Annotated in this window: 43 protein-coding genes; 25 read left to right on the top strand and 18 right to left on the bottom strand. The window is 64.7% G+C overall.

From position 1 onward, the window contains the following. Positions 1–128 precede the first annotated feature (128 nt). The 6 genes from ACI3K3_RS10790 (at position 129) to ACI3K3_RS10765 (ending at position 4,489) form a co-directional block, all read left to right on the top strand. Entirely contained in the window at positions 129–377 is a 249-nt protein-coding gene (locus ACI3K3_RS10790) for an accessory factor UbiK family protein (RefSeq protein WP_404913582.1), read from the top strand. A 116-nt stretch (positions 378–493) separates the two neighbouring features. Further along, positions 494–1,099 (top strand): DNA repair protein RecO, encoded by a 606-nt coding sequence (locus ACI3K3_RS10785; RefSeq protein ID WP_404913581.1) that lies wholly within the window; start codon positions 494–496, stop codon positions 1,097–1,099. Positions 1,100–1,118: 19 nt separating this feature from the next. After that, positions 1,119–2,162, top strand: a complete 1,044-nt coding sequence (gene leuB / locus ACI3K3_RS10780) for a 3-isopropylmalate dehydrogenase (protein ID WP_404913587.1) — start codon at positions 1,119–1,121, stop codon at positions 2,160–2,162. A 59-nt stretch (positions 2,163–2,221) separates the two neighbouring features. Continuing rightward, positions 2,222–3,397, top strand: coding sequence for a glycosyltransferase (locus ACI3K3_RS10775; RefSeq protein WP_404913580.1), 1,176 nt, complete (start codon positions 2,222–2,224; stop codon positions 3,395–3,397). Between the two features lie 20 nt (positions 3,398–3,417). Next, positions 3,418–4,044 (top strand): DUF2238 domain-containing protein, encoded by a 627-nt coding sequence (locus ACI3K3_RS10770; RefSeq protein ID WP_404913579.1) that lies wholly within the window; start codon positions 3,418–3,420, stop codon positions 4,042–4,044. Between the two features lie 103 nt (positions 4,045–4,147). Then, complete coding sequence (locus ACI3K3_RS10765; RefSeq protein ID WP_404913578.1) at positions 4,148–4,489, top strand: hypothetical protein; 342 nt, start codon at positions 4,148–4,150, stop codon at positions 4,487–4,489. 21 nt (positions 4,490–4,510) lie between these two features. Here the strand turns inward: ACI3K3_RS10765 and ACI3K3_RS10760 are convergent, their stop codons facing one another. Next, entirely contained in the window at positions 4,511–5,794 is a 1,284-nt protein-coding gene (locus tag ACI3K3_RS10760) for a phospholipid carrier-dependent glycosyltransferase (protein ID WP_404913577.1), read from the bottom strand. Between the two features lie 130 nt (positions 5,795–5,924). Here ACI3K3_RS10760 and ACI3K3_RS10755 point away from each other — a divergent pair, with 130 nt between their 5' ends. From ACI3K3_RS10755 to ACI3K3_RS10745, 3 genes are all read left to right on the top strand, one after another. Next, entirely contained in the window at positions 5,925–7,133 is a 1,209-nt protein-coding gene (locus ACI3K3_RS10755; RefSeq protein WP_404913576.1) for a trans-sulfuration enzyme family protein, read from the top strand. Between the two features lie 99 nt (positions 7,134–7,232). Continuing rightward, positions 7,233–7,631, top strand: a complete 399-nt coding sequence (gene apaG, locus ACI3K3_RS10750) for a Co2+/Mg2+ efflux protein ApaG (RefSeq protein WP_404913575.1) — start codon at positions 7,233–7,235, stop codon at positions 7,629–7,631. 80 nt (positions 7,632–7,711) lie between these two features. Further along, a complete protein-coding gene (locus tag ACI3K3_RS10745) occupies positions 7,712–8,527 on the top strand; it encodes a LysR family transcriptional regulator (RefSeq protein ID WP_313438726.1) in 816 nt (271 codons plus the stop codon). Positions 8,528–8,585: 58 nt separating this feature from the next. Here the strand turns inward: ACI3K3_RS10745 and ACI3K3_RS10740 are convergent, their stop codons facing one another. The 3 genes from ACI3K3_RS10740 to ACI3K3_RS10730 form a co-directional block, all read right to left on the bottom strand. Then, on the bottom strand, positions 8,586–10,001 hold the full coding sequence (locus ACI3K3_RS10740; protein WP_404913574.1) for an SRPBCC family protein: 1,416 nt from the start codon (positions 9,999–10,001) through the stop codon (positions 8,586–8,588). Between the two features lie 111 nt (positions 10,002–10,112). Beyond that, positions 10,113–10,979: a zinc metalloprotease HtpX gene (gene htpX / locus ACI3K3_RS10735; RefSeq protein WP_404913573.1), complete on the bottom strand. Its 867-nt coding sequence runs from the start codon at positions 10,977–10,979 to the stop codon at positions 10,113–10,115. Positions 10,980–11,029: 50 nt separating this feature from the next. After that, on the bottom strand, positions 11,030–11,170 hold the full coding sequence (locus ACI3K3_RS10730) for a hypothetical protein (protein WP_404913572.1): 141 nt from the start codon (positions 11,168–11,170) through the stop codon (positions 11,030–11,032). Between ACI3K3_RS10730 and ACI3K3_RS10725 the strand changes: the two genes are divergently transcribed. Together ACI3K3_RS10725 and ACI3K3_RS10720 are read left to right on the top strand one after the other, a co-directional pair. Further along, positions 11,160–12,140, top strand: coding sequence for an NAD(P)H-dependent flavin oxidoreductase (locus tag ACI3K3_RS10725; RefSeq protein ID WP_404913571.1), 981 nt, complete (start codon positions 11,160–11,162; stop codon positions 12,138–12,140). The two genes, ACI3K3_RS10730 and ACI3K3_RS10725, sit on opposite strands and share 11 nt — an antisense overlap. 16 nt (positions 12,141–12,156) lie before the next feature. Then, entirely contained in the window at positions 12,157–12,939 is a 783-nt protein-coding gene (locus ACI3K3_RS10720; protein ID WP_404913570.1) for an enoyl-CoA hydratase-related protein, read from the top strand. A gap of 61 nt (positions 12,940–13,000) precedes the next feature. On the opposite strand, the gene ACI3K3_RS10715 is transcribed toward ACI3K3_RS10720, so the two are convergent. Next, complete coding sequence (locus ACI3K3_RS10715; protein WP_404913569.1) at positions 13,001–14,263, bottom strand: CaiB/BaiF CoA transferase family protein; 1,263 nt, start codon at positions 14,261–14,263, stop codon at positions 13,001–13,003. A gap of 172 nt (positions 14,264–14,435) precedes the next feature. On the opposite strand from ACI3K3_RS10715, the gene ACI3K3_RS10710 reads away from it, so the two are divergent. Next, a complete protein-coding gene (locus tag ACI3K3_RS10710; protein WP_404913568.1) occupies positions 14,436–15,218 on the top strand; it encodes an SDR family NAD(P)-dependent oxidoreductase in 783 nt (260 codons plus the stop codon). Positions 15,219–15,346: 128 nt separating this feature from the next. Then, positions 15,347–15,823 carry a VOC family protein gene (locus tag ACI3K3_RS10705; RefSeq protein ID WP_404913567.1) on the top strand — a complete coding sequence of 159 codons (477 nt, stop codon included), beginning with the start codon at positions 15,347–15,349 and terminating at the stop codon, positions 15,821–15,823. Here the strand turns inward: ACI3K3_RS10705 and ACI3K3_RS10700 are convergent. Continuing rightward, on the bottom strand, positions 15,789–16,814 hold the full coding sequence (locus tag ACI3K3_RS10700) for a LacI family DNA-binding transcriptional regulator (RefSeq protein ID WP_404913566.1): 1,026 nt from the start codon (positions 16,812–16,814) through the stop codon (positions 15,789–15,791). The two genes, ACI3K3_RS10705 and ACI3K3_RS10700, sit on opposite strands and share 35 nt — an antisense overlap. 178 nt (positions 16,815–16,992) lie before the next feature. On the opposite strand from ACI3K3_RS10700, the gene ACI3K3_RS10695 reads away from it, so the two are divergent. Then, the gene (locus ACI3K3_RS10695; protein WP_404913565.1) at positions 16,993–18,183 is read left to right on the top strand and encodes an acyltransferase family protein; all 1,191 of its coding nucleotides are present in this window, start codon (positions 16,993–16,995) and stop codon (positions 18,181–18,183) included. A gap of 58 nt (positions 18,184–18,241) precedes the next feature. Here the strand turns inward: ACI3K3_RS10695 and ACI3K3_RS10690 are convergent, their stop codons facing one another. Continuing rightward, positions 18,242–19,426, bottom strand: a complete 1,185-nt coding sequence (locus tag ACI3K3_RS10690; protein WP_404913564.1) for a thiolase family protein — start codon at positions 19,424–19,426, stop codon at positions 18,242–18,244. After that, the gene (locus ACI3K3_RS10685) at positions 19,426–19,830 is read right to left on the bottom strand and encodes a Zn-ribbon domain-containing OB-fold protein (protein WP_404913563.1); all 405 of its coding nucleotides are present in this window, start codon (positions 19,828–19,830) and stop codon (positions 19,426–19,428) included. Before ACI3K3_RS10685 ends, ACI3K3_RS10690 begins: the two co-directional genes overlap by 1 nt. Before the next feature lie 254 nt (positions 19,831–20,084). On the opposite strand from ACI3K3_RS10685, the gene ACI3K3_RS10680 reads away from it, so the two are divergent. Beyond that, positions 20,085–22,388, top strand: a complete 2,304-nt coding sequence (locus ACI3K3_RS10680; protein ID WP_404913586.1) for a TonB-dependent receptor — start codon at positions 20,085–20,087, stop codon at positions 22,386–22,388. A gap of 49 nt (positions 22,389–22,437) precedes the next feature. On the opposite strand, the gene ACI3K3_RS10675 is transcribed toward ACI3K3_RS10680, so the two are convergent. Genes ACI3K3_RS10675 through ACI3K3_RS10650 form a run of 6 tightly spaced genes read right to left on the bottom strand, consistent with a single transcriptional unit; the run spans position 22,438 to position 29,216 of the window. Continuing rightward, complete coding sequence (locus ACI3K3_RS10675) at positions 22,438–23,361, bottom strand: TIGR03619 family F420-dependent LLM class oxidoreductase (protein WP_404913562.1); 924 nt, start codon at positions 23,359–23,361, stop codon at positions 22,438–22,440. Positions 23,362–23,386: 25 nt separating this feature from the next. Further along, positions 23,387–24,595 carry a CaiB/BaiF CoA transferase family protein gene (locus ACI3K3_RS10670; protein ID WP_404913561.1) on the bottom strand — a complete coding sequence of 403 codons (1,209 nt, stop codon included), beginning with the start codon at positions 24,593–24,595 and terminating at the stop codon, positions 23,387–23,389. Further along, positions 24,582–25,742: a CaiB/BaiF CoA transferase family protein gene (locus tag ACI3K3_RS10665; protein ID WP_404913560.1), complete on the bottom strand. Its 1,161-nt coding sequence runs from the start codon at positions 25,740–25,742 to the stop codon at positions 24,582–24,584. Before ACI3K3_RS10665 ends, ACI3K3_RS10670 begins: the two co-directional genes overlap by 14 nt. Next, entirely contained in the window at positions 25,739–26,491 is a 753-nt protein-coding gene (locus tag ACI3K3_RS10660; protein ID WP_404913559.1) for an SDR family NAD(P)-dependent oxidoreductase, read from the bottom strand. Before ACI3K3_RS10660 ends, ACI3K3_RS10665 begins: the two co-directional genes overlap by 4 nt. Further along, positions 26,491–27,918, bottom strand: coding sequence for an SRPBCC family protein (locus ACI3K3_RS10655; protein ID WP_404913558.1), 1,428 nt, complete (start codon positions 27,916–27,918; stop codon positions 26,491–26,493). The genes ACI3K3_RS10660 and ACI3K3_RS10655 overlap by 1 nt, the downstream gene beginning before the upstream one ends. A gap of 11 nt (positions 27,919–27,929) precedes the next feature. Continuing rightward, the gene (locus tag ACI3K3_RS10650; RefSeq protein ID WP_404913557.1) at positions 27,930–29,216 is read right to left on the bottom strand and encodes an amidohydrolase family protein; all 1,287 of its coding nucleotides are present in this window, start codon (positions 29,214–29,216) and stop codon (positions 27,930–27,932) included. A gap of 240 nt (positions 29,217–29,456) precedes the next feature. Between ACI3K3_RS10650 and ACI3K3_RS10645 the strand changes: the two genes are divergently transcribed. From ACI3K3_RS10645 to ACI3K3_RS10635, 3 genes are all read left to right on the top strand, one after another. Further along, complete coding sequence (locus ACI3K3_RS10645) at positions 29,457–29,792, top strand: 2Fe-2S iron-sulfur cluster-binding protein (protein ID WP_404913556.1); 336 nt, start codon at positions 29,457–29,459, stop codon at positions 29,790–29,792. A 102-nt stretch (positions 29,793–29,894) separates the two neighbouring features. Continuing rightward, complete coding sequence (locus tag ACI3K3_RS10640; RefSeq protein ID WP_404913555.1) at positions 29,895–31,232, top strand: cytochrome P450; 1,338 nt, start codon at positions 29,895–29,897, stop codon at positions 31,230–31,232. Further along, positions 31,232–32,083, top strand: a complete 852-nt coding sequence (locus tag ACI3K3_RS10635) for an SDR family NAD(P)-dependent oxidoreductase (protein ID WP_404913554.1) — start codon at positions 31,232–31,234, stop codon at positions 32,081–32,083. Before ACI3K3_RS10640 ends, ACI3K3_RS10635 begins: the two co-directional genes overlap by 1 nt. 4 nt (positions 32,084–32,087) lie before the next feature. Here ACI3K3_RS10635 and ACI3K3_RS10630 read toward each other — a convergent pair whose 3' ends face one another. The 4 genes from ACI3K3_RS10630 to ACI3K3_RS10615 form a co-directional block, all read right to left on the bottom strand. Then, positions 32,088–32,873: an alpha/beta fold hydrolase gene (locus ACI3K3_RS10630; RefSeq protein WP_404913553.1), complete on the bottom strand. Its 786-nt coding sequence runs from the start codon at positions 32,871–32,873 to the stop codon at positions 32,088–32,090. Positions 32,874–32,916: 43 nt separating this feature from the next. After that, positions 32,917–33,669, bottom strand: a complete 753-nt coding sequence (locus tag ACI3K3_RS10625) for an SDR family NAD(P)-dependent oxidoreductase (protein WP_404913552.1) — start codon at positions 33,667–33,669, stop codon at positions 32,917–32,919. 73 nt (positions 33,670–33,742) lie between these two features. After that, the gene (locus ACI3K3_RS10620; protein ID WP_404913551.1) at positions 33,743–34,234 is read right to left on the bottom strand and encodes a flavin reductase family protein; all 492 of its coding nucleotides are present in this window, start codon (positions 34,232–34,234) and stop codon (positions 33,743–33,745) included. Between the two features lie 26 nt (positions 34,235–34,260). Beyond that, a complete protein-coding gene (locus tag ACI3K3_RS10615) occupies positions 34,261–35,154 on the bottom strand; it encodes a LysR family transcriptional regulator (RefSeq protein WP_404913585.1) in 894 nt (297 codons plus the stop codon). A gap of 145 nt (positions 35,155–35,299) precedes the next feature. On the opposite strand from ACI3K3_RS10615, the gene ACI3K3_RS10610 reads away from it, so the two are divergent. The 7 genes from ACI3K3_RS10610 (at position 35,300) to mmsB (ending at position 41,770) form a co-directional block, all read left to right on the top strand. Continuing rightward, a complete protein-coding gene (locus ACI3K3_RS10610; protein ID WP_404913550.1) occupies positions 35,300–36,793 on the top strand; it encodes a CoA-acylating methylmalonate-semialdehyde dehydrogenase in 1,494 nt (497 codons plus the stop codon). 126 nt (positions 36,794–36,919) lie between these two features. Continuing rightward, positions 36,920–37,414, top strand: a complete 495-nt coding sequence (locus tag ACI3K3_RS10605) for a hypothetical protein (protein WP_404913549.1) — start codon at positions 36,920–36,922, stop codon at positions 37,412–37,414. Positions 37,415–37,441: 27 nt separating this feature from the next. After that, on the top strand, positions 37,442–38,584 hold the full coding sequence (locus tag ACI3K3_RS10600; protein ID WP_404913548.1) for an acyl-CoA dehydrogenase family protein: 1,143 nt from the start codon (positions 37,442–37,444) through the stop codon (positions 38,582–38,584). Between the two features lie 13 nt (positions 38,585–38,597). Then, a complete protein-coding gene (locus tag ACI3K3_RS10595) occupies positions 38,598–39,671 on the top strand; it encodes an enoyl-CoA hydratase/isomerase family protein (RefSeq protein WP_404913547.1) in 1,074 nt (357 codons plus the stop codon). Next, the gene (locus ACI3K3_RS10590; protein WP_404913546.1) at positions 39,668–40,039 is read left to right on the top strand and encodes a hypothetical protein; all 372 of its coding nucleotides are present in this window, start codon (positions 39,668–39,670) and stop codon (positions 40,037–40,039) included. The genes ACI3K3_RS10595 and ACI3K3_RS10590 overlap by 4 nt, the downstream gene beginning before the upstream one ends. Positions 40,040–40,050: 11 nt before the next feature. Continuing rightward, positions 40,051–40,833, top strand: coding sequence for an enoyl-CoA hydratase-related protein (locus tag ACI3K3_RS10585; protein WP_404913545.1), 783 nt, complete (start codon positions 40,051–40,053; stop codon positions 40,831–40,833). A gap of 67 nt (positions 40,834–40,900) precedes the next feature. Beyond that, the gene (mmsB, locus tag ACI3K3_RS10580; protein ID WP_404913544.1) at positions 40,901–41,770 is read left to right on the top strand and encodes a 3-hydroxyisobutyrate dehydrogenase; all 870 of its coding nucleotides are present in this window, start codon (positions 40,901–40,903) and stop codon (positions 41,768–41,770) included. Positions 41,771–41,810 lie beyond the last annotated feature (40 nt).

Genomic DNA, 41,810 nt, shown 5'->3' with positions numbered 1-41,810 from the left:
GCTGGTGCCGCACTGAAAATGCCCTCGGGGCATTTTCCAAACAGTCTCTAAAGTACCTGCTGCCGGGCTGGCGGGAAAATCGTCAAGGCCTCTTGCGCGTTTTCGCGCGACATACCAAATAACGCGGCATGCAAAGCGAAAACCCCTTCGTCGCCGATTTCGTCAAGATGATGAACAGTGCTGCCGGCACGCTCGCCGGCGTGGGCCGTGAAGCGCGCGACAACGCGCGTGAGCGCTTCAAGGAACTCATGGGCGACATGGACTATGTCACCCGCGAGGAGTTCGAGGCGGTCAAGGAACTTGCCGCCACCGCGCGCGGAGAGGTCGAGGCGCTGAAGGCGCGTATCGAGGCGCTCGAAGGCAAATCGGGGCAGTAAGGCTTCTTCTTCGATCCGATTTCAGTAGCATCGAAAAACGCGGGAGATTTCCCGCGTTTTTCATATCGGCGCTAGGCGCTTGCCTCTGCCGTACGGACCCGTCAGTAACCGCAGCCATGCAGCTTCGCGCTTCCGCCATCGTCTGTGCTGCCCGCCCGCACGGCGAGACGGCGGTGATCGCACGCATGTTGACGGCGGAGGCGGGGATCGTCGCCGCCTATGTGGCGGGCGGCAGGGGGCGCGAGATGCGGCCCGTGCTGATCCCCGGCAACGCGGTGGAAGCGGACATCCGGTCCAAAAGCGAGAGCCAGCTGCCGTTCGCGCGGGTGGAACTCGTCACCAGTCGCGGCCCCTGGCTGACCGAGCCGCTTCCCGCCGCCGCGATTTCCTGGGTCACTGCCCTGACGGCGATAGCCCTGCCGGAGCGTCAGCCTTTCCCTGCACTCTACGATGCTCTCGGCGCCCTGCTCGAAGCGATCTGCGTTGCGCCGTCGGCGCGAGGGTGGGCATTGCCGCTGCTTTCCTACGAAGTTCTGCTGCTGCGCGAACTGGGTTACGGGGTGCCGGTGAACCGCCCCGAAGACGATGACTGGAGCGCTATCCTCACGACTTTCGACCGCCTCGGTCGTGAGCTTTCGCGCTATCCGCTTGCCGATCGGCGCGGAGACGTTATGGGGTCGCGCGTCCTGCTGCGCGAGCGGCTGGCACGGATTCATGGCTGAGAAGCAAGCGGAGAACGACATGCGCATCGCGGTATTTGCAGGAGACGGGATCGGTCCCGAGGTCACCGAGCAGGCGGTGCGCGTCCTCGAAAAGCTTGAACTTCCGGGGCTTGAGCTGGTCGAAGGCGATGTCGGCGGCGCCGCCTACTACAAGCACGGCCACCCGCTGCCCGCAGAAACCCTGGACATCGCGCGATCGGCGCAGGCGATCCTGTTCGGCGCCGTGGGCGATTTCTCCTGCGACCATCTGGAACGCCATCTCCGCCCGGAACAGGCCATCCTGGGCCTGCGCAAGGAACTCGGCCTCTTCGCGAACCTGCGCCCGGCGCAGGTCTTCGCAGGCCTTGAGGACCTGACCACGCTGCGCCCGGAAGTGGCCAGCAAGATCGACCTGCTGATCGTGCGCGAGCTGAACGGCGACGTGTACTTCGGCGAGAAGGGCATCCGCACGCTGGAGGACGGCCGTCGTCAGGGCTGGGACATGATGTCCTATGCCGAGGACGAAGTGCGCCGCATCGCCCATGTCGGCTTCAAGGCCGCGATGGGGCGCGGCAAGAAGCTCTGCTCGGTCGACAAGGCCAACGTGCTGGAAACCTCGCAGCTCTGGCGCGACGTGATGATCGAGGTGTCCAAGGATTACCCCGAAGTCGAACTCACCCATATGTACGTCGACAATGCGGCGATGCAGCTGGTGAAGAACCCCGGCCAGTTCGACGTGATCGTCACCGGCAACCTGTTCGGGGACATTCTTTCCGACCAGGCATCGATGTGCGTGGGGTCGATCGGCCTGCTCGCCTCGGCCAGTCTTGCCGAAGGCACGCTTGGCCTCTATGAACCGATCCACGGTTCGGCGCCGGATATCGCGGGCAAGGGTCTTGCCAATCCGATGGCGACGATCCTCTCGGCGGCGATGCTGCTGCGCCATTCGTTCGGCCTGGAAGCGGAAGCGGCCCGGATCGAGACGGCGGTCGCGAAGGCGCTGGCCGACGGCATCAAGGGCGGCGATCTCGGCGGCACGGCAGGCACGCGTGAGATCGGTGACGCGGTGCTCGAACGCCTCTAAGGCGTTCGCGGCCTTGATCGGCTAAGATTTATTCAGATTTACCACCTACCACGGGGCGCATGAACATTACCGGTTCTGATATTGCAGGGACGATCGAAGCTGGCGCCAGACCACTGGAGCTGGCGGTCGTCCTGCCCACCTACAACGAACGCAAGAACATCGCGACGATGATCGAGCGTCTCGATGCCGCGCTCCAGGGCGTGGCATGGGAAGCCGTCTTCGTGGACGACAACAGCCCTGACGGTACCTCGGACGAGGCACGCCGCCTGTCGCTGGTGGACCCGCGTGTGCGCTGCATCCAGCGCATCGGGCGTCGCGGTCTTGCCAGCGCCGCGATCGAAGGGATGTGCTCCACCGCCGCGCCGGTGGTGGCGGTGATGGACGCCGACCACCAGCACGACCCGGCCCTGCTGCCAGGCATGCTCAAGGCGGTCACGTCCGGCGAATACGACCTTGCCTATGCCTCTCGCTTCGCCGAAGGCGCCAGCACCGAGGCCTGGGGGCGGCCGGACCGCGTCAAGGCGTCGGGCCTTGCCAACCGCATCGCCAACAAGGTGACCGGCGTCGAACTGACGGACCCGATGAGCGGGTTCTTCATGCTCCGCACCGAAACCCTGCGCGCCGACGCGCACCGCCTCTCCGGCGTGGGCTTCAAGATTCTCCTCGATATCCTCGCAACCGTAGACCGTCCGCTTCGCGTCAAGGAGTTCCCGCTCCATTTCGCGGCCCGCGCGGAAGGCGAAAGCAAACTGGACCAGACCGTCGTGTTCGAATTCCTCGTGGGTCTTTACGACAAGTGGCTGGGGCGGATCATCCCGACCCGTTTCGCGCTGTTCGGCACGGTTGGTGCCCTGGGCGTCGTGGTGCAGCTTAGCGTGCTCTGGGTGATGCTTCACCTCGTGTTCGCCGAGCGGTTCGTCTATGGCAACTGGTCCGAGAGCGCGACGTTCAACATCTCGAACACGATCGCCGCCGTCGTCGCGATGACGTTCAACTTCGTGCTCAACAACGAGCTGACCTATTCGGACAAGCGCCTGCGCGGATTCGGCCCGCTGATGCGCGGCTGGGCGCAGTTCGCGCTGACCTGCTCGCTGGGCCTGCTCACCAACATCGGCTCGGCCGCGGTGCTCAAGACCATCGGCATCCATGACGTGCTGGCGGTGATCACCGGCGTGCTGCTGGCCTCGGTGTTCAACTTCGCGCTCTCGTCGAAGTTCGTCTGGGGCAAGTACTGAGCCCCAAGGCGGCACGCTTCATGACGCGGCATCCCTTGCCGCGCGGACAGATGGCATGGCTCGCGCTGACGGGCTTGGCGGCGTTGTTCAGCTTGCTGGACACGCCGTTTCCGCATCTGGCGCCGATGCAGAACCTGCCCAGCCTGGCGATCCTGGCAGGCATCGGCATCTCGCTGCGGCGATGGCCCATGCCGACGAGCGCGGTGGCCTGCGTCTGCCTGTTCCTCGTGCTTCACACGATCGGCGGCCGCTACATCTATTCCTTCGTCCCTTACGACGACTGGGCACGGGCGATCGGCCTGCCTTCACCCTCCGAGGCACTGGGGCTCGAGCGCAACGGCTGGGACCGACTGGTCCATTTCAGCTTCGGCGCGCTCTGGGTCCATCCGATCTCCGGCTGGCTGGCGAAGCACAAGGCGCTGTCGATCTCGCTGGCGACCTATGTGGCGGTAGAGTTCGTGCTGGCCGGCAGCGCCGTCTACGAGATTTTCGAATGGCTGCTCACCGTGTTCATGGCGGGCCCGGATGCGCTGGCCTACAACGGCCAGCAGGGCGATCCCTGGGATCCGCAGAAGGACATGGCCATGGCCGGCCTGGGAGCCGTCCTTGCGGCGATCTTCCTGCGGACGAAGGCCCGGTTCACCTGAACTACCTTCGACGGCGCCGGTAGGGCGTTCGCCGGTTTCCCTTTGTGCCGAGCGGTGCGATCCTGTCTTCGCGGGAAACCGAGGGATGAGGCGAACCATGATAGTGCGCGTTTCCATAAAGGTCCGCGATCCATGCCATGTCGCGGCCGTGCTTACGGAAATCGTCGGCCGCCCGGCGGTCCAGGCTCAGGCGGGCTGGCTCGTCGTTGCGGAGGCAGGGCCCGATCTCGAAATTCTCGAACGATCGGAAGGGCTTCCCCCTGGCCAGGAATGCGGCATCGCGTTGGCCTCTGCGCTGACCGTCGCCGAAGTCTTCGCGGTCGCCGGGCGCGAAGGGTGGCCGGCGCGCTATCGCCGGCCGCAGGGGACTTCGGGCGTGATCGAACTGCTTCTGGAAGGGGATTGCAGGCTTGAAGTGCTGACAGCCGATATGCAGGCCGCCTGAATTTTCAGAGCCGCATGGGTTTTAGCGCCAGTTCGGAAACCACATCCAGAAATTGTAGAACTCCTTCGTCGGCAGCGGCGCACCCGAAATGATCGGATAGAACACCACGAACAGGCCGACGGAACCGACCAGCGTGCCCGTGCCAAGATGGCGCCAGCGGTCCCGCCGCTCCCACAGCGCGTCGAGGCCGAACGCGAGAATGGCCATGAGGAAGGCGCCGGGAAGAAGATAGTGGTAGTAGAACTGGATCGGCTTGCCATTGACGATCCAGATGCCCAGCGTGCTCGCGTAGAGCAGCACCAGCGTCAGGACGTCGCGACGCGCGCGGAAGATCGATGCCCAGATGCCCCAGACGAGCGCGAAGAGGCCGGCGATCATGGAGAAGGGGTTGCCGAGCATCACGATGCCGTGCTGATGCCCGTCGATGCTCTCGAACTGGTACCAGATCGGGCGCCAATCGACCATCCACTGGTACCAGACACTGCGATAGGGATGCAGCTTCTTCACGCTGTCCTGAAGCGCGATCATGTGCCGGTGCTGCTCGACGAAACCCCAGGGCGAGGTCGGCCGAATGGAATAGAACATGGCAGGCGCGTAAGTCGCCCAATAGACCAGCATCGGCAGCAGCCCCAGCCAGAACGCCGCCTCCACCAGAGAGACGCCGGGGATGGGACCGGCGCCCTTGCGGCCGATGAACCTCCAGCCCGTCTCGCGGATGCGCAGCGCCAGAAACCAGAGGCCGGGGATCATCAGAGCGGGCGCGCTGCTCCATTTTGCACCGAGAGACAGCCCGAGCGCGATTCCCGCCGCCGCCAGATGCAGGCGGGCAGGGCCTCTTTTCCGCGCGCGGAGGGCTGCCGCGAACTGCCAGAGCCCGACCATGCAGAGCGAGGCCTCGATCATGTCCAGCATCGAGATGCGGCTCTGGACGAACCACATGAAATTGGTCGCCAGCAGGACGGTGGCGGTGATCGTGGCGCGGCGGCGGCCGGACAAATGCCAGACGAAACGGGCGAAGGCGAATAGTCCGAAGGCCCCGAACAGCAACGGGCCGATACGCCAGGCCAGGGGGCGGTCGCCCATCAGGGCTATGAACCCGGCGATCACTTCCTTGCCGAACATCGGGTGCTCGCGATTGGCCGGGATCAGTTCCAGCAGCTTAAGCGCGGCGGGGACGTAGTGCACCTCGTCGAAATAGTAGCGGCCCGGCTCCGCGAGTCGGAACAGGGCGAGGGCCAGGAACAGGCCCGCCACGATCAGGCTCCAGCCGATCGGATCTCGGTCATTGCGCGAAGCGTTCGGCATCGGGTCGGCGGGATAAGGGCGAAGCGGGGGCTCTGCAAGACTGGCCGGAACTTGCTCCACCAAAGAGCATGCGCGAGAAGGTTGCATTGGCGCCTTGCGCTGGCGCGTTCGCGATTCTAGAGCCTCGGCCATGAAACGCACCACCGGACAGGACCGCTCGAAGACCCGCAACTGGCGCCCGGCCACCCGCGCGATCCGCGGCGGCACCTGGCGCTCGGAAATGGGGGAGACCAGCGAGGCGCTGTTCCTCACCTCTGGCTACAGCTACGACGATGCCGCCACCGTCGCCGCCCGCTTCATGGGCGAGGACGACGGCATGACCTATTCGCGCCTCCAGAACCCCACGGTGCAGATGCTGGAAGAGCGTATCGCCCTGCTCGAAGGGGCCGAGGCCTGCCGCACCCAGGCATCCGGCATGGCGGCCATGACAACGGCGCTGCTCTGCCAGCTCTCGGCGGGCGACCACATGGTTTCGGCCCGCGCCGCCTTCGGATCCTGCCGCTGGCTGGGCGACAGCCTGCTGCCGCGCTTCGGCATCGACGTGACGGTGATCGACGCCACCGACACGGCCGCCTGGGAAGCCGCGATCCGTCCGAACACCAAGGTGTTCTTCTTCGAATCGCCCGCCAATCCGACGATGGACATTGCCGATATCGAAGGCATCTGCGCCATCGCCAAGGCGCACGGCATCACGACCGTGGTGGACAACGCGTTCTGCTCGCCGGTGCTGCAACGCCCGATGGAATTCGGCGTGGACGTCGTCGCCTATTCCGCCACGAAGCTGATGGACGGGCAGGGCCGCGTGCTCGCCGGCGCCGTTTGCGGGACCGAGGAATTCATCAACGACAAGCTCCTGCCGTTCCAGCGCAACACCGGGCCGAATCTTTCGCCGTTCAATGCCTGGGTCGTGCTCAAGGGCTTGGAAACGCTCGATCTGCGGGCGAAGAAGCAGAGCGAGAATGCGCTGAAGGTCGGCCAGTTCGTTGCCGGTCGGGTGCCGAAAATCCTGCATCCCTGGCTGGACAGCCACCCGCAGCAGGCGCTGGCGCAGAAGCAGATGGATGCCTGCGGCCCGATCTTCAGCTTCGAACTGGCTGGCGGCCGCGAACAGGCCCATGCACTGCTCGATGCGTTGGAGCTGATCGACATCTCCAACAACATCGGCGACTCGCGTTCGCTGATGTGCCATCCCGCCTCGACCACGCATCACGGCGTGGGGCCGGAAGGGCGCGAAGCGATGGGTGTTACCGAGGGCATGCTGCGTATCAATGTCGGGCTCGAAGACGCAGACGACCTCATCGAGGATCTCGATCAGGCGCTGACCAAGGCCGGGCTCTGACGATAGTCGCAGCGCGGGTCTTGCGGTGAGGTGGCGACCCTCACCGGTTCGGTTGCGCAGTTGTCGCGGGCTCATTTCATCGTTAGGCTGGCGGGCGTTATGAAGGAATTCTTCCAGCATACCGCGATGACCGACGGTGTGACCGTGCGGGTCGCCGTCAATTTCCTGCCCGAGCAATCACGCATCGAGGCGGGCAAGTGGTTCTGGGTCTATCACATCCGCATCGAAAACGATTCGGACGAAACGCTCCAGCTCATGACCCGGCATTGGCGCATCACCGATGGCAATGGCGACGTGAGCATGGTCGATGGAGAAGGCGTGGTCGGCGAACAGCCGGTCATCGTCCCCGGTCGCAGCCATGATTACGTATCCGGTTGCCCGCTGCCGACGCCGCAGGGTTCCATGGAAGGCTATTACGTCTTCCTGCGGGAGGATGGCAGCGAGGTAGAGGCGGCCATTCCCTTCTTTCCTCTGGCGGCACCTGCAACGGCGCGTTGAGTAACCGGGCGTTGAGCGATCCGATCGATCGAGACGCCATGGGCATTGCTCCAGACCGTCCCAGCGCATAGGGAACTCCCATGAAGCGCACGCACTTGCCCCTCAATGCCCTGCGCGTGTTCGATGCAGCGGCACGCCACCTTTCGTTCACCCGCGCCGCCGACGAACTGGCGGTGACGCCGGCCGCCGTGGGCCAGCAGATTCGCGCACTGGAAGACCTTCTTGGCGTGGTGCTGTTCCGCCGCACCAGCAAGGGCCTGGAACTGACGGACGAAGCGGGCGCTGGCCTTGCGGCCTTGCGCACCGGTTTCCTCCATTTCGAGGATGCGGTGCAGGCGATGCAGGCGGGGCAATCGAGCCACGTCTATACGATCGCCGCGCCGCGCGAATTCTTCGCGGCCTGGCTGGCGCCGCGCCTCGCGGCATTTCGGGCAGAAAACCCGCAAGTCCGCTACGTCATCGTCGATGGCGAGTTGACGGACTTCACCGAGGCCAATCTGGACCTGGCAGTGCGCTGGACGGACGGTCCGGGAGAGCTTGAGGGCGCGCCCCTGGGCGCAGCGGAATGGGTTGAGATCGGCGAGGGCGACTGGATCGGTTGGCCGGGCGATCCCGCACCCGGCACCGAGGACGATCAGGAGAACGAGGAGGCCAAGCCGGCGATCGCGGTGAGCGATGCCGGTCAGGCTATCGCCGCCGCGCGGTCCGGTCTCGGTCGCGCCCGCGTGCCGGGCTTGCTGGCGCGCGGTCTGATCAGTGCAAGCGACCAGAGCGTGATCCAGGCGACGACGCCGTGCCGCCGGGGCTACTGGCTGGTGGCCCCACTGCCGCAATGGCGCCAGAAGAAAGTGAAGGCCCTGGTCGGCGCTCTGGCGGAGCAGGCCTTTTCCGATTGACCCCAAGACCCATGGCCCCCGCCCGCCTTCGTTGGAAGCGGGCGGGGCTTGGTTCGGATCAGAAGCCGAGATCCTCGATCGGCCCGTCGAAGTTGCCGCCCAGCTTGTGGATGGCCGTGGCAAGCTGCTCCTGCGGAACACCCTTCAGGTAGCCGTCGATGATGCGCTGGTAGTTGCTGATCAGGCCTTCCACTTCGTGCGACAACCGCATGAACTCGAAGCCCTTGGCGTGCAGGCCCTTCTGCTGGATGGGAATGTTCGCGTAGTCCTGCCGGGGAATCGGTGGAAAATCCGGACTGTTGTACGGCAGCACGGTCGGTTCCATGACCGGCTCCGAGGTGTCGTCCTCGGGCGCATAAGTCAGCGACCAGATTTCGAAGCGGCAGCTTTCCGGCCCGAGCGGGCGGATGCGGTAGGCCGACATGGAGGTGAAGTAGGGCAGCAGGAAATAGTGCGGGAAGAGGAACTCCACCGCCTTCACCGGATGCGTCTGCGACACCGTGCACAAGTCTGGAACCGGCTCGCCCCGTGCTTTCAGCTGTTCCGAGATCTGGTGCATGACGATGCCCAGCCAATGGAACATCGCCATGTTCTGGTCTTCCGGCAGACCTTCCTCGATACCGATGAGGCCGCGTGCGATCTCCACTTCCTTTTCGTGGACCATGCCCGCCATGCCTTCGCTGAGCAGGGCCATGGACTTGACCTGCAACTCCTGGTTCTCGCGATAGGACAGATGCGGTTCGGCCATGATCGGCACCGGGCCGCGCGGGCTGCGGTACATCGAATCGTACATCATCGGCGCGGCGTGCTGGAGTTGGGGATGCGTCTGCATCACGTGATAGCCTTCCATGAACGCTTCCATCGCGATCTTCCAATTGGCGGGCAGGTCGGTGGCGAAGCACCATTCCGCGCGCATCTTGTCGAGCCCGCGCGCTTCGAGATTGCCGGCGAGCGAACCCAGCGACTCGCGCACCGAAGGAGCGTCGTCGTCGTGGTTGATCCAGACGCAGCCGATGAAGGTTTCGGCGCGGCAGGGGATCAGGTTGATATCGTCCTCCTGAAGCTGCCGCTCGGAGAACATGTGCTTGCCGTAGACTTGCGTCGATTCGCCATCCATGTTCCAGCGCCAGCCGTGAAACGGGCAGACGAAGCCCGACTTCTTGCAGTTGCCATGAGCCTGACCGGTGCCCCCGGCGAACGGTACGCCGCGATGGCGGCAGGCGTTGTGGAAGGCCTTGATACCGCTGGCGGTGCGCACGACGACCACGGACTTGCCGACGTTCTCGTACTCGATCCAGTCGCCCACTTCGGGGATCTGTTCCTCGCGGCAGGCCATCTGCCAGACGTGCGGCCACAGGTGGTCCAGCTCGGCCTGGTAGAACTCGGCATCGTAGTAGCGCTTGACCGGGATCCGCTCGGGATCGTCGATCGGGTAGGGGACGGACCGCAGCCCGCCGTCGACAGATTTCAGCACTCCGACACCTCTCGGATTATTCTTCGTTCGTATTGAACGAATGTACAACCGTGGGCGGTGCAGGCAATGCCGAGGCGCACCCGTCCGCATCGCGGGCGCGCTATCTGGTTGTTACTTCCGCGTGGGATCGAGCGCGGAGGCCGCGCGGCGCGGCGCGACTTCCTCCATCGCCATCAGCGCGGCAATGCGCTTCTCGGTCGCGGGATGGGTGGAGAACAGGTCCGAAACGGACGTCGGCACGATGTAGAGCTGCGCGGCGGCCGGATTGCGCTGCGAAGCCACGCTCGGCACCGACTGCGCTGGTCCGGCGATCTTCGCCAAGGCCGAGGCCAGCGCGCGAGGATTGCCGCTGATCTCCGCCCCCGCGCGGTCGGCGCCGAATTCGCGCGTGCGGCTGATCGCCATCTGCACGATCATCGCGGCGAACGGTGCCATGAACACGGCTGCCATGGCCGCTATCGGATTGGGCCGGTCTTCCCCATGCCCGCCGAAGAACAGCCCGAAGTTGGCGATCATGGAGATCGCGCCGGCAATCGTCGCCACCATGGTCATGATCAGGGTGTCGCGATTCTTCACATGGCCCAGTTCGTGCGCCATCACCGCAGCCACTTCATCGCGGCTCAGCCGGTCGAGCAGGCCGGTGGTCGCCGCCACTGCCGCGTGTTCCGGGTTGCGTCCGGTGGCGAAGGCGTTGGGATTGGCGCTTTCCACCAGATATACGCGCGGCATCGGCAGTTGCGCGCGGCGGGCGAGATCCGCCACGAGGTTGTAGAATTCGGGCGCGGTGCGCTCGTCCACTTCCCGTGCATTGTGCATCCGAAGCACGATGCTGTCGGCGTTCCAGAAGGTGAACAGGTTCATCCCCGCCGCCAGCACCAGCGCGATCATCGCCCCGCCTGCGCCGCCGAAGATATAGCCCAGCCCCATGAACAGCGCCGTGAGCGCCGTCAGCAGCATGGCCGTCTTGAAACCGTTCACGTCTGTAACTCCTTTGGATTGCCGAAATCGGCGAATGCGCGATCTGGGTATCACGGCGCGGCTTTCAATATCCGGAACGGCTTTTCCATCGCCTGCGCGAAATGCAGGTGCAAGGTGTCCCCAAGCGCGGAAATCCCGCCTAGGACGGCCGGAAAGACGTTTTCCAGGGAGTTGCAGGCAATGGCGTTCAAGACCCGCGTTACCGAGATGCTCGGTATCGAGCATCCGATCGTGCAGGGCGGTATGCAGGGCGTGGGGCTGGCGGAACTGGCCAGCGCGGTATCCAACGCGGGTGGTCTGGGAACCCTGACAGCCCTGACTCAGCCGAGCCCGCAGGCGCTGCGCGAGGAGATCGAACGCTGCCGGTCGATGACCGACAAGCCTTTTGCTGTGAACATCACCGTGTTCCCGACCCTTCTGCCGCCCGACTACAAGGCTTACGCGCAGGCCGCGATCGAAGGCGGCGTGAAGATCATCGAGACGGCGGGCACGCAGCAGGTGCGCGAAATCTGGGAGCTGGTGAAGCCGCACGGCATCACCGTCATCCACAAGTGCACGGCCGTGCGCCACGCGCTCTCCGCCGAGAAACACGGCTGCGACATCATCTCGATCGACGGGTTCGAATGCGCAGGCCATCCGGGCGAGGACGATATTCCCGGCCTCATCCTGATCCCCTCGGCGGCGGACAAGGTGAAGATCCCGATGCTGGCGAGCGGCGGCTTCGGCGACGGCCGGGGGCTTGTCGCGGCGCTGGCGCTGGGGGCGGAGGGCATCAACATGGGCACCCGTTTCTGCGCCACCCGGGAAGCGCCGATCCATGACAACGTCAAGGCCCGCTATATCGAGAACGACGAGCGCGGGACCAACCTGATCTTCCGCAAGTTCAAGAACACCGCGCGCGTCGGCAAGAACGGGGTTTCGGATGAAGTCGTCGAGATCTCGGAGCGGCCGGAATCGACCTTCGACGATATCAAGCACCTGGTGGCCGGCGCGGTCGGCCGCGAACTGCTCCAGTCGGGCGATCTCACCAAGGGCATCTTCTGGGCGGGCATGGTCCAGGGCCTGATCCACGACCTGCCCACGTGCCGGGAACTGATCGATAGGATCGTTGCCGAGGCGGAGGAAATCGTCGAAGGCCGTCTCGGGAAGATGCTGGCCTGAACGGGAGCCGAAGACAATGACTTACGAGAAAGTCCTCTACAGCCTCGAAAATGGCGTCGCGCGCATTTCGATGAACGATCCGGCAACGCGTAATGCGGGATCGGCACAGATGGGCGAGGAACTGTTCGACGCCGTCTCCCGCGCTGCCTTCGAGGCGCGGGCGGTACTGTTGACGGGTGAAGGAAAGGCGTTCTGTTCCGGCGCGAACCTCGGCGACGCGCAGGACATGCTCGACGATCCGCGCCGCGACGTCGGTACCTTGCTCGACCGGCACTTCAATCCCGTCATCATCGCCATGCGCGACATGGAGCAGCCGGTGGTCACCGCCGTGCGCGGCGCGGCGGCGGGCGTAGGGGCCGGACTGGCCATGGCGGGCGATCTTATCGTTTGCGGCGAAAGCGGCTTTTTCCTCCAGGCGTTCCGCCACGTTGGCCTCGTGCCCGATGGCGGCTCGTCATGGCTGCTGACCCGCGCCGTGGGCCGCGTGCGCGCCATGGAAATGATGCTGCTTGGCGAGCGTCTTCCGGCTGCCAGGGCGCTGGAATGGGGCCTCGTCAATCGCGTAGTGCCCGACCCTGAGGTGGAGTCGGCCGCCATGGCGCTTGCCGGTGAACTGGCGCAGGGGCCATGGTCGCTACGCCGGATCAAGCAGGTCGCCTGGGCCGCCGCCGACTGCACTTTGGAGCAGGCTCTCACCAACGAACGGCTCGGCCAGCGCGATGCGTCGCGCACCGAGGATTTCGTGGAAGGGGTCACGGCCTTCGCCGAAAAGCGCAATCCGGCTTTCAGGGGGCGTTGAGCGGGACGCCTTACCTCGCAGGGATGATCGGGGGCAGGGGAAAGGGCGGCGGGAAGCTGCCCTAAACCGCGCCCGCGTCTCGCAGCGCCGTCAGTCCAGCCTCATCGATGCCGAGTTCCGCGAGCACTTCCGCGGTATGTTCGCCCAGCATCGGCGGGGCCATGCGGATCGTGGCCGGGCTGGCAGACATCTGGGAGAGAGGGCTGGCGATCAGGTCCACCGAGCCGCTTTCCGCCCAGGCGTGGGGCGTGGCGGCGCGCAAGTTGCGGTGCTTGACCTGCTCGTCCTCCCACACGTCTGCCAGTTCGTTGTAGCGGGCGGCGGGGATGCCGGTGTTGTCGAGCATCTCCTGCATCCGGGCGACGGTGAAGCCGGTGCTCCAGGCGTTGATGATGTCCATCAATTCGGCGCGGTTGGTCTTGCCGCGCTTCAGGTTGCTGTCGAAGCGCGGGTCGGTGAAGAGTTCGGGCTGATCCATCAGCACGGTGAGGCGGCGATAGTGCTCGTCGGTGCCGGCGGTGAGATAGACGATGCCGTCGGCGCAGCGCATCAGGTCAGCCGGCCCCCCGCCATTGCCGCCGTTGCCGAGGCGTGGCGGCGCCTGGCCGCTGATCAGGTAGTCCTGCATGATGTGACTGACCATCGCCACCGAGCTGTCGAGCAGGGCGATGTCGATGAACTGACCTTGGCCGGTGCGGTTGCGATATTGCAGGGCGCCGAGAATCGCGAGCGCGGTGTTGTGGCCGGTCACGAAGTCCACCAGGCTGGGTCCGGTCTTGAGCGGTCCGCTGCCGGGTTGTCCTTCGGGAATGCCGGTGACCGCCATCATGCCGCCGGTGGCCTGGAACAGGCCGTCATAGCCGGGCCGCGCCGCCATCGGGCCGGTCTGGCCGAAGCCCGTGACCGAGCAGTAGATCAGACGCGGGTTGATCTCTCGCAGGCTCTCGTAATCCAGGCCGAAGCGCTTGAGATCGCCGACTTTGTAATTCTCGATCAGCACGTCGGCGCTTTTCGCCAGTTCACGCAGGATCGCCTGGCCCTCGGGATGGGAATGATTGAGAGTGATGGACCGCTTGTTACGGTTGGAGACGGTGAAGAAGCTGGAGTGTCGCGTCTCGATCCCGTCCTTGCCGGGCACCCACGAGAAGCCGTAGCCGCGCCCGTCGTCACCCACGCCGGGGCGTTCGATCTTGATGACGTCCGCGCCGAGATCGCCGAGGATCTGCGCTCCGATCGGGGCGGCGAAGACGCGGCTCATGTCGATGACGCGAATCCCCGCCAATGCTGAATGGGGAGCGGTCTTGTCGTTGTGGTTCGTGCTCATGATGGGGCGAGGCTAGACCCGCCCTCGAAAGCGGCCAAGGCGAGTGCCCTCGCTTATCGCGGCGACGATCACGCATCGCGAAACGCGTGACCGGGCTTATGCGACGGGGCGAAAGAGCCTAGCCGGAAGCGAAAGAGCCCAAAACGTGAATGAAATTCGAGGGGATCATGCGATGAAGACGGCGATCATCACCGGCGCGGGCAGCGGCATCGGGCTGGAAACCGCGAAGATCCTCCATTCGGAAGGCTATGCGATCGTCGGCGTCGGTCGCAGCAGGGATAAGCTGGCGGTGCTGGAAGCCGAGATCGGCAATCCCGACCATGTTCTGGCGATCAGCGCTGACCTGACGGACCCTGCCGCACCGGGAGCCATCGTTGCCGCAGCGATGGAGCGTTTCGGGCGGATCGATGCGCTGGTAAACAATGCCGGTGTCGGCAGCCCCAAGCCGCTGGACGAAACCGACGACGAAACGCTGGACGATTTCCTGGACATCATGCTGGTTGCCCCGTTTCGGCTCTGCCGCGACGTGATTCCGCATCTCTCGCAAGGCTCCAGCGTCGTCAACGTCACCAGCACCTTCGCGCACATCGGCGGGCGGCGCGGCGGCGCCTATTCCGCGGCCAAAGGCGGACTGAAGTCGCTTACCGAGCACATGGCGTGCGAGTATGGTCCCCGCGGTATCCGCTCGAACTGTGTCGCGCCGGGCGTGACGATGACCGACATGGTCCGCCATCGCTTCGAGGACGAAGGATTCAAGCGGGCGAACGTGGAAACCACGCCCTATCCGCGCCTAGCACAGCCGGAAGACATCGCCAGCGTGATCGCCTTCCTTTGCCTGCCGGGCAGCGAGATGATCAACGGGCAGTCGATCGTCGTCGATGGCGGATGGACGGCGACCAAGTACCTCAGCCCGAGAGTGACCCGCACAACCTGGGTGGAGCCTGCCAGCGCTTAGCCCAGGCGGGCGGTCCACGCCGATTGCCGTCAGGCCCATCGCTCCGATCCTTTCCGGTCAAGCCGTTGTCGTTGTTCGCCGGTGCCGCGCGGGAGTAGCGTGGGAGCGGCGCAGGGCGGGGAGCAGGGATGATCAGGGGCGTTCACCATATCGGCGTAAACTGCCGCGACCTCGATCGGATGACGCGTTTCTACGTCGAGGCCCTGCGCTTCGAGCCCGTCGGCGAGGGCTTCGGCTGGCAGGATGAGGCGGTGATGGATCTGATCGTCGATGTGCCGGGGTCCGCAGCGAACGGCGTCATGCTGAGGGCCGGGCAGTGCTATCTCGAACTCTTCTCCTATTCCGCGCCGCCCCCCAGCGCCTCCCCGCCGCTTCGCCCTCACGACCGGGGATATACGCATCTGTGCATCGACGTGACGGATATCGCAGCCGACATCGCTCACCTGGAACTGTGCGGTATGACCTTCAACGATCGTTCCTTCGTGGACATGGGGCATGTCAAAACGCTCTACGGTTACGACCCGGAGGGCAACGTGATCGAAGTGCAGCAATGCGCCGAGGATAACGGCTTCACTCTCGAAGACCTTCGCGCCGGGGTGTCCTGAGGGTGAGGCGTGCGGGAGTGTCGGGTCGGGCAAGGGGCCGGGCCGATCCGCGCACGACGATATCCATCGCGAAAGTATGGCGCGACACCCGTCCGTCGCGCAATCGCGCCAGAGCCTCCTTCGCGATAGCCTGCCAGGGCACACGCATGGTGGTGAGCGGGGGGCAGGTTTTGGCCGCGATGGGCAGGTCTTCGAAGCCTATCACCGACAGATCGCGCGGCACCATCAATTCGGCCTGCGCTGCGGCCTGAAGCGCGCCGGCCGCCATCTCGTCATTGCCTGCGACGATTGCACCGGGGCGTGGACTCACGTCCAGCAGGATTTGTGCGGCGGCGAACCCGGAAGCGAGGCTGCCGTCTCCCGGCACGATCATCAGGGGGCCGTTGCGAAGGCCATGCCCCATGCCTTCCACGTAGCCTTCCTCACGAAGCCTGCCGGAAAGGGAGCTGTCCGCGTGCGAGATGAAGCCGACCCGGCCGTGCCCCTCGGCCACCAGCCAGTGAACGAGCTGGGCCATGGCGGCGCGATCGTCGCACGCCAGGTCTGCGTGTCCGAGGCGTGCGCAGCGAATCCCCGCCTCGGCGCAAATCGCCGGAAGCTCTTCCCGGTCCGAGAGTGGAGGAAGAAGCACGACCCCGTTTGGAACATTGCGGACGAGGAAGCGACGCAAGTGGCCCGCCGGATCGTCGCCGCCCATCCGAAGTGCGAGCATGCGGACAGCGCCTTCGTCCGCCAGGGTCGCCTCTACGAGCATGGTCAGTTCCGGGGCGCTGCCGTCGTGCAGAAGAACGATATCATCGCTTGCCGGGATGCCTGGGGGGACGATCGGACGGGCCGAGCCGAAGCCGAGTTGCGCCATGGCGGTGAGGATTCGGGCACGGGTCTCGTCTGCCACGGGGGCGGTGCCGTTGATAAAGCGGCTGACCGTCTTGCGGGATACGCCGGCCTGACTGGCGACATCGTTCATGGTGGGATGCGGGGGAGCAGGCATGGCGCCATCTTGTCGAGCGGGGGCAGGGGGCCAAGCGTTGTCCGGTCCGATCTGGACAGATCCCCCGATGGCCCTGCTGCGACGACCTGATACAACCCGGTCATTGCGGAAAAGCCGCGAAATCCCTAAGTGAGCGATGCTTCCGCACTGGCGGACCCGCCCACCCCACCGGAGAACGATGAAGCCTGCCCCGTCGCAACGCCACTATGGCATGGATTGGCTGCGCGTAGGCGCCTTCGTTCTGCTGATCTTCTACCATGTAGGCTTTTCGTTCACGCCGTGGGGTTATCAGACCCCCACTCGCGGCGTCGTGAGCTGGGCGGAAATTCCGCTGCTCGGGCTGAGTGCATGGCGGCTCGCCCTGCTTTTCGCGATCTCCGGTTATGCCAGCGCCGCCTTGCTTAAAAAGGACGGCGACAATCGGGCGTTCCTGAAGAGTCGCATCCTTCGCCTTGGAATTCCTCTTCTTTTCGGTCTGACTGTGGTGGTGCCGCCGCAACCTTACATGGGCCTCGTCAACAGCGGATATGACCATGGCTATGGTTATTTCCTGCTTCACGATGCGTTCCTGTTCCACAAGGTCAGCTATGAAGTTCTTCCCGCGACCATGCACATGTGGTTCGTGATCTATCTGCTTGCCTACACCCTGGCGCTTTGCGCGGGGCTGATGCTGCTGCCGGAGGCATGGCGCGCAGGCCTGCGGCGGGGCGGTGAGTGGCTACTTTCGGGACCGGCTCTGCTGCCGCTCGGCATCGGGCTGATCTTCCTGATCCGCATGTTGCCTTATGGCTGGACCGACATGCACAACTTCCTCCAGGATCGCAGCGCGCACCTGCACTATTTCGGAATGTTCCTGTTCGGTTTCCTGCTGCGTGGTTCGGAGCCGATGCGGGCGGCCATCGCCCGTCAGTGGAAGCTGGCGCTCGTGCTCGGCATGCTGGGCTATGCCTGGGTCATGGGCGACACCTTGCTCTATCCCGGCAACATCCCGACCCCGGTCGATTGGCAGCAACCGCTTTCCTTCGCAAAGTCGGTGCAGTGCTGGGGCACCGTGATCGCGCTGTTCGGCATTGCCGACCGCTTTTGGAACTTCGACCATCGGTGGCGCACCACGCTGGTCGAGGCCGTGTTCCCGATCTACATCGCCCATCAGACGGTCATGGTCTTCGTGAGTTACGGCATCCGCGACATGGGGCTCGGTGCCCTGGCGGAATTCCTGACGCTCTGCGCGGCGGTGGCGGGTGGATCCTGGATATTCTATCTGATCGGGCGCGAGATCGGACCGCTGCGTCCGCTTATCGGCCTCAAGCGCAAGCGCGCGCGCAAAACTTCGGACGAGACGAAACCCGCCCTCGCTTCGGCAGGCTGAAACCGGTTCGATAGGCACTCCCGGCTCCACCATTCAGAGAGCCGGGGCGCCCTTTCGATCAGTCCCGCGCCAGCAGAAGCGCTGCCGCCATCGGACCGCCGCCGGACGTGGCCACCGCCACTTTGGGGTCACCGGCGATCTGCCGTTCACCGCCCTTGCCGCGAAGCTGGGTGACGGCTTCATGGGCGAAGCCGAAACCGTGCAGGCGGCCTGCTCCCAATTGCCCGCCGAAGGTGTTGAGCGGCAGTTCCCCGTCGCGCGCGATGCGTCTGCCGCCCTCGATGAAACGGCCGCCTTCGCCTTTCTCGCAGAACCCCAGACCCTCAAGCCAGGTGATCGGCAGGAAGGCGAAGCCGTCGTAGAACTGCGCGGTATCGACGTCGGCGGTGGTATAGTCCGTGCGCTTCCAGAGGTCCGCGCCGGTTTCGTAGGCGGCGAATTCCTCCACTTGGTCCCAGGAATACCGGTCCACCGATCCCGACATCGCGGCGATGCGGACGGGTTTGGCGGACACTTCGTCCAGAGCATCTCCGGCAGAGACGATCACGACGGTGGAAGCGTCCGAGAAACGGTCGCAATCGTAGAGGCAGAGCGGCGTGGTGATCATGCGCGCGGCCATGTATTTGTCCAGCGTCAGCTCTTCCTTGGTGATCGCGCGGGCGCGCGGGTTCGCCATGGCATTTTTCGAGCCATTGATGGCGATTTGTCCAAGCTGTTCGCGGGTGAGGCCGTAGCGATGCATGTGCCGGGCAGCATATTGCGCCGTCCAGCAGGCTGCCGAAGTCGCCCAGAACGGGCTGGTCCATTGCGATGCGCCGGAGACCTTGTCCTGCTTCGCGCCCGCCATGTATTGCGCGGGATCGGCCATGCCGCCGGCTTCGTAGACCGTGCGGAAGCAGATCACATGGCGGCATAGGCCCTGCTTCACGGCCATGGCGGCCACGCCGATCGCCGAAAGCTGCGCGGGTTGCTCCATCGCCCCCATGTGCCATTTCGACTTGATGCCGAGGACTTCGATGAGATCCTCGCTGGCGACCGGGGAGAACGCGGTATAGCCGTTCATCTTGCCGGGATAAGTGAACACGCCGTCGATCTGGTCGAGCGTGAGGCCGGCATCGTCCAGCGCCTCGCGCACGGCATCGACGGTCAGCAGCAGGGGATGGCGCGGCAGGCGCACGCCGACTTCGGACTGGCCGACGCCGGTGATGTAGGCTTCCCTGAGATGTGCGGGCTTGCTGGCCATCAGTCCACTTTCCTGAAGAGGGGGAAGAACACGCCGTCCTGTTCCTCGAACGTGACGCGAACCCTGTCGTCGAAGTCGACGGCTTCGACGGGGCAGTCGACGATGTTGGTGGTGAGATAGACGCCGGGAACGCCATCGAGCTTCACGCGGGCGATCACGTAGGGCACCTCCAGGCCTTTGGCCCAGGGCTGGTGATTGATCGTGAAGCTGTCGACCGTGCCGGTGCCGGGCACCGCTTCGGGCGCGACGTTTTCGGACTGGCAATGGCGGCACAGCAGGCGCGGCGGATGGGTGAACTGCCCGCAATCCCCGCACTTGGTAATGTTGAGCCGACCTTCGCCGCCGCCCGTCCAGAAGGCGGTGTTTTCCTGGTCCAGCCTTGGCAGGGGCCTGGGTAACGTCATGTCCTGTTCTCTCCCTCGTCGACCGCGAAAATTCCCGCGCGGAGCAATACCGTCAAGGATGCAAGGGGATTGATCGCGGGGGCGCGAGCGTTGCGCAAATGTCGCAAGACATGGGAAAGTGCGATGCGAAAAAGTTCAATTCCCCGGATATACGTCGGGAGAACATGGCCTGGCAAAGTTCGGTAACAGGACTGTCATCGAGGGGAAGTAACCGCCCTGCCGGTTTACTTGCCAACAGGGAATGCGACGTGTCCATGAAATTTATCGCCCGCAATGCTCTCCATCTGACCTGCGGTCTTGGTGCCATCTGTATTTCCACCCATGCTTTCGCGCAGGATGCCTCTTCTGGCGCCGCGTCTTCCGGTGAAGGCCTTGGCGATATCGTGGTTACGGCGGAGCGGCGGACCGAGAACCTCCAGCAGGTTCCGATCTCCGTCGGCGTGGTAGGCGGCGACCAGTTCCGCTCGTTTCAGGCCGCGGGCGACGACATTCTGGCCCTGTCCGGCCGCGTTCCGGGCCTCTATGCCGAGACGACCACGGGCCGTATCTTCCCGCGTTTCTACATTCGCGGGCTGGGCAATATCGACTTCTACCTGGGCGCGTCGCAGCCGGTATCGATCATCCAGGACGACGTGGTGCTGGAGCATGTCGTGCTGAAATCGAACCCCGTCTACGACCTTGACCAGGTGGAAGTGCTGCGCGGCCCGCAGGGCTCGCTGTTTGGCCGCAACACCACGGCCGGCATCATCAAGATCGACACGATCAAGCCCTCCACCGACCGCTGGACCGGCCGCGCGAATGCCAGCTACGGCTCCTACAATTCGGTCAACGTGGATGCCGGTGTCGGCGGCCCGATCATCCAGGACGTGCTGGCGGTGCGTGTCTCCGGCCTTTACCAGCGCCGCGACGACTGGATCGACAATACCTACAGCGGCCCCAGCGCCGACGGCACCGTCTCGCCCAAGAAGAACGCCATGGGCGGCTTCGAGGAACGTGACGCCCGTGTGCAGCTGCTGCTGGCGCCGACCGGCAGTGACTTCTCGATGCTGACCAGCTTCCACGCCCGCAAGTATTCGGGCACCTCGACGATCTTCCACCGCGCCGCCTTCACCAAGGGCTCGAACGACGTCAGCAACGAGCCGCGCGACAAGATCGCCCTCGACGAGGCGCACAACAACCCGCAGGCCTACGATACTTACGGCGCCTCCAACCGCATCACGATGGACTTCGGCCCTGTCACGCTTACCTCGATCAGCGCCTGGGAGACGACTTCGGGCTATAGCCGCGGCGATACCGACGGCGGCGCCGGTGCGAACTTCCCGGTGAACGGTGTGGCCAACGGTTTCGGGCAGTCTCAGGGCAACGTGCGCGATCTCGACCAGCTGAGCCAGGAACTGCGCCTGTCGAGCAATGGCGACACCCGTTTCAAGTGGCAGTTCGGCGGCATGTGGTTCGACCAGCGCGACATCACCGAGTTCTACCAGCGCGCCTATTTCCTGACGCCGCCGGCCAACAATCCCAACAACTGGGTGCGTCTGCGCAACCAGAACACCAGCTGGGCGCTGTTCGGCCAGGTGAGCTACGAACTGGCGCAGGGGCTGACGGTGACCGCTGGCGGCCGCTACACCAAGGATACCAAGAAGACGCGCCTGCTCAAGACCGCCGACACTGCGGCCGGCGTCGTGACCTATCGCGGGCGCCGCTATGTGCGTCTCTCGGGCGAGGAACCGAGCTGGGATGTCAGCGTGAACTACGAGGTCAATCCCAATGTGAACGTCTACGCCCGCGTGGCGCGCGGCTTCCGCGGACCGACCATCCAGGGCCGCTCGGCCGTGTTCAATTCGGACTTCACGACGGCGGATTCGGAAACGATCCTCTCGGGCGAGGCGGGCATCAAGACCCAGCTGTTCGACAACAAGGTCCGCTTCAACCTCTCGGGCTTCGCCTACCGGGTGAAGGACATCCAGCTCAACGGCAACGACAGCGACGGCAACGGCGTGCTGTTCAATGCCGACAAGGCGGAAGCCTACGGCATGGAAGCCGAGCTGGAAGCGCGTCCCGTCCCCAACCTGACGCTGACGGCGGGGCTCAGCCTGTTGCACACCGAGATCAAGGACAAGAACGTCTACGCCCAGGTCTGCGCGCTGAACGGCGTGGTGGTCTGCACTGTACAGGATCCGACGATCACCAATTCGCGGGGAGTTTTCGCCCAGATCGACGGCAATCGGCTGCCCAATGCGCCGAAGTACACCGCCAATGTCACGGCTCGCTATGACGTGCCGCTGGGCATCGGCGGTTCGCTGTTCGCCGCGACCGACTGGATGTGGCAGGGCTACACGAACTTCGTGCTCTACAAGACCAGGGAGTTCTACTCGAAGGGTGACTTCGAGGGCGGCCTCAAGGTGGGCTACTCGGCGCCGGACGGCCGCTACGAGATCGCCGCCTTCGCGCGCAACATCACCAATGAGAAGAACCTCAAGGGCGTGATCGAGAACTATATGGCCGCCGTGTTCAACGAGCCGCGCGTGATCGGCGCCTCGTTCTCCGGCAAGTTCTGATGATGTAACCGGGTGGTGCGGCCGTTTCGGCAGGCACCACCCGGCGCTATCATCGGACGGCGGGCATGATCTCTTCCGCGATCCACTGGGTGTAATCGCGGTAGGCTTCGATGCCCGAGAGCGGCGGGATCGGCACCGAACTCCAGGTGACGCCCAACTCCGCCAGTTCGCCAAGGCGGGCGATCAGTTCCTCTTTCGACTGGCCGGGGCGAGCGCGGGGATCGGAGTCCAGCACCTTGTGCCCTTCGCCGACACGGGCGGTGGAAATGCCGTAGAACACGTCCGAGAGCTGCCCGTTGTAGTCGGGCTGCGAGCGGATGAAGTCCAGCCGCTCCGGGATCGTCTCCGGCTTCGTGAGGAACGGCCACCAACCCTGCGCATGGCGGGCGGTGCGTTTCAGCACGGCATCGGCGTCGCCACCGAACCACACCGGGATATGCGGCTTCTGCACCGGTTTGGGTTCGAAAGCGACATCGCGGAAGGAGACGTACTTGCCCTCGAATTCCGGGTTCTCCTGAGTCCAGAGTGCAAGGATGGCCTGGATATATTCGTCGGCCATGGCCCCGCGTTCGTGGAAGGGAATGCCCAGCAGCGCGAACTCATCCTCTAGCCAGCCGACCGCGAAAGTGATCGTCACGCGGCCGGAGGAAAGCCAGTCCATCGTCGCCAGTGCCTTGGCCGTCACGATCGGATGCTGCGCCGGAAGGATAGCGATGCAGGAATTGACCCGCACACGCTCGGTCGCTCCTGCGAAGTGGCTCATGGCGGTGAAGGCGTTGAAGTAGAACGGGCCGGAAAGCTCCACGTGGCGTTTGGGGATGATGTGGTGTTCGGGGACCGCGATCATCTCGAAGCCCAAGTTTTCCGCCCATTTGGCAAGTGCGGTCTGGTCGGCGCCGGTCACGGCGGTCTCCCAGGGCTGCATCGTTGCCTTGAGTTCGAGCATGTGCGGCATGGCAAAGGCCAGTTTCATATCGATCCCCTCCCGCGTGATCGCTTCAGTCGATCACTTTCCGCGCGATCAGATCGTTCATTTCGCCTTCGGACAAGCCCAGGATTTCGCGATAGACGTAAGCGTTGTGTTCGCCGAGCAAGGGCGCACCGCGTTCGACGGTGGGGCCATCGGGGCTGATCCGCCATGACGGACCGATGATCGGGCGAGTGCCATTGCGGTTGTCGCTGACAATGCGAAAGGCCTCGCGCTGCCAGAGGAAGGCGTCCGAGCAGAGGTCCATCGAACTCATCGCCTTGAACGCGGGAACGCCCGCGTTTCTGAGCTTTTCGGCAAGGTCGGCGGCTTCGTATGAGCGGGTGATCGCTGCGAGTTCGGCGTCGAGTTCGTGGCGATGGGCCAGCCGTTTTGCGAGGCCGGCAAAGCGCGGATCGGCGGCGAGGGCGGGGGCGTCGAGAACGTCGCACAGGGCGCGCCATTCGGCCCCGTTCGCCACGGCGATACTTGTCCAGCTTTGGTCCGAGCAAGGGTAGAAGCCGTGCGGACACATCTCCGGATGGAAGTTGCCGTCGGCCTCGGGAACGGTTCCGGTCACGCTGGCGGCGAAGAGGCTGTCGCCGACGAGGCTGGTCATCGCTTCCACCGCCGACAGGTCGATGAACTGGCCTTCGCCGGTGCTCTCGCGGTGGTGGAGCGCCGCCAAGCAGGCCAGCGCGGCGAGGGCACCTGCCGTGGAATCGCCGTAGCGGATGTTCATGCCCTTCGGCGTCTCGCCCTCATGCCCGACCAGCGCGGTGAGGCCGGAGAGCGCCGCAAAGCAGGGGGCATATCCGGTCTGATAGCCCAGCGGCCCGTCGCTGCCCCACATCTTGATCGCGCACTGGATCAGGTCCGGCTTGATCGCCTTGAGGCTTTCGTAGTCGAGGCCGGACCGCTCCATTGCGCCGGGGCGGATGTTGTCGATCAGGATGTCGGCGCTGGCGATCATGCGCTTCACGAGGTCGAGCCCCTCGGTGGTCTTCATGTTGACCTGAACCGAGAGGACTTCCTGATTGATCGAGAGGAAGTAAGGCGCCGCGTCGATGTCCACGCCGCCATAGGCGCGCATTTCGTCGAGGTTGGAGCGGGATTCGATCTTGATCACTTCCGCGCCGAGATGGGCGAGCAACTTGCCCGCGTAGGGCCCGGCCCAGACTTTGGTGAGTTCGACCACGCGGATACCGGCGAGGGGGCCTCGTCTGTCAGGAAGTGGCATCGAAAACCTCCACCTGATCCGCGTCGAGACGAGGGGCTGGGGCTTTGATCGAGACCGGCGTGGCGCTCATACGGTAGGCGGCGGTGGGATACGAGACTTCTCCGAATATCGGATGCACCGCCTGCTGGAAGAAGCCGCGATGGGCGAACTGTTCGTGGCGTGGCAGATCTTCGGCCGTGTGGACCGGGACCATGGCGACGCCGGCCTTCTGCGCGGCCTCGGTAATCGGGTGCTTGTCCTGCTGCGCGATCCACCCTGAGAAGCGTTCGCGGAATAGGGCGACGTTGGGCGGGGTGCAGTCGAACTCCAGCCAGTCCTCGCGAAGGTCGTCCGCCCAGGCCGGATCGCCCATCAGCGCGCAGAGGCCTTTCCAGTGCGCCTTCGTGGTCATCAGCAGGAAGACGTGGCCGTCGCGGCAGGCGAAGGAGGTGCCGGGGCCGCCCATGTCGTAGGCGGTGCGCGCATCGCTGGGTTCGACCTCGCCCGCGAGCATTCGGCCCAGCACGCAGTCGATGCGGTTCAGTTGCACTTCGACTTCGGAGAGATCGACGAACTGCCCTTGTTCCGTGTGGCGCAGGCGCAGCAGCGAGGCCATGGTGGCCAGCGCGGCGTCGATCCCGGCTTCGTAGTCGGATAGGAAGCGGCCGGCGCCTTTCAGCGGGGGCTTGTCGGCGGGCGTTTCGCTGGGGCTGTGATAGGCCCAGCCGCCAGCGGCGATGACGTTGACCGGGCGGGCGGATTGCCACTCGGCCGGGGCTCCCTGACCGAACGGTGTGATGAGCGTGTGGACCAGCTTCGGATAGGCGGCGGCGATCATTTCGGGCGTCAGACCCATGGCTCGGCACCACCCGGCGTCGTGATCGTCGATCAGCGCATGGGCGCGGGTGAGCAGGCGGTCCAGCACCGCGCGGTCGTAGGCGTCGGCAAGGTTGAGGACGACCGACTTCTTATTGGTGCCCAGGTACGCGAACAGCGTCGATTCCCCCGCCGCGAACGGGCCCATCGCGCGGGTGGGGGCGCCGCCAGGGCGCTCGACCTTGATGACTTCGGCGCCGAGGTCGGCCAGCAGCTTGCCGGTATATTCGCCGCTCACTCGCTCCGCGGTTTCGATCACGGTCAGCCCGTCGAGGGCGCCTCTGCTCGTCATAGGGACTGTCCGTCATCAATGGTGAACGTCGCCCCGGTTACTTGCGCGGAGGCGTCGGAAAGCAAGTAGAGCAGCATGGGCGTCAGGGCCTCGGCATCGAGCAGGCGGCGGCGGTTCAGGGCGGCGATGTCGGCCTGTCCGCGCTCGCTGGCGAACCAGTCCGTGTTGATTTCGGTGGCCATCCAGCCGGGCTGGATGGTGTTCACGTTGATCCCCTGCCGCACCCAGTCGCGCGCCAGTTGCCGGCCGAGGTGAGCGAGGCCCGCCTTGGTTGCGGCGTACATGGCATCGCCGGTGCCGTTCTGCTGCGCCGTGATCGAACCGATCAGCACCACGCGGCCCTGTCCGTGCTCGCGGCTCCCCCCAACGATCAGCCGCCGCGCGCCTTCGCGGGCGACCAGCATGGCGCCGAGCAGGTTGGTGTCGAGCACCCGGCGCAGGCCGTTTTCCGGGACATCGGTCGAGCGGCCGCCGGTGGCGACGCCCGCGTTGCAGATCATGCCGTCGATCATGCCGAACCGCGCTTCGGCCGCGTCGAAGGCTGCGCGCACGGAAACCTCACTGGTGACGTCGAGTTCGACGGCCAGCGCATTGCCCAGTTCCGCCGCCAGCGCCTCGCAGCGCTCCACCCGCCGCGCGCCCAGCACGACCTTTCCTCCCGCTGCGCTGATAGCGCGCGCGAAACCCGCACCAATCCCGGAGGAGGCGCCGGCCACGAAGACGGTGCGGCCTGAAAGCGAGAACGCCATCAGCGCTGCAAGGCCTGGTAGTCGGGGCGGTAGGGGGGCATCGCCATGTACTTGTCGATGGTCTGCTCGAAGTGGCGCACGCGCACTTCCTGATAGTCGCCCAAGGTCAGGCCCGGCTTGGCACTGGCTTCCAGCCCTTCCTGCTGGGCGTAGAGGTTGTCGGTATCCTGATCGAGAATATGGCCGAAGCCGGGGTCCATGCCCTCTGCCTCGGCAAAGGACTGGTGGTCCTGCAGTATCTCGACTTCGGCGGTCTCCACCTCGCTGCCGTCCTTGGGCTTGGGACGCATGAACATCACTTCGTAGATCGTGCGGCGATGGTCGCGCGCGTCGGGACGGAAGCGGTAGATCATCGGCAGCGAGATGCCGGGGAACAGGAACAGGTTCGGGAAGAACGTGTAGCTGTAGGTATCGAGCAGTTCGGTATCCGAGATATGGCTGAGATCGGTGTTGGTGGCCGTCTCGAACATATCGCGGAACATGTCCGCCATCACCTGCCGCGCGCGTTCGCCAGCCTTCAGTTCCGGCTTGCTGCCGCCGAGCGAGGAACTGTCGCCCAGCGTGAAGTTGGCGATGATGTCCGCCTCGCTGTACTTGTCGCGCAGCTTGGGGCTGACCACGCCCAGCGTGGAAATGAAGCGGTCCACGTGATCGCCATAGACGTCGTACTGCGAGTTCACGTCGCCGTTGGCGGGCGCCACTTGCGGGTGGGTGTCGCCAACGTGATAGGCCTCCATGAAGGCTTCCATCGTCAGCTTCCAGTTGGCGGGATAGCTCTTCTGGACGTGGAGGTAGATGGTGCGGTCCTCCAGCTTCCACGCCTTGAGATGGGCCAGCGCCTCGGCGCCGAGGTAGTCTTCAAGGCTGGGCGCGGCCGGGTCCATGTTGACCCAGACGAAGCCGCCCAGCCGCTCCACCCGCGCCTCGGGCAGGCACATCTTCCGGGTGGCGGTATGGGCGAAGTCCCACTTCTCAGGGATTTCCTTCAGCGACCCGTCGAGGTTCCAGGTCCAACCATGGAACGGGCACTTGAGGTTTGCCGCAAAGCCTGCCGTGCCGGACGGCTTCAGCTTGGTGCCGCGATGGAGACAGGCGTTGAAGTAGGCGCGGATTTCGTCATCATCACAGCGCGTTACGACGAAGGAATAGGCGCCGATATCGTAGACGTAATAGTCGCCCACTTCGGGAATGTGATCCTCACGGCAGGCCATCTGCCAGGTGCGCGTCCACATCCGCTCGAACTCTTGCCTGGCGAAGGCGGGATCGGTGTAGCGTTCCTTGGAAACATCCTCGCTGCCGAGGTAGTGATAGCTTTCGCTGGCGGCCCAGGCGGGGGCGGCATTGCGGTCCGCAGCGATGATGTTCTGCGTGGATTCGGCGGGACAGCGGGCTTCGCCCGGCTTCAGCGTTCCGGTGGCGACATTCATTCCGAGGCTCCTTATCCCGCCGCTTCGAGCGTCAGCGTATTCGCGCCCACGGCGAGGGCGGGGCTGATTTTCTGGACCACACCGTCCTTCATCACGAAGGAGACCTTTTCCGGCCCGGCGAGGATGGCAATGTCGGCGATCGGATCGCCGTCGATCAGGATCAGGTCCGCCAGCTTGCCCGGCTGTAAAGTGCCGAGTTCGCCGCCGTATCCCATCGCAAGGCCGCCGTTGCGCGTGGCGCAGACCAGCGCTTCGGCCGGAGTGTAGCCGTAGAAATCGACGAAGGATTTCAGGTCGCGCCCCTGCGTGCCCTGCGGGCTCCAGCCGAAGCCGTAGTCGCCGCCGATCAGGTGGCGGATGCCGCGCTTGCGCAGTTCGGTGTGCGTCTTCAGCGAGTTTTCCAGCAGGTCCGGGATGTTCATGTACCCGCCGACTTCGGGCGAAAGGCCGTGGGCCGAAGCCTCACCCGCCATGATCTGCGCGAAGAGGCCGACGGTGGGCACCACGAAGATGCGGTCCCGCGCCTCCTCCATCATGTCCAGCAGTTCCTCGTCAGCGTATTCGCAGTGGAACAGGCCGTCCACGCCCGCGCGGACGCAGTGCTTCGATCCTTCGATCGAGCGCGTGTGGGCGTTGATCTTGCGGCCATAGGCATGGGCGGTTTCGGCGGCGACGCGCACTTCCTCGAACGTCATCGGCGTCGTGTGGCCGGGGGTGCCGGGGTAGAACGGGTCGCCCGAGACATCGAGCTTCACATTGTCGATCCCCTCGCGGCAGTGGAGGCGCACGGTCTTGCGCATCTCTTCCACGCCGTCGACGATGGCGGAGGGGCCTTGCCTCGGGTTGTGCAGCTTGCTTTCGTCCCCCATCGCACCGGTGACGGAGATTTCCAGGCCGCCGGCACGGATGCGTGGGCCGGGAATGCGGCCGGCGTTGACCTCATCACGCACGGCGACGGCGAGTTTCAGCTTGGCCTCGGAGGCGCCATAGGCAGAAGTGAAGCCCGCCTCGATCAGCGCCTTGGCACCGCGCGCCGCCGTGAAGACCTGGGTTTCGGGGCAGGGCGTGATCAGGTCCTCGGTCGCGCAGACGTTCTCGAACGAGAGGTGCGCGTGGCCTTCGACCATGCGGGGCATGCAGAACTGGCCGGTGCCGTCGATCACCACGTCTTCGGGCCCTGCCGTCGTGGGTTGGCCGACCGACATCACGCGGTTGCCCTCGATAGCGAGGTCTCCCTTGATCGCGGCCCTTCCTGTCCCGTCGAATATCGTGGCGTTCTGGATCAGTGTCCGCCCCACGTTTTTTTCTCCTGCTGGCCGCGCGTATCCTCGCGGATGTCGTTTCGCAGGTTAGGAGCGGCGGCGGGCGCGGCAAATGACGGGCCGGGCAGAGGGCTTGTCCTGTACCGGAACGCCGCCCCGCTTCGTGGTGGCGGTTTTCCCGCAGGGGCAAGTGGCACGGCATGGGGAGCGCTTTGCGCGGGCCGGGGGCTGCGGCATCACCAGTGAAAATCAAACGAAGAGGACCGGGCCGGATTTATGGGCAACCTTCATGTCACCATGACCGACATCGACGGCATGAAGCACGAATTTTCCGACGTGGACGCGGGCGTCAGCCTGATGGAGCTGGGCCGAGCGCGCGGGGTCAACGGGATCATGGGCGATTGCGGCGGGGGCTGCGCCTGCGCCACCTGCCACGTCTATGTCGCGCAAGACTGGTGGAACGAAGTGGGCGAGCCCGATGACGTCGAATTCGCCATGCTCGACATGGTGGCGGACGTCATGAAGGACACCAGCCGCCTCGGCTGCCAGATCAAGATGACGGGCGATCTGGACGGGCTGGAAGTGACCGTAGCGCCTGCTTCCGGCTACTGAGAGTGTGCCCGTCGGGGCAAGCCTGGGTTCGAGGGCGGGCATGGCTGGCCGTCGCTATCCAGTCCATAGAAGATCGCAAAGACAAGCATACGGGACAGGCACATGGCGACGTCAGCACAAATCGGGACGAGTGAAGATCGTGTCAGTGAGCGCCAGGAACTGACGGCCGAGGAACAGGCACTGCTGGCAAGCGGCTCGCTGGCCGACACCGCGATCCAGGCGCAGCCCAACCAGTTCTACCGCGCGATGCGCCACGGCGATCCGATCCACTATGACGAGCGGCTCGGCTCGTGGCTGGTGACGCGGCATGAGGATATTTCGAAGATTCAGTCCGATCCGGTCACTTTCTCGGTCAAGCACGGCTATTCCGAACAGCAGGCGCGCGGCATGCGTGAGGAGTTCCAAGCCTATGTTGAGGAGCATGGCGGCGGCTATTTCCCCGACGCGATCATGTCCGATCCGCCCTATCACACGCGCATCCGCCGCTTGATGGAGCAGGCCTTCACCGCCCATCGCGTCAAGGAACTGGAGCCGCGCATAACCGAAGTCGTGCGCGATGTGATCGCCGGCGTCGTTTCGCGCGGGGAGGGCGCGTGCGATGCCGTGAAGGACATCGCCATCCCGCTGACCATCCGCGTGATCGTGGAGCAGCTCGGGCTCGATCAGGGCATGGAGGAGAAGATCTCGCGCTGGTCGGTCGCGGTCACCGCGCAGATCGGCGCGATGCAGAGCCGAGAGACGATGCTGGCCAATGCCGCGCAGATCGCCGAATTGCAGCAGTACCTGATTGGCAAGATGAAAGAGCGGGAGGCGAATCCGTCGGAAGACATGATCTCCGATCTCGTCAACGCGGAAGTCACCAATGAGGACGGCAGCAAGGAGAAGCTGACTTTCGCGGAAGCCGTCTCGCTCGTTCGGGCGACGCTGATCGCGGGCAATGACACCACCGCGACCGCGATCGGCAACTTGTTCTACGTGCTCACCACGAGGCCCGGCATGGCCGAACTGCTGGAGAGCGTGGTGGACGACGATCGCCAGCTCAACCGCTTCATCGAGGAGCATCTGCGGGCCGAGCCGCCCGTCCGCGCGCTCAGCCGCATGACCACGCGCGAAGTCACCGTGAACGGTACGACGATCCCGGCGCGCGCGCACATGTTGCTGGTCTATGGATCGGGTAACGATGACGAGACGGTGTTCCCGGAGCCGCGCAAGTTCGACATTACGCGGGCCAATCTCGGCCGCCATGTCGCCTTCGGCGGCGGTCCGCACCGCTGCGTCGGCCTGGCCCTGGCGCGCATGGAAGTGAAGGTGGCTGCGCGGGAGATTTCCCGGCAGATGAAGAACCTGAAGCTGGCCATTCCCGAAAGCGCGATCCGCTACACGCCCACCGTCGCCACGCGCACCATCGAGTCGTTGCCGATCACGTTCGAGGCACGCTGATGGAACTCGCAGGCAAAGTCGCCGTCATCACCGGCGGGGCGAGCGGCATCGGCCGCGCTACGGTGGAACTGTTCGTGGCGGAGGGGGCCAAGGTCGTCATCGCTGATATTGCCGACGAGGCTGGCGAGGCACTGGCACAGCGGCTGGGCGAGTCGGCGGTATATCAGCGCACGGACGTGGCCGATCCGGCGGCGGTGGAGGCGATGATCGACCTTGCCGTCTCGCGCTTCGGCGGGATCGACGTGCTGTTCAACAATGCGGGCATGTCCTGCGGCGCGTTTCCCAGCTTCCTCGACGATACGCTGGAGGATTTCGACCGGGTGATGCGCGTCAACGTGCTCGGCCCGATGCTGGGCACGCGCAATGCGGCGCGGATCATGGCGGAGTCTGGAAAAGGTGGCGTGATCCTCAACAACGCCTCGATCGCGGGCCTGCTGGCGGGCCATGCGATGATGACTTATCGCGCATCGAAGGCGGCGCTGATCCAGTTCTCCAAGTCCTCTGCCATCGACCTTGCCCGGCATGGCATCCGCGTGAACTGCATCGTGCCGGGGCACGTGCGCACCGAACTGTCCTCGTTCGGAGAGCAGGGCGCCGACACCGGCCTTGCCGCGCGGATCGAGGAGGGGGTGAACGCCGTCTACCTCTCCAACCAGCTGATCAAGCGTCGGGGCGAGCCGGAGGACGTGGCGCAAGTTGCCCTGTTCCTCGCCAGCGACCGCTCGCGCCACATGACCGGCGCGGTGATTCCGGTGGAAGGCGGCGTGACCGTGGGAGATCCGGTCAACCATTTGGAGCAGATTTTCGAAGCCCGGGCGGCAGCCTTTGCAGCTATGGAGCAGCCTGCCTAGCGGCCTATCGCAGGAACCCGGCGATCTCGTGAGCGATCTGTTGCGGCACTTCCAGATTGAGCAGGTGGCCGAAGCCCTGGAAATCGATTCGGGTCACATACTCGCTTGCGGCATCGATCAGGTCGGCCATGAGCCGGAAATCCTCGGTGTCGTGGCTGCCGGTGAGGAGCAGCGTCGGCGCGGCGAGTTCGGTCAGGCGGTCCACTTCCGGAAGTTCGGGGCGGTGGTCGTCCTGTACCCATTGTCGGCCGTGAAAGGCTTCGATCCCGGCCCGAAGACGCGCAGCGCCGTCGCCCTCACGCGTGGTCTCGAACAGGGGGTGATTCCACCAGAGATCGCGCGCCGTTACGAGGTCGCCACCGCGCGCGGCCCTGCCGATGGCCTTCCAGCGCGCGATCCAGTCCTCGCTCCATGACCAGCCCACCATGAGCGGGCTGACCAAAACCAGCTTCCGCACACGCTCCGGATGGTTAAGGGCGAAATTGAGCACGGTGCCGCCGCCAAGCGAGAGCCCGCACAAGTCCGCCCGTTCGATATCCAGCTCGTCGAGCAGCGCCATCAGGTCCGCTGCGTGGGAATAGGGCTGGCCGGTTGTATGTGAAGAATCGCCGAAGCCGCGCTGGTCGTAGGCGATTAACGGCAGACCGGCGGGCAGGGCGGCTTCGACCGGCTCCCAATCATGACGGGAGCCGCCGAATCCGTGGACCAGAACGAGGGGCGTTCCCGTCCCTGCGCGCCGCGAACCTGCCAGATCGGCTCCGTTCGCCTCGATGATGAAGTCCTGCGTCATGCCGGCCAGGCTAGCGCGCCGGCCGACATGACGCACTGACAAATCAGGCCGAGCCCATGTAGCGCCCGCCATTGGTGCTGATCGTCTGCCCCGTCATGTAGCTGGCTTCTTCCGAGGCGAGGAAAGCGGCGGCCGCGGCGATGTCTGCCACTTGGCCCAACCGCTTGACCGGCAGCGACTTGCCATAGGCGTCGGCGTCGATCGGCGCCTGGCGCAGCATCGGCGTGTCGATCGAGCCCGGCGGGATCATGTTCGCGGTTATGCCGGTGCCGCCCAGTTCCATCGCCAGCGCCTTGGTCATGCCCAGCAGCCCGCCTTTCGACGATACATAATGGCTCTGCGCGAAGGATCCTGATTGCGTGGACGAGGAGGTGATGTTGATGATCCGGCCCCACTTTGCGGTCAGCATGTCGGGCACGATCTCCTTGGTGACCAGCCAGGGGCCCTTGAGGTTGATGCGGATCACCTTGTCGAACTCGTCCTCCTCGATGTCGAGGAAGGGCGTGAAGGGGGCGATGCCCGCATTGTTCACAAGAATCCCGATCGGGCCGAACGTGTCGCGCGTCTTGTCGGCAGCGGCCTTGATCGCGGCCTTGTCGGAACAGTCTGCGGTGACGGCGATGGCCTTGCCGCCTTCGGCTTCGATCAGGCGCACGGTTTCGGCCGCGCCTTCGGGGTTGAGATCCCATACGGCGATCGAGGCTTTGTCCTCCGCCAGCCGGATGGCAATGCCGCGCCCGATGCCCGAGCCGCCACCGGTGACGACGGCGACTTTGCCTTCAAGCGAACGTGTCATGCTTTTTCCTCTCGCCAATGGCTGTTGTGCTGAACGGGTGAACAGCACGCGCCGCGAGAGTCAAGAAGCGAGGTTACATCCGCTCGGCAAAACCGCCGTAGCGGCCTTTGTGGAACAGCATGGGATCGTCCTCGCGAACGACTTCCATGCGCAGCACCTCGCCCAGCACGAACCAGTGGTCGCCTGCTTCCGTTGCCGAGTAGAGGCGGCATTCGATGGCGGCGAGCGAATCCTTGATGATTGGCAGATTATGATCGGATACGATGTAATCGACCCCGACGAACTTCTGTTCGCCCTTGGCAGTGACGGCGCGGCAGACAGCGGTCTGGTCGCTTGCCATGACGTTCACGCAGAAGTGCCCGGCCTTCTCGATCAGCGGCCAGGAGGTGCTCTTGCGATCGGGGAAGAAGCCGACCAGCGGCGGATCGAGCGAGACGGAGGTGAACGAGCCGACCACCATGCCCGCGGGCCGGTCGTCGTCGAGCGCGGTGATCACGCAGACGCCTGTCGGATAGCTGCCCAGCACCTTGCGGAATTCTGCCGGATCGATGGTCGTAGTGGTCACGGGGTGGTTCATCCTGTCGGTAATCATCAGGGTTTCAGTATTCCCTCCATGCGTGCGACGGTTTCGTCAAGCCACTGGCGGAAAGCGACGACACGCGGCAATTTGCGTATGTCCTGGTGGGTGACGAACCAGAAGCTGCGCATGATGCGTCGTTCGCGCAGCACGGGGACGAGGCGAGGGTCGGTTTCGGCCATGAAGCAGGGCAGCACGCCCAGCCCGCCGCCGCTGGCAACCAGGCTATGCTGCGCGGTGATGCTGGGAGACCGGATTGCGGCTTTCAGGCCGGGCTGGATTTCGTCGAGATACCGCAGTTCCGGCGAGTAGATCTGGTCGGGTATGTAGCCGACGAGGGCGTGGCCATCGAGAAGGTCGGCCGGGCGGGTGGGCGTGCCGTGACGCTCCAGATAGTCCTGCGTTCCGTAAAGCCGCAGCGTGTAGTCGGAGAGCTTGTGCGCCACCAGCGGCCCGGTGCGCGGGCGTGAGAGCATCACGGCGACGTCCGCCTCGCGCCGGGTGGGGCTGAGGAAGCCGCTGCTGGCGATGAGATCGATGGCGAGGCGCGGGTGCGCCGTCTGGAACAGAGGCAGGTGATGCGCGAGGAACCAGCACCCGAACCCCTCCGAAGTGCTGATCCGCAAGGTGCCGTAGAGCCCGTCGTTTCCTTCGGTCTGCTCGGTGATCCGTCCAGCCGCGCTCGCCATGGCTTCCACCGAGGAGAGCAGGGCCTCGCCCGCCTCGGTAAGATCCTGCCCGCTGCGCGTCTGCTCGAAGAGGGCAGTGCCCAGCGAGGCCTCCAGGCGGCGCAGGCGACGGCCCACGGTCGTGGGGTCGACGCCCAGCGCGCGTGCGGCGCCCGCCAGTTGCCCCGCCCGGGCGATGGCGAGGAAGGCCTGATAGTCGCTCCAGTCGATCGAGGGCATCGTCACGGCGGAAAGTGGTCCTGAAGGCTGCAGATGTGCAGTTATCGATGGCGTATTTTCAGCTTGCCTGCAAATCGGACCGGGACCACCTACCGTGGAAAGAGCACCTGGAGTGCTTGCCGAATATATTGCGAAAGGATGAGGAATGCGCCTGATTGACCACTTCGTTGTCGGTGGAAGCGGCGGTTCGGCCGCGCGTCTCGGCGATGTCTTCAACCCTAGCACCGGCGCGGTGCAGGCGCAGGTGCCGCTGGGCGACGCGGCGCTGCTCGACCGCGCGGTGGCGACGGCGCAGGCGGCGCAGCCCAAGTGGGCGGCGATGAACCCCCAGCGCCGTGCCCGCGTGCTGTTCAAGTTCAAGGAACTGATCGAGCAGAACATGCAAAGCCTCGCCGAACTGCTGGCGAGCGAGCATGGCAAAGTGGTGGACGACGCCAAGGGCGACATCCAGCGCGGGCTTGAGGTTGTGGAGTTCTGCTGCGGCATCCCGCATATGCTCAAGGGCGAATATACCCAAGGCGCGGGCCCCGGCATCGACGTCTATTCGCTGCGCGCGCCGCTTGGCGTGGGAGCGGGCATCACGCCCTTCAATTTCCCGGCGATGATCCCGATGTGGATGTTCGCGCCCGCCGTTGCGGTGGGGAATACTTTCATTCTCAAGCCTTCCGAGCGCGATCCTTCCGTGCCCAATCGCCTTGCCGAACTGTTCCTGGAAGCGGGCGCGCCTGAAGGCGTGCTGCAGGTGGTCCATGGCGACAAGGTGATGGTGGACGCGATCCTCGACCATCCGGGCATCGCCGCCGTCAGCTTCGTCGGTTCGTCCGATATCGCGCACTACGTCTATTCGCGCGGCGTTGCCGCCGGCAAGCGGGTGCAGGCGATGGGCGGCGCGAAGAACCATGCCATCGTCATGCCCGATGCGGACATGGACCAGGCCGTCAACGACATCATGGGCGCGGCCTATGGCTCGGCGGGCGAGCGCTGCATGGCGCTGCCCGTCGCCGTGCCGGTGGGTGACGAGACTGCCGATATCCTGCGTGAAAAGCTGATCGCCGCGATCGACAAGCTGAAGGTCGGTGTGTCGAACGATCCGGAGGCACAGTATGGCCCGGTCGTCACCGCCGTGCACAAGCAGAAGATCGAGAACTGGATCCAGACCGGCGTCGACGAAGGGGCGGAGCTGGTCGTGGACGGTCGCGGCTTCTCGCTCCAGGGGTATGAGGAAGGCTTCTTCGTAGGCCCGTCGCTGTTCGATCACGTGACGCCCGAGATGAGTGCCTACAAGGAGGAAATCTTCGGCCCGGTGCTCCAGATCGTCCGCGCCAAGACCTTCGAGGAAGCCGTGGAGCTTCCCACGAAGCACCAGTACGGCAACGGCGTCGCCATCTTCACGCGCAATGGACACGCCGCGCGCGAATTCGTGAATCGCGTGCAGGTGGGCATGGTTGGCGTCAACGTGCCGATCCCGGTGCCGGTCGCCTACCACAGCTTCGGCGGCTGGAAGCGTTCGGCCTTCGGCGATCACAACCAGTACGGCATGGAAGGCGTGCGCTTCTGGACCAAGGTGAAGACCGTGACCCAGCGCTGGCCCGATGGCGGTGCTGGAGACAGCGCCTTCATCATTCCGACGATGGGCTGACGGGGCCGGAACAGGGGCGCCGGAAAAGCGGGGCAGGTCAACAGGGCCCATCGCGGTTTCGCTCGGAACAGGTTACGCAAGGCGGGTGTTCTCTCGGGAACGCCCGCTGAAAGGAAAGGACGCCTGATGATGAAGATCGGCAGTGCATTCACCCCCGCCCTGGTCGTGTCGATGCTCGCGCTGGGTCTGGCCGGCTGTTCGAAAAAGCCGGCCGAGCCTGTCGCCACGGAAACGGCGAGCGGGTTGCCGGACGCCTCATCGCCGGAAACGGCAACGATGCCCGCCAGCGAGCCGGCGACTCTTCCGACGGCGATCCCGACTGCCCTGCAAGGCAGGTGGGGGCTTGTCGATGCCGATTGCACCAGCACGATGGGCGATGCCAAGGGCCTGGTCACGATCGATGCCGACACGCTGAAGTTCTACGAATCGGTGGCGAAGCTCGGCACGATCAGGTCCGGCTCTCCCACCGCTCTCGACGGCGAATTCGCCTTTACGGGGGAGGGGCAGAGTTGGAAGCTTGACGTTTCGCTCTCCTCTGCTGACGACGGCAAGACATTGATCCGCAAGGATACCGGACCGGATGCCATGCCCGGCACGCTGACCTATACCAAGTGCTCCTAGACGCATTTGCACCTGACAGGGAAAGAGATGACTGAACAGTTCGGCCTGACCGAGGACCAGCTTGCGATCCAGGAGACCGCGCGCAAGTTCACCGCCGATCGTATCACCCCCTTCGCCGCCGAATGGGACGAGAAGCACCACTATCCGGTCGAGGTCTGGAAAGCCGCAGGAGAACTGGGCTTCGGCGCGATCTACGTCTCGGAGGAAAGCGGCGGTATCGGCCTCGGCCGCCTCGATGCGGCGCTGATCATGGAGGCCATGTCCTACGGCTGCGCGGCGACGAGCGCCTATATCTCGATCCACAACATGGTCGCGTGGATGATCGACAGGTTCGGTGACCAGCAGCTCAAGGACCGCTACCTGCCCGATCTGGTGACGATGGAGAAGATCGGCTCCTACTGCCTCACCGAACCGGGTTCCGGCTCGGACGCAGCGGCGCTCAAGACGACCGCTCGCCTTGATGGCGATCACTACGTCCTCAACGGCACCAAGCAGTTCATCTCCGGCGGGGGTTACAACGACGTCTATGTCGTTATGGCCCGCACCGGCGAGCACAAGTCGCGCGGGATTTCCTGCTTCGTTATCGACAAGGACACGCCCGGCGTCAGCTTCGGCGCGCCGGAGAAGAAGCTCGGCTGGAATGCCTCGCCCACCGCGCAGGTGATCTTCGAGGACGCCCGGATCCCGGTGGAGAACCGCGTCGGTGCCGAGGGCGACGGTTTCAAGTTCGCCATGGCCGGTCTTGACGGTGGACGCCTCAACATCGGCGCCTGCTCGCTTGGCGGCGCGCAGCGCTGCCTCGACGAGGCGGTGCAGTATGTGAAGGATCGCAAGCAGTTCGATCAGCCGATCGCCGAATTCCAGAACACCCAGTTCCGTCTTGCCGACATGGCTGCCGAACTGGAGGCCGCCCGCGCGCTGCTCTATCTCGCCGCCGCCAAGGTCACGGCCGGCGCGCCGGACAAGACGCGGTTCGCCGCGATGGCCAAGATGATGGCCAGCGACACTGGATCCTCGGTGGTCGATCGCGCGCTGCAATTGTTCGGCGGATACGGCTATCTTCGCGACTATCCCATCGAGCGGTTCTGGCGCGACCTTCGCGTCCATCGTATCCTCGAAGGCACCAACGAGGTCATGCGCATGATCATCGGCCGCGACCTCCTCAAGTAAGGGGCCAGAGCGAATGACCACCGATACCTTGCCCGCCGAGGCCCAGGCTGCGGAAATCCTTGATCGCCGCGAAGGCGTAGCGGGGGTGATCTCGCTCAATCGCCCCAAGGCGATCCACGCGCTGACGCTCGGCATGTGCGAATCGATGCGCGCATTGCTGGCCGAATGGAGCGGTGAAGACGGCGTGAAGGCCGTGATGATCGAGCATAGCGAAGGACGCGGGTTCTGCTCGGGCGGTGACATCAACCTGCTGCGCCGTTCCGCACTGGAGGACCACGGGGAGGAAGGGCGAAAGTTCTTCCTCGCCGAATATCGGCTCAACCATCAGCTTTTCACTTACGCCAAGCCCGTAGTCGCCTTCATGGACGGGATCACCATGGGCGGCGGCGTCGGCATCTCGCAGCCGGCACAGTACCGCGTGGCGACCGAACACACCCGCTTCGCCATGCCCGAAACCGGCATCGGCCTGTTCCCCGATGTCGGCGGCGGCTGGTACCTTTCGCGTCTGGACGGCAGGCTGGGCCAATACCTTGCGCTCACCGGAGCACGGCTCGATGGCGCCGAATGCCTATGGGCAGGGCTGGCCACGCATTACCTGCCGAGCGACGCGCTGCCCGAAGCCAAGCGCCGCATCGCCGCCGGGCACGAGATCGGCGGCGTACTCGGGGCGCTTTCGGTGAAGTCGCCCGAACCCAAGATCGCCGCCCACGCGGCGCAGATCCGCAAGCATTTCGCTTTCGATACCCTGGAACAGATACTCGCTTCACTGGAGAGCGAGGACAGTGAATGGGCGGCGAAGGAACTGGCCACTTTGCGCACCAAGAGTCCCCAGGCCTGCAAGGTGGCGCTGCGCCAACTCGCGACCTCGCTGACGCTGGACACTTTCGCGCAGAACATGGCGATGGAATACCGGATCGGCAGCCGCGTGCTGGTCCTGCCGGACTTCGCCGAGGGCGTTCGGGCCGTGATCGTCGACAAGGACCACGCGCCGCAATGGAACCCGCCGTCTCCTGACGAAGTGACATCGGCCATGCTGGACGCCATTTTCGCGCCCCTCTCGCCGGAGCAGGAATGGAGGCCTTCTTGACGTTCGCAGATCCGATCGAGTTCTATCACCTTGTCAAGAAATCCTGGGCCCCCAATACCATTTCCGACACCTTCGATCCTGCCAATCCATGCCGCAATCAATGCGCGGTAACGGCGCTGGCGGTGCAGCACTATTTCGGCGGGGACATCGTAAAGACGGCGACGAAGGGCGGCACGCACTTCTACAACCGGATCCAGGGTCGGTTCTGGGATCTCGCCACCGACCAGTTCGACGAGCCGATCCCCTACGACAATAGCCTGACCTCGGCCGAGGAAGCCCACGAACATGCCAGTCCGGCGCATCTCGCCGCGCTGATCGCCAACATCGAAGGCAATTGGCAAGCCGAGACCTGCCAAGCCAATACCTAAAGGAATCCGCGATGAGCTATGAGACGATCCTGGTCGAGAAGAAGGGCAAAGTAACCCTCATCACGCTCAACCGGCCGCAGGCGCTCAATGCGCTGAACTCGAAGGTTCTCGACGACCTGATCCAGGCCTTCGCCGTTTTCGAAGCGGACGCCTCGCAGGGTTGCGCCGTGATCACCGGGTCTGGCGAAAAGGCCTTTGCAGCGGGCGCCGACATCAAGGAAATGGTCGATAAGGCAGGCGCCGAGTTCTACGCGCAGGATTTCTTCGCGGGCTGGACCAGCCAGATCGTCAAGACCACGCGCAAGCCCTGGATCGCCGCCGTGAACGGTTTCGCGCTGGGCGGCGGCTGCGAACTGGCGATGATGGCGGACTTCATCATCGCGTCCGAGAATGCCAGGTTCGGCCAACCCGAGATCAAGCTGGGCGTCGCTCCCGGCATGGGCGGGTCGCAGCGTCTCGCCCGCGCGGTGGGCAAGGCCAAGGCCATGGACATGTGCCTGACCGGCCGCATGATGGACGCCGCCGAAGCCGAGCGCTCGGGCCTTGTCAGCCGCATAGTGCCGCTGGACCAGCTTCTCGACGAGGCGCTCAAGGCGGCCGAGGCTATCGCTGGAATGCCGCCGCTCGCTGCGATGATGAACAAGGAAATGGTCAACCTGGCCTTCGAAACCACTCTCGATACGGGCCTCATCATGGAGCGCCGCATGTTCCAGGTGCTGACGGCGACCGAGGACAAGGCCGAAGGCATGGCCGCCTTCGTCGAGAAGCGGCCGGGGGTCTGGAAGGGCAAGTGAGAGTGCCCGTGATCCCGCTTCGCGCGGGGATCACGGGTTACGTCTGCATGAGAGATTGGAGAACGTCATGAAAATCGCTTTCATCGGCCTCGGGAACATGGGCGGCGGAATGGCTGCCAATCTCGTCAAGGCAGGGCATCAGGTCCGCGCCTTCGACCTTTCCGCCGAAGCCGTAACCAAGGCTGCCGAGCAGGGGTGCACGACTTTCGGCACGGTATCCGAAGCGGTCCAGGGCGTGGATGCGGTCGTCACCATGCTGCCGAACGGCGCGATCGTGCGCTCGGTCTACACCGGTGAGGTCTTCGGCCATGCCCCGGTGGGCGCGCTGTTCCTCGATTGCTCCACCATCGACCTGGAGACGGCGCGCGATGTGGTCGCTCTTGCGCAGGCCGCGGGCTACGAAATGGCCGACGCGCCCGTTTCAGGAGGGATCGCGGCGGCGAATGGCGGAACCCTGACTTTCATGGTCGGAGGAAGCGAAGCGGTCTTCCAGCGCGCGAATCCGGTGCTCGACCCCATGGCCAAGGCAGTTATCCACGCGGGCGAGACGGGGGCAGGGCAGGTTGCCAAGATGTGCAACAACATGCTGCTGGCGATCCATATGATCGGCACTTGTGAGGCGCTGGCCCTGGCGCAGAAGGCCGGGCTCGACCCGCAGACCTTCTATGAGATCAGCTCCAAGGCCACCGGCTACTGCTGGTCCCTTAACGACTATACGCCGATGCCCGGCGTGGGAGCGACCAGCCCGGCAGACAACGGCTATGCCGGGGGCTTCGCCTCGGCGCTGATGCTGAAGGATTTGCGACTGGCCATGGCCGGCGCGGAAACCTCCGGCGCAACAGTGCCGATGGGCGAACATGCGACGAAGATCTATGAGGCCTTCGTGGAGGCAGGCAACGGCGGAAAGGACTTCGGGGCGATCTTCACGACGCTTTGAAGCCGAAAGCGGCGGGAGCTGGGCGGGGCGCTATGCTTCC

The organism is Novosphingobium sp. ZW T3_23 (assembly GCF_044987305.1).
Taxonomy (GTDB): Bacteria; Pseudomonadota; Alphaproteobacteria; order Sphingomonadales; family Sphingomonadaceae; genus Novosphingobium.
Note: the sequence above shows the minus strand (reverse complement) of the source record. Positions and strands in the feature narration are given on the sequence as shown.

Bases quoted from the DNA above. Each gene is read 5' to 3' on its own strand.
- ACI3K3_RS10760 (WP_404913577.1), bottom strand. From the start codon at position 5,794: ATGCCGAACGCTTCGCGCAATGACCGAGATCCGATCGGCTGGAGCCTG.
- ACI3K3_RS10685 (WP_404913563.1), bottom strand. From the start codon at position 19,830: ATGACGTTACCCAGGCCCCTGCCAAGGCTGGACCAGGAAAACACCGCC.
- ACI3K3_RS10630 (WP_404913553.1), bottom strand. From the start codon at position 32,873: ATGACGCAGGACTTCATCATCGAGGCGAACGGAGCCGATCTGGCAGGT.
- ACI3K3_RS10655 (WP_404913558.1), bottom strand. From the start codon at position 27,918: ATGAATGTCGCCACCGGAACGCTGAAGCCGGGCGAAGCCCGCTGTCCC.
- ACI3K3_RS10625 (WP_404913552.1), bottom strand. From the start codon at position 33,669: ATGACACGTTCGCTTGAAGGCAAAGTCGCCGTCGTCACCGGTGGCGGC.
- leuB (WP_404913587.1), top strand. From the start codon at position 1,119: ATGCGCATCGCGGTATTTGCAGGAGACGGGATCGGTCCCGAGGTCACC.
- ACI3K3_RS10785 (WP_404913581.1), top strand. From the start codon at position 494: ATGCAGCTTCGCGCTTCCGCCATCGTCTGTGCTGCCCGCCCGCACGGC.
- ACI3K3_RS10665 (WP_404913560.1), bottom strand. From the start codon at position 25,742: ATGACGAGCAGAGGCGCCCTCGACGGGCTGACCGTGATCGAAACCGCG.
- ACI3K3_RS10595 (WP_404913547.1), top strand. From the start codon at position 38,598: ATGACCACCGATACCTTGCCCGCCGAGGCCCAGGCTGCGGAAATCCTT.
- ACI3K3_RS10615 (WP_404913585.1), bottom strand. From the start codon at position 35,154: ATGCCCTCGATCGACTGGAGCGACTATCAGGCCTTCCTCGCCATCGCC.
- ACI3K3_RS10640 (WP_404913555.1), top strand. From the start codon at position 29,895: ATGGCGACGTCAGCACAAATCGGGACGAGTGAAGATCGTGTCAGTGAG.
- ACI3K3_RS10720 (WP_404913570.1), top strand. From the start codon at position 12,157: ATGACTTACGAGAAAGTCCTCTACAGCCTCGAAAATGGCGTCGCGCGC.
- ACI3K3_RS10635 (WP_404913554.1), top strand. From the start codon at position 31,232: ATGGAACTCGCAGGCAAAGTCGCCGTCATCACCGGCGGGGCGAGCGGC.
- ACI3K3_RS10775 (WP_404913580.1), top strand. From the start codon at position 2,222: ATGAACATTACCGGTTCTGATATTGCAGGGACGATCGAAGCTGGCGCC.
- ACI3K3_RS10755 (WP_404913576.1), top strand. From the start codon at position 5,925: ATGAAACGCACCACCGGACAGGACCGCTCGAAGACCCGCAACTGGCGC.
- ACI3K3_RS10725 (WP_404913571.1), top strand. From the start codon at position 11,160: ATGGCGTTCAAGACCCGCGTTACCGAGATGCTCGGTATCGAGCATCCG.
- ACI3K3_RS10605 (WP_404913549.1), top strand. From the start codon at position 36,920: ATGATGAAGATCGGCAGTGCATTCACCCCCGCCCTGGTCGTGTCGATG.
- ACI3K3_RS10645 (WP_404913556.1), top strand. From the start codon at position 29,457: ATGGGCAACCTTCATGTCACCATGACCGACATCGACGGCATGAAGCAC.
- ACI3K3_RS10710 (WP_404913568.1), top strand. From the start codon at position 14,436: ATGAAGACGGCGATCATCACCGGCGCGGGCAGCGGCATCGGGCTGGAA.
- ACI3K3_RS10770 (WP_404913579.1), top strand. From the start codon at position 3,418: ATGACGCGGCATCCCTTGCCGCGCGGACAGATGGCATGGCTCGCGCTG.
- ACI3K3_RS10600 (WP_404913548.1), top strand. From the start codon at position 37,442: ATGACTGAACAGTTCGGCCTGACCGAGGACCAGCTTGCGATCCAGGAG.
- ACI3K3_RS10700 (WP_404913566.1), bottom strand. From the start codon at position 16,814: ATGCCTGCTCCCCCGCATCCCACCATGAACGATGTCGCCAGTCAGGCC.
- ACI3K3_RS10585 (WP_404913545.1), top strand. From the start codon at position 40,051: ATGAGCTATGAGACGATCCTGGTCGAGAAGAAGGGCAAAGTAACCCTC.
- ACI3K3_RS10715 (WP_404913569.1), bottom strand. From the start codon at position 14,263: ATGAGCACGAACCACAACGACAAGACCGCTCCCCATTCAGCATTGGCG.
- apaG (WP_404913575.1), top strand. From the start codon at position 7,233: ATGAAGGAATTCTTCCAGCATACCGCGATGACCGACGGTGTGACCGTG.
- ACI3K3_RS10610 (WP_404913550.1), top strand. From the start codon at position 35,300: ATGCGCCTGATTGACCACTTCGTTGTCGGTGGAAGCGGCGGTTCGGCC.
- ACI3K3_RS10745 (WP_313438726.1), top strand. From the start codon at position 7,712: ATGAAGCGCACGCACTTGCCCCTCAATGCCCTGCGCGTGTTCGATGCA.
- ACI3K3_RS10675 (WP_404913562.1), bottom strand. From the start codon at position 23,361: ATGAAACTGGCCTTTGCCATGCCGCACATGCTCGAACTCAAGGCAACG.
- ACI3K3_RS10690 (WP_404913564.1), bottom strand. From the start codon at position 19,426: ATGGCCAGCAAGCCCGCACATCTCAGGGAAGCCTACATCACCGGCGTC.
- mmsB (WP_404913544.1), top strand. From the start codon at position 40,901: ATGAAAATCGCTTTCATCGGCCTCGGGAACATGGGCGGCGGAATGGCT.
- ACI3K3_RS10790 (WP_404913582.1), top strand. From the start codon at position 129: ATGCAAAGCGAAAACCCCTTCGTCGCCGATTTCGTCAAGATGATGAAC.
- ACI3K3_RS10660 (WP_404913559.1), bottom strand. From the start codon at position 26,491: ATGGCGTTCTCGCTTTCAGGCCGCACCGTCTTCGTGGCCGGCGCCTCC.
- ACI3K3_RS10680 (WP_404913586.1), top strand. From the start codon at position 20,085: ATGAAATTTATCGCCCGCAATGCTCTCCATCTGACCTGCGGTCTTGGT.
- ACI3K3_RS10670 (WP_404913561.1), bottom strand. From the start codon at position 24,595: ATGCCACTTCCTGACAGACGAGGCCCCCTCGCCGGTATCCGCGTGGTC.
- ACI3K3_RS10705 (WP_404913567.1), top strand. From the start codon at position 15,347: ATGATCAGGGGCGTTCACCATATCGGCGTAAACTGCCGCGACCTCGAT.
- ACI3K3_RS10695 (WP_404913565.1), top strand. From the start codon at position 16,993: ATGAAGCCTGCCCCGTCGCAACGCCACTATGGCATGGATTGGCTGCGC.